This is a genomic window from Streptomyces sp. NPDC001351 (assembly GCF_042896045.1).
Taxonomy (GTDB): Bacteria; Actinomycetota; Actinomycetes; order Streptomycetales; family Streptomycetaceae; genus Streptomyces.
Window position 1 is genome coordinate 56682 of sequence record NZ_JBIAWS010000004.1, and the last position, 56542, is coordinate 113223.

Consider the following 56542-nt stretch of genomic DNA (forward strand, 5'->3'; position numbering starts at 1 on the left):
TGGTACTTGGGCTTGCAGCTATTGGGGGAAGGTGGTGGGTGGGCGAGTCCTGGACCACCGTGATCACCATGTGCTGCCTTGAGGTACTGATCATTTCGGCCGTTCTCGGAACCCGGCGAGCGTTGCGGAAGCGGTAAAGCCTCCCGACGGGGCCCGCTTTCAGAGCTGAGCGGCGATGGCTTCGGCCATGGGAGCCGGAACGCCGAGGCGGGCACGAAGCGTTGGCGTGTCGATCGGTGTACCGGTGCGGGTGTGGTGTTCGGCAGCGACCTTGCGGGCATGGTCGACCAGTGCAGTCGGGACCGCGACGGCGGGACGTTCGGGCACCTTCTCGACGGCGGGACGTTCGGGCACCTTCTCGACAGCGGGTTGGGCGGGCGGCTCGGAAGCGGATTTCGGCGCTCCCTCCTGCCCCTTGGCCACGTGCACGTCGTTATCCACTTCCGCCGTAGGGGCGGAGTGGGCGAGGAGTGTGCCGCCGAGGAAGGCGACGGCGGGCCAGCCCGCGACGAGGATGCGCAGCCAGGCCGGCACCTGGGTCATGTCGAGGAGTCCGGCGGTGGCGGCGTTGGCACCAAGGGACGCAGTCAGGGCGATGACGAACCAGCACCAAGAGGACGCTTTGGCGCCCCCGAAGCGCAGTCGGCGCCAGGCGGCGACGAGGAGCAGGTCGACGCTGATGGGGTAGGCCCACGCCTTCCATCCGTCCTGCCCGGCCGCCGCAGCGATGTCGTGCAGGTGGGCGAAGGACAGCGCGGCGGCGATGAGCGCCTGGACGAGTACCGCGTCGACGCGGGCCAGCAGGGCACGCATGACGCGCCTCCTTCCGGGATTCGGGCATGGCGGGGTAGGGACGTGGCGTGAGGCGGTCACGCCGATCGGGACGGGAATGGGTCAGTCGGTCACCGGGCGCGGCTTGATGACCGGGGCCGGGGCCTCGACCGGTCGTACGGGCACGTCCGGGCGGAAGGGCTTGAGCGCGGCCAGGTCGGGGACCAGGTGCGCGGAGTCGCGGCAGATCTCGGCAGCGTCGCCGAGGGAGAGGTACGGCGTGCGGATGCGGGACCAGCCGCCGGAGGTGTCACCGGCGACAGCCAGGCCCGGCCGTTCGGGAGCGATGGTGCACGCGGCCATGACCGCTTCCGGGGCGATGTCGCCGAGGGCCATCTTGGCGGAGGATTCGTCGTTGACGCGGTGGCAGACGCGGCCGGTGAGCTGGGCGCGGAGCATGGTTGCGCCCTTGCCGAGTTCGGCGCCGAAGCGCTGGCCGCAGACTTCCAGGTAGATGCCGGCGGCGCGGCCGAGTTGGGCGAGCCGGATGAGCTGGGTGACCATCTCGTCCCGCCGTTCCTCGTCCTTGCGGGTGGCGACGAGGAAGAGTTCGGCGACCTCGTCGACGAACAGCACGATCGGCGTGGGGCGTTCGCGCTCGGGCAGGCCCCAGATGTCGGAGGTGATCTCCTCGTCCGGGGTGTCCGGGGCGATGCCCTGCCGGGCCTTGATCAGGTCGTATCGGTCCTCCATTTCCTTGACGAGCGCGGGCAGCAACTCGGCCGCCTGCTCCGGGTCGGTGGCGAGCGCGGAAAGCCGGGCCGCGAACGGCGCCAACTCCACGCCCCGCTTGCAGTCGATGCCGACCAAGGCGACCGGCTGCCGGGCGAGCCCGGTGACCAGGTGGCGCAGGTACATTGACTTGCCGGACAGCGTGGCGCCGAGGGTGAGTTGGTGCGGGATGGTGCGGTAGTCGCGCACGAAGGGCATGGCGTCCTCCCGCAACGCGACCGGCACTTTGAGGAGGCCGTCCGCGACCTTGCGCGGCATCCGGACCTTCCGCAGGACGTCGTACCCGACGAGCCGCAGTTCGACGACACCGGGCTTGACGGTGGAGACGTACACGGCATGAACTCCCCAGGCATGCCGCAACCGTTCGGCCGAGGCGGCGACATCGGCCGGTTCCTGACCCGGCGCGAGCCGCAGCCGAAGCCGCAGCCCGGTCGAGGTGGGCCGGATGACGCCCCGACGCGGCGGGACGGGCCGGACCTCCCGGTTCGTGGTGGCCTTGACGGCGAGGACCCGCAGCCGCGAGGGCGCCACGGTCAGCCCACACGCCTCCATGACCGAGCCGTACGAGCCGAGCAGCCGAACCGTGGATATCGGCAGGCCAATGGTGGACCAGTACACGCCCGGGTGCTTGGCCCGGGCGTAGGCGGCCCCACCGCCGAGTGCGGCGACAGGACCACCCACCTCCAGAAGCGTCGTCAGGTCGGACATCAGGCGGCGGCCTCGGTGTCAGCCTGAGCGACGGCCGGGAAGACGGCCGGGGTGACGGCGGCGGCGCGGAAGGCGATGCCGTGCCGCTTCTGCCCGTTGAACACGGACTCCCACGGCCGGGCGACCAGCCCCGGCAGCGAGACCGGCGCACCCAGCGCCAGCCCCTCGGACACACCGCTCTCGGGAACGGTGACCTTGATCAGCGACGACTCGCCCTCCTCGATGTGGACGACACCGATCGTCATCAGCGCCTCACCGCTAATGGCGTCCTTGGCGATCTCGCCCGTCTGACGGTCACGGACCTTCGGCTCGGGAGCCTCGGTCAGCAGGATCGTCGCGGCCGAGGTCTCAACACGGATGGTACGCAAGGAACTTCCCCTATCTACTCGTCTATACATGTAGCGGCCTGCGAACCCGATTGCCGGGAACGTGCGGACCACCTTGCCACACAACTTGCCCACTCGTCTATACGAGTATGCAGGTTGGGGTGTACGAGTTCGGGAGAACGTCCCCGCGCACCACCGCAAACCATGACGTATCAGGTCGCCGGAAGCTGATACGACAGCACGTACGCATCTGCCGCCATGACGGTGTCGCAGACCTCGACGGCTCGCCCTTCGGTGTCGAACGCGGTCCGGATCAGGTGAATGACCGGCACACCAGAGGCCAGTCGGAGCGTCTTCACCTCGGCCGGCGAGGGCATCCGGGCCCGGATCTCCTCCTCGAAGTGGTCGAGGTGGTGACCTAGTTCTTCGAGGCGGGCGTAGATGCCGCCAGGCCCGGGGTTCGGCTCGGCGATCTGCGTACCGCGCGCGATATCGAGCGGCAGGTAAGACGTAGCGAACTCGACCGGCCGCCCGTCGAGCAGATACCGCCGCCGCCTGGCAAGCACGCGCCGCACGGAACCAAGCCGGGCGGAGACGTCCGGGCTGGCCTTCTCTTCCTTGACCTCCAGGCTGTCGACCTGCGGGTGGCTGCCGGCAGCGTCGGCCTCGACGATGAAGGCGGACTTGCCCTGCTCCCTGTGCCGCCGCGCGAACCGGTCAGAGGCTAGGCGCCGTACGGGTGGCCGGGGCCGGACGAAGACGCCCTTGCCGTGCTCGGCGTGCACGAGCCCTTCCCCCTGAAGGATGGAGAAGGAGTTTCGAACCGTCATACGGGATACCCCGTAATGCTCAACAAGGTCGGCTTCCGAGGGCAGCTTGTCGCCCTCGTGGAATCGCCCGCGGTCGATGGCCTCACGCAGCTGGTCGGCGATCTGCCTAAAGACCGCACGATCACTCGTGGGGTCCAGGTCGCCGAGGAGGCCGGAAGGAAGAGAAGGGCTCACGCGTGTACTCCTTTAGGTATCTAGACGTGTGGGCGAGTCTTGTTGCTACGGTGGAGAGCCTAGCCAGCCGAGAGGGCCGAGGAACGTGAGCACCGACCGTCCGCACTCCGTGAGCGTCGCCGGAGTCATCGTCGACGCCCAGAACCGAGCCCTCCTGATCCAGCGACGCGACAACGCCAAGTGGGAACCCCCAGGCGGCGTCCTCGAACGCGAGGAAACCATCCCCGAAGCCCTCCAGCGCGAAGTCCTCGAAGAAACCGGCATCAAGATCGCCCTCCCGGCGACCCTGACCGGCGTCTACAAGAACATGACGGGTCTGATCGTCTCGCTGGTCTTTCGCTGCCAGGCCTCCGACGGCACACCCACCACCGGCGACGAGACCCGCGCCCTGCGCTGGGCCACCCGTGAAGAAGTCTCCGACCTCGCCGACGAGGCGTACGCGATCCGCGTCCTGGACGCACTCGACGCGGCGTCCCCGCCGGCCATCCGCGCCCACGACGGCGTGAAACTCGTCTAGCCCGAACCCGCTGCACATGGCGGCCTACCAGCACGAAGGAACTTGTATGCACGAGTATACGAGTAAGCCCCGGGTCTGGGGGCTCACTTGCCCAGGATTCCCGGAAGAGGTCAGCCGGGCTCGCCGCTGGACCCGCGACATCCTGCGCGGGTCGCCCTTAGCAGAGGTCGCCGAACTGATCGTGAGCGAGCTGAGCGCGAACGCGATCCTCCATACGGCCACCGGCCGGGACTCCGGAAGCTTCCATCTGGCTCTCGCGGTGTCCCCGCGGATCGTTGCCCTGTCCGTCACCGACGACGGAGGCGCCGGCACAGCCCCGAAGGTCGAGCACCAGGACCAGGAGGCCGAGCATGGCCGGGGCCTGGGCATGGTCAGCGCGATCGCCCACCGGGTCGTGGTCCACGACAGCGACGGCGGCCACACAGTCACCGCCGAACTGTTCGCGGGCCCCCACACCGGAGGTCACTCGTGCTGCTAATGACCAAGCCTCAACGGGGCTACTGGTGCGAGTGCTGGACTGAAGACCTCACCGAGGAGACGGGGCCGATCCTGCTGGCATCCTTCGATGCGTATTCGGTACCGCAGGCAGACAGATGGATAGCGATCGCGCTCCGCACGATCTCACCGGCGCTCGCCCCTGACGCGTCCCAGGAAGCGTGGGAATGGCTCTACGACGGCCGAGTCACGACGAGGCAAGCCCTCCTGCGCTCCGAGCCCTGCACGGTGACGGTGACCCAGGCCTGCACTCGCATCACATGGACGATCCGGCCCGTCGTCTTCTTGCCGCTCGTTCACCGGCAAGCCGCCGAACTACCGCCCTGTGCCTACGACTTCAAACCACAGAAGCACGACTGATGCTTGGCCCGAATGCTCAAACCGACGATCATCTGCCTTCCGGGCCAGGAGTCAGGCATGCTCAGCACTGTGAACACCGGCAGCAGGGATCAGCAGTGGAACGTCACGGACTCCAGCGAGAACTCTGTCGATGTTGGCATGGCCAAGAGGATCGCCACCCCGGATGAGCGCGAGGAGCACAGGGGCCTGCTGACGCGCGCTAACTGGCCGGCAGTGGAGCACGCTTACGGATACGCCACCGAAGCCCCCAAAATGCTGGCAGCGCTTCTCGACCAAGACCAGGGCACCAGGACCAGAGCGCTTAGCTACATACACAACGCCTTGCACCACCAGAACACGCTCTACGAAGCGACTGTGCCCGCGGCGCAGTACGTGGCCGCGATCCTTTCGGACCCGCGCACGAGCCGCACCGTGGACAAGAGCCGCTACGCCTTCCCTGGTTGCATGCGCGCCGAGCTGCTTCGCTGGATTGCCTCGGTGGCGAACGAAGTCACCGACGACGCCGGAGCCCTCAGCAAGCACCACGGGTTCCCCCTTGACGACCACGCACCGGCCGTCGGCATCCAGAGGATTCGACCGCTCCTCTTCGCGGCATCTCTCCCCTACACCGAGGAATCCGACCGCCACGTGCGCGAAGCAGCCCTGACAGCCTGCATCCCCCTCCTCGACGATCCTCGATTGCTGGAGCACCGACCGCCCCTGGTGCCCTTGATCCGAGAAGTCTTGGGCACGAGTGAACTGTGGCAGCACCGCGAACGAGCCATCGGCACCCTCGACGCGTGGGGCGAGGACTCCTCAGGCCTGGAAGGCCAGCGAAACCCGTTCCTGTTCTGCGATTCCGACCTGCCTGCCGACGGCTCATCGATCTGGCCCACCAGCCGCAACTCTTCCGAGGGATACAGCGAAGAGCCGCCCTTCTGACCACCCTCACCCAAGATCCACAAGGCCTTCGGCCGGTGCGTTACAACCTTCTTTACTGGTTCAAGGCGGCTCGCTCCGCTCACCGCGCGCGGCCCGGCCCCCGGCCGGGCCTACGCTCCTGTCTCCGCCCCGCTCCAGCCCGGCCAGCGCCCGTGCCGCGCTCAAAGCATGCAGCCGCCTGATGCCAGAGAAGGGGTACGTCGTGGCTGGGGCGGTCGGCTCCACGGCTTTACGGAGCCACTTTGGCGCGAGCCTCGAAGATCATGGCCCCAACGTCGTGCTTTACCGGGCAGGTCCACAGACTGCCCGACGCGCCGGAAGCTTACGGGGCCATGATCACTCGCGCCAAAGCAGCGCCACCCCAAAGCCGCTCCACCGACCTCGAAATGCCAGCCGAAAGAACATGAACACTAGCACCTCCAAATCACTTCCGTTTTCCCTTCAAACCAGCCCGCCGCTTCTGAATAAATCGAGAAGTCACGGAAGCGCTCTTCGCTGAGGGAAGAGCGAGCCGTGCGCTCAACAACGTCCGCTCCAATCCTGACCTTCCAGCGGAATTTAGCAAAGATCGAGAATGCCTTAGCGAGGTCATGGCCGGTACAATAACGAGCGGGGGTGGAAATTTCACCGAGTTCACGCGTGAGGACTTCTTTCAGATCCTCCTTGGAGTGAGTTCCATCCTTCGTTCTCGCAAGGCATAGATCGATAAGAGTATTCAGGTCAACCAGCAAGTCTTCCTCTTTTACTGCTTCACCTAGAGGAAATCTGCGGAGATTCAAACCCAGCCCATCTCTCTCAGATATATAGCGCAGTACGCCAATCGGGAAAGAAAGCGCAACGCAGATCTGCCATATATCTTCCTGCGTGCATCCCGCCATGCCCACCCGAAACCCGGTGCCAGCACAGAAGCTGCTCGCAATACCTTCATACACCGAATCCGCAAAGAATATACATGCATCAAGATCATATCGATCGGTGTGCACAATTCGTGGATCCTGGAGATCGCCTGGGATTAACTCCAACCAATCACGGTCAAGGATCGCAAAAACACCAGGAAAGTCATCCTCGATAACTCGATACATGCAGGCGTGCGCACTGTCTTTACCGTAGGCAGGTACCGGAAGACACGAGTCGAGATTGGTAAATCGATCGAAGACGGCGACATCCGCAGGACCCTCCACCACGATAAAGTGACGCCTGTCGTTAGTTCGCAGCATGATTAGCTCTGCGTACAAGTCGTCACCCGTAAGCTCTGCGAGCAATTCCCCCCCTAATTACTCAACATCTGGAGCAAGTGAGATCATCCGATCGATCCATTTACCGGCAATTTGAGGCGAATGCGTCGCCACAATTGAGCGAAATTTGACCAGGGAGGCAATTCGACGCAGGTCTTCAATGAAGCTTTTTTGCCAGGAGACGTGTAGCGAGATTTCCGGTTCGTCGATCAAAACTAGCGCCCCTGGCCGGACGTTGAAGAGGAGATCGTAGAGGATCACAAGCTCATGCTGCTCCCCAGAGGAGAGGGTTGCGAGTGGAAGCTCATGCTTATCTTCGTCGTCGCTGACGACCTTAAGCCCACGCCTTCTGTCAATTTCCAGATGCTTATACAGGAAGCGCTTTTTCACGATCTCCAGGAGGAGGCTTACTCGGTCCAGAATGTCTTGGAAGGTGGAGAGCTTTTTGTCGCTATCCTGCAAGTACGTCCAAAGAACATTTTTCTGCCACGATGCCATACCATCAGGAATGCTAATGACTCCGGACTTCTCACCAAGAAGAGAAATCTCTGCGAGCCTTCTTCTCAATTCATTCTGCTCAGCATACCTGGCGCGAATCTTCTGCTCATCTGGGAACTCCGATTGCGCCCTCAAGAGTCTTTCTGGGTAAGTTCGGTCGAGCTCTTGAGAAACGCGTGAGTTTTCTGCAAGCGCTTCGTCGAGTCGACGACTTAGATCCTTGGAGAACTGCTCAACCTTGATCGCGCCCGTGTTTCTTGACGACCGAGGAGACGAGGGGGATGTTTGGAGGCCCAGCAACCTCTGTGTCTCAATTAGATGAACTTCATTTCCGTCGATAAAATTCCGAAGCGGTGGCGGAATTTTTCGTTGCTGCGAAGTTCGGTAAAATGAGGGTGGCAGCCTATCCCCATAAATCTCTAGCAATTCACTCGTCGTAAATACTTCTCCGGGGTCGCTTTCCCAAAGATCAGGCCCTACTTGCTCAATACCAAGGTATCGCGATGCATGCTCGCGCAAGCGAACAGTATTCACTTCGTCATTATCGAAATTCGTGTGCCACCTGACAGGGTCACCCCTGTCAGGTAGGTGTAGCTTAAGGATAACCTGCCGGGTTTTCTTCTCAAGGCCATCGCCGAGCGGCAGCGTTTCTTGGTAGTTCCTGACTACCTCCAATGTGCAGCCGTCCGAGTAAACAAGTTCGGCTGAACCAAATGGGATGCGTGCAATATTGTGAACGCGCAAAGGTGACGACAAAGCTCGGATTAGCTCTAGGAGCTTGGTTTTCCCGATGCCATTGGGGCCATGAAGAATGATAAATTCGTCTTCCTCCGGGAACTCGATCTTATGATCGAATCGCCCTAGCAGGCCCTTGACTCTAATCTCAATCAATCGCCTCAAGGACGCACTCCTCGTCTGTGAAGCATGATGTCCCCTGGACCTAGGAAAGGGATTCTAGCGTCTGCAGGGCGAGTTGGGAGTGTCCATCTTTGAATCCATGGTTCAGCGGCACCCACAGGAACGGGGCCAGCCACCGGATGGAGTAACACAGCAGTGTGACACTGAGGACGTGCCAGGCCCGTGCCAGATCCTGCGGGGAACCATGGGCGAATGGCGGGGACCAAACCGTTGGCTAGGCAGGTGCCGTAGCAGCTCCACCGCAGGTCAGACCAGCGGCCGCCCGTACTAGACCTCAGCTTCCCAAACTCAGGGCTCGTCTACGCGACCGTTCAGATGGAAGAGAAGCCACTCGAGCCAGTCCGCTGTGACTCCCAGAGAAGAGGCCCAGGCGTGCATGGAGCTGACGTAGGCGGCGTATCGGGTGGGCCAGTGGTGTGTGCCGGCCGCCATCCAACTGGTCCACCCGAGGGCATTGAGCGAACGAAAGACCCGGAGCAACGTGGCCGGGGCCGGTGAGGGGGGAGCGAAGCACACGCGCGTCTGATCGGCCGGCGCACCCACTGCCGTGGCTGACCGTCATCGGCTGAGGCTCAGACTCCCAAGACTCAGCTTCCGCCCAGGGTTCTCCGAGGCGAGCGGGCCGTGCCATTTACGTGCCAGATCCTGCGGGGAACCACGGGGAACAACGGGGACTGGCCACGGATATGGTCAGGGCTCCGACACGGTCCCGCCCCAGGTCAGCGCAACAACTGCCGTCGGAAAACCCGAGCTTCCCAAGCTGATGGCCCCGTGAAGCCGTCATAGCGGGCTGGCCGTCGCAGCTTGTTCACATCTCCGGCGCGCGCCAGCAGTTCAACGCAGCAGCGGCGCAATGTGCCCCACAGAAAAGCGGCCACGACCAGCATGAGCTGTGCCCGGGCAGAAGCAACACGGCAGAGAGTTCGGGACCAAAGGGTCGCGTACCACAGCCGGGCCAGATGCAGGGGTCAGCCACGGTCAACAACCGGAATTAGCGGTTGCGTGTGTGCCCACTGGCCGGGCCGTTGAAAGGGGCAAATTTCCACCCGTCCTACTCCTTCGCGCGACCTCGCAGAATGCCCCACAAGAAAGCTCCGATTCCGATCGCTACTGCAGCACGATATACGGCGGACCTATCCCCTGTCTGGGCAATAGATTCCTCAGCAGCAGTAGATTGCAGCGAGGTCGGCTCTTCGAGAGGGTTTTCTCGCGACGCAGCCTGGTCGTTTTCATCACGCTTTTTCCGGAGCCACCCAAGGAACTCGGTCGAGAAGATGGCCGCTCCAATACCGAAGCAGATCCCTGCCGTCGCCGTTGCATCTTGCCACCGCGTCGCCACGTCCTCGTTTGTCATTTCTGCTATAGGTGCGATTGCCGAGAACGATTGCCATGTCAAGCCCGCAGTCGTTGCAGGCTGGGGCTCAGCGGACTCAACATGCAAACTCATTGGAATATTTGCATTGACCTGAGAGAGAAATCTTGGCGGGCGCGCATAACTTCCGGAGAGTTTACCAGCCCCCTGAAAGACGCCTGTAACGCTTGTCGAGGGCGCACTAAAGGCGCCTATCAATGGCCACGACTCGACCTCCTTCGGGCCGTCAAATCCGGCGTAACGGCCAACATACCCCACTTGGGTAGACGTCTTTCCGCTTAGCTCAAGCGGCGTTCCCAACCATGGATCGGTAGGCTGAGGAGTCTGGTTAGAACTGTCAATACAAGGCGCTACGTCCGGGATATCGACTTTAAACGCTTGGGCCGTATTGGAATCAGGACCCGCGGAGCCTATGATGTCAGAGGTGTTCCCCAGACCGACGCTCCATGCTCCCTTTACCGGGGAAATTTCGGGGCTCATAACTGGGTTGATCAGCCTAGCCTCCTGCTCAAGGATAATAAACCCAGAAAACTTTCCTTTTCCGCAAACGATGACGAGATAATTAATTTTCGGTTCGTGGGTTGTTAGCTCTGATCCAGGCGCGGCTATCAACTTGACCTCATGGGACGCGTCGCCCTGGCGTTCTATGACATTGATCGCGCCTTCGTTGCGCTTCCAGTCTGGCGAGGCATCGCTGACCATCGAGCATATGAAGAAGGTCGGCACTGAGATGAGAGAGAGAGAACAATCAGGGTCCAATAACCCGCAGTCGCCCACCGTCTTGTTGGCATGGCTGGAAGCTACCAGAACGTGACCGCGTTCGATGGCAGTTACTGGAAGTAAAACCGGATTCTACGGCCGTGGAGCACTCGGGCCTCGTGAACCACAAGTAGCTGCCGGGTCTCGTCACAGAAGCCATCATGAGCTCGGTCAATTCGCGGACCGCGGCCGGCTCCTCATCGTTGACGTCCAACGCCAGAGTTCGGGAATCTCCCGTAGGGTGCCCTCAGCTTCCTGCTCGTTGACGGGTTCATCGTCCCTCCGGGCTGATACCGGCGGTGCCGCGCTCGGCCAGCACCCGCGCTGTGACACCTCCGTCTACCAGTGCACCGCCATACCCGCGTCGTTACACCGCCGTTTGGCGCTTCGCGCCGCGCGGAGACCAAGCGAGGACTCCTACGGACCCTGCCTCCGCTTACTGGGCCCCGTGGTTGCTGACTGTCCCATTACCGCACGCCACGACTGCCGCAAACCTTACGAGCGGAGCCGGGGCTGACATCCACGAGCACAGACATCGGCGTATCCCGACAGTTCAGCCCGGAATCACCGACGCCAACCGAGCACCCGCGCACAGGGCGGGCGCAGAAGCCGGATCGAACTCCTAAAGCGGATGTCAGCCCACCTGGCCCGGCTCGAACGGACTGGCCCCTCGACAACGGGCTGGTGCTGCGGGTCTACAACTGCCGACCGACGCATGTTCTGCGGGTGAGGTGACGATCTATTCTGAGGCGAGCCGTGTGCCGAGGGGGGACGATGAGCGGAGTCGGCAAGTGATCGGCGGCCTATTTGCGCTGTCCGTGCTCGTTGCGCTTGCTGTCCGGTTCGTCGTGGCGGCCGTCCGGCTCTGGGGGCATCCCGAGCGCGCTCCCGAGGCCGCGCGATCGTTCAGTGTGCGAGGGGCGCCAGGATGGGTCATCGCACGGGGCATCGTGGTCGTCGCGGCCCACTTCGTTTTGATGGCCATCGCGGTGATCGCGCTGGGAACCGCGGTCACTCAGACGCGGAAGCCGGCTGGGCCTTGGTGGGCGATTTCGCTGGCGGCAGGCAGCGGAGTGATCCTTTGTTGGCTGCTGATCATCCTGATCGGGATCTTCAACAGGCCGCGTTTCCTTGTGGTTCCCTACCTCAGAGACAAGCGGCGGCTGTGACACAAGAAGCAGCCCGCGTGGGAGCCTCTGACCACCTCCCGGAGCCTCATGTGTCCCCTACGTGCCCGATCCAGCAGCGAGTTCAGCGCAGGGACCGCCGCTCGTCTACGTGGCGTGTCGGCACGCCTAGGAACACGTCGGGCGTCGCAGAGCCGTAAAGGATGTTGAACGTCTCCAGTCGATAGGACCAAGCCCCGTCACAGCGGCCGACGAACCGATAGTTGATCTGCCATTGCAGCCATTGGCCAGGAGCCAGACGAACGGCAGGCGGGCGCCGATTGCGTCGTGGCATGGCAAACATGCTCACTTCTGGTGGGTTCACGCGCAGCAGCCCATCGACCTCGCGGAGGATCGTTCCGGGTGCTGACAGATCTTGCACCTGTGTACGCGGCTCGAAGGAATCAGATTCCCGCATGGCGACCTCGTGGAAGCCAGCCCTCATGCCCGGAGGCAGCAAGAAGGCCGTTGGGGCGGCGTTCCTGCGAGCAGCTTCAGAGCCGCCACGCGACTTCTTCGTCCACGACGTACACACCCGCTGAACGACAACATCCATGGCCCCAATCATCGAGCGAGACGCCGCACTGCGGCCACAGAGTTACGTGTCGCCAGAACCGTGCCAGAGACTGCGGGGAACCACGGGGAACAGCGGCCACCCACGCAGAGGCGCCCTCATGTCATGACTCGGCTCGACAGCAGGTCAGCGGGACTATCGAGCCCGTAGAACCCAAGCTTCCCAAGCTGATGGCATCAGGCTGTGAGTAAAGATCGCGTTGCCGACGATCCCAGCCCCGCTCATGGCATTGACCGATTCATCGCGCCGCCTCACGATGATCGGCGTGATGTACATCGCTGATCTTGCTGGCTCCGCTCCGACAGGCGCTCCTCCCAGCACGGCCAGTGCCACCTTCCTCATCCTGGTGGGGGTCGGCCTGCTGTGCGGAGGGATTGTCATCGCCACCGACTACAAGAGGGCGGCGTCCCGCCTCTACGCGAAGGCGATGAGCGCGCAGCGGAACAAGCCAGCCCGCATCTACGGCGGCCCTACGGCGGGGCCGTTGAACCTCAGAGTGATAGGGCTCTTCCAGTCCCTCGGCGGCACTGGTGTGGCTGCTGTCGGTGTCTACTTCCTCAGTCGATAGTCGGTACCGACGTCGACAAGCAGACCGGTGAGTGCCGGCACAAGCAGATCCCTGTCGGTCATGCGGGCCAACTTAGCCGAGCCCTACGACACCACCTCATGGATCGGTGAGTGTCTAACTGCGTGACAACGCCCACGCACACCAGCGGACAACCGCGGACGCCTGCGGACCATCGCAGCAGGTAAGAGGCACACCAGCCCAAGGCGGAGCACCCACCCAAGTTGCTTCGGGACGAAGAGGTCGTGGGTTCAAATCCCGCCACCCCGACAGTGAAGTACCAGGTCAGGGGCCTGATCCACCAAGTGGATCAGGCCCCTGACGGGTTTCTGGAGATCGTTTGGGAGAAATCTGGGAGAAGATCTTGGTCGGGTCCTCCCAGGGGGTGCCTGGTGAGGTCGTCTGAAATGCAGCGGCTGAGGGCACTCGGACCTGCGCGTTCGCGAATCCGGCCCCGTAGTCGGCCGGGAACACCATGCCCGTCGGCCTCAACCGCCCTTAGGATCACGACACATGGAAAGCCATCACTCGGCGCGGCCCCACGACCACGCCCGAGGACTCGCTCGGCGCGTGCGAGCGTTGCGGGAAAGCCGCGGGTGGTCGCGGGAGCGGCTGGCCAAGGAAGCCGGCATCGCCGTAGGAACGCTGGCGCGGCTGGAGAGCGAGGGAGCGATCCAGCCAGGTTTCTTCACCGTCGGAGCGGTCGCCGAGGCCCTTGAGATCTCCCTCGATGACCTCTTCCGGGAGACCAGGGGCATGCCCGGCCTCTGGTCCGCTGGGTACGAAGGCCGGGACATCGACTCCTTCGTCGGCTCCCTCCTCGACAGCCGTATCGATGTCGTGGCGGACGTACGCCTCACGCCGATCAGCCGCAAGAAGGGCTTCAGCAAGACTCGGCTGGGGCAGGCGCTCGCCGAGGCCGGCATCAAGTACACCCACCTCCGTGGCCTGGGGAATCCCAAGGACAACCGGGCGCCGTTCTGGGACGGCCGGCTCGACGTGGGCCGGGCCCGTTTCCGTGGGGTGCTGCAGTCCGATGAGGCGCAGTCCGACCTCGATCGCCTCGCCGAGCACGCCCGGCAGTCCCGGGTCGCGGTGCTGTGCTTCGAGAAGGACGAGAGCCGCTGCCACCGGCAGGTCGTCCTGGAGACGGTCCGCGAACGGGCTGCCGTACCTGTGATTCCCCTGGCCTGACTTCATCCCTTGCCCCGGCAGGCGCTCTTGCCGGTGGCGCATGCCTCTCCTCCAATCAGATCGGGAGATCAGTGGAGGGGGCAACCATGGGATCTGGGAATCGGCAGCGCGCACGGATCATGATCACGGTCAAGACGTACCCGGAGCTGTCGAACAAGTACCGCGAGACCAGTTGCGTGGCGGGCATACGCCTTGATCGGGGGGAACCGCAGCGCGTACGACTCTTCCCGGTGCCATTCCGACTCCTCGCCGAGGAGGCCAGGTTCTCCAAGTACTCGATCATCGAGGTCGACGTCGAGCCGCACGGCAACCGGGACTCGCGGCCCGAGAGTCTGCGGCCGGATCTCGACACACTGAAGATCGTGGGCGACATACCGACGGGCGGCGACTGGAAGCAACGGTACAAGTACGTCGAGCCGCTCGTCGCACCGTCCTTGTGCGCGATCAAGAGGGATCAGGATGAGCGGGGGACCTCCCTCGGCGTCTTCCGGCCTACGGACGTCAGCTTTCGGCTGACGGCGGCCGAGCCCTGGTCCGAGTCGAAAGCCGCTCTCGCCGACCAACTCGACCTGTTCGAGCAGGATCTGGCCCCGCTGGAGTGGGTGCCTCTGGACTTCCGTTACCGATTCCGTTGCGCGGACAAGGGCTGTCCCACGCACGAAATGGGACTGAAGGATTGGGAGGCTGGCGCCTCGTACCGCAAGTTCCTGCGCAAGTACGGCGAACACGCCGTGCACGACAAACTGCGGGAGCGCTGGTACGACTCGATCTTCGCCTTCGACCGTGCCGTCCACTTCTTCGTCGGCAACATCGCCGCCCACCCCAAGACCTTCATGCTGCTGGCCTTGTTCTACCCGAAGGCGAACGTTGTCGAATACGTCCAGGACAGTCTGTTCGGTGACTGAGTGGCAGAGGTGACATCGTCGATTGTCAGCACGAAGGCGCCTGCCGGGAAGGGCTGGCGGTCAGCATACGACGTCGTCCGTCGGGCAGCCGGTGCCGATCGGCCAGACAGCTGGCCACTCGGCCGCACCAGCAGAACCTCTGAGACAACTTGTCACCAGGTGCTTCTTCGTCAAGGCCGCAAGAAGACGAGGTAAGCGCTATCTACCCGGACGGCGGGTCGGCGCGAAATTGTCCGAAAGATTGCGATCGCCAGGCATAGCCATTAGAGATTCGCCAGGCATTACACAATTCCAGCCAGCATGACATTCAAGATCTGCACTGGAATGAAAAATTCCCCCACGGGATCCAGCGGCTCGCACACGTATGTCCGCAATCATCCCAGAAAAGCGGTGGGGCCGATTCCCGTCGCTGTACATGTGGCCTCACTGTGAAAACTTGTGATGCCTCGGTAACCACTGGGGTCACCGGTGTCCGTCTTCTTCACGGGGAAAGTTCATGCGCTCGCGTGTTACGTACACGCTCTTTCGGCCTGCCCGGAGAACGCGCGAATCCGCTTTCCTCAAGTCGCCGCGCTCGCCGCGGCGGCAGTCGGCCTGGCGATGACTGCGGAACCGAGAGCTGCCCGAGCTCGACCAAACCAGCTGACGATTCCATCGAAGATCGGGGCTCGTGCGACACCGATGGAGTGGCTGGACCGCCGAAGTAGATGGCGGAGGTCGGGCTGAGCAACAGACGAACACACAAGAAGAAAGGTATGCACGTGAAGAGAGCCATTCTGGTCTCATTAGCCGCAGGATCACTCCTGGCCGGCGGTGCTATCACGGCAGCCCATGCGGCTGACGTGCCCGCCGGCTCGGTGGTGAGAGCATCAGCCCCTGTGCACGTGGCCGATGCGCGCGCAGACGGCAAGGCACTGTTCACCGGCCTGTACTTCGGCCAAGGGACGGTCGGCGACAAGCTGCTGAAGAGTGACGCCTTTATCGGGGACCGCACCGGTCAGCTGAAGAAGAACAGCACTCCGGAGGCGCGTAAGGCGATCGCGGAGCTGGCCGCTGCGATCGACAAGGCTTCCCCGGATTTCTTCGCCAAGTTCTCGGCGAACGTCCGGAGCGGCAATCCCTTCCGGGTCAAGGACGCTGTCGACACCGGTACCGCCCAGATCGAGAAGATCGCCAAAGCTCAGTCGGACGACGGCTCGGGCATCGGCACCTGCGCGGTCACCGTGAACGTCGTGGCGTTCGTCAACGTCGTGGGCGGCATCAACGTGGCCTCGCAGGTCAACGTCGTGCTCGAGCTTGCCCTGTGGTGGTCAGCGCCGGCCGGTGACCTCGCCCCGGAGAAGAGCGATGAGCAGATCGCCGCCTTCACCGAGCAGCTGCGCACAATCTGACCCACTCACCGCCGTGCGGCAGGCAGCTGTCCGGCTGTCTGCCGCACTCCCCGCCCGCCCCGGGCGAGCTGGAAGGACACATGGGGTATGCCGAGGCAGAAAGAATGGCAAGACCGACTACCGCTGACGGTGGAACAGCCGCGTTCCACCGCCAGCTTTTCCCGGCGCTGGGTGATGTTGACTACCGTGGCCTGGCTGCTGCCTGCGCTATACGTGATTCAGATTCACCTCCCGGGCAACACCCTCACCTTCCCTGGGCAAAAGACTGTTGCGCCCACCGTCGGCCGACTGGTTCCCCAGGGCTGGAGCTTCTTCACCAAGTCGCCCCGCGACAGCGAACTGCAGCCCTACGTTCTGCACGCCGGTGCCTGGGAGGATCGGCTGCTGGCCCCGCATGGTGCCCCGCACAACGCGTTCGGCCTGAACCGCCGTTCGCGCTCCCAGGGCATCGAGATGGCGCTGCTGCTCGCAGAAGCTCACGGACTGCGCTGGACAAAATGTGATCGCGACCTGGCGGCGTGCCTCGGCGAGGCAAAGGAGCCGGGCAGGGCCACCAACCGGACTCCCGAACCGACGCTGTGCGGCCGAGTGGCGCTCGTGGAGCAGAAGCCAGTGCCTTTCGCCTGGCGCGACATCATGCACACCACCCACACCCCCGACCGTCTCACCGTCCTGGACATCACATGCTGAGTCGCACGCCGGTGCATGCCCCCTCCCCCTGGACGAACATCTACGGCCTCACCCGCACCTTCCTCGCGCTCGGCACCCTCCTGACCCTGGCCTTCAGCGACTCCGCGACGCTGTTCCGCCCGGTGGCTTTCCAGGGCAACCACCCCACGTGCCACGGAGTCGAGGCCAGCGGCGCCTTCTGTCTGGTCCCTGGCCACAGCCTGGACGTCATGCGGTGGGTCTGCGTGGCGGTCCTGCTCGTGGTGGCCAGCGGTTGGCAGCCGCGGTTGACCGCGCTTCCCCACGCTTACATCAGCTTCAGCGTCTTCACCGGCATCGCGATCGGTGACGGCGGCGACCAGATGACCACTGTGCTCACCTTGTTGCTGATACTCCCCGCTCTCGGTGACCGCCGCCGATGGCACTGGAGCGCGCCGACTCCCCCACCGAACACCCGCGCTGGCTGCTGCTGACCGGTACCAGTGCGCTGGTCGTCGTACGGCTGCAGATGTCATTCGTGTACTTCCAAGCCTGCGTGTCGAAGCTTCCGCATGCAGAGTGGGCGGATGGCACCGGCATGTGGTACTGGGGCAACAGCCTGGCCTTCGGGGCCGCGGGATGGCTTCATCCGCTGATCGGCCCGGTGCTCGCCAACCCCGTCGGCGTCGCCGCACTGACCTGGACGCCACTGTTCATCGAGATCTCCCTGTCAGCTGCACTGCTGGTACCGCAGCGGGTGCGTTACGTGCTCCTCGCGGCCGGCATGAGCTTTCACCTGTGCATCGCCGTGATGATGGGCCTTTGGAGCTTCGCGCTGGCGATGTGGGCGGGCCTGTTGCTCCTCTGCCTGCCGCTTGGCGGGGAGTTGCGCATCACCAAGCCGCCTTCCGGTCACGGATCCTCCGACCAGCAAGATCGCAGCAAGGCAACGGCCCTGGACTCGGAAAAGCCAGCCTCACGAGCCGCCGCCACCAGCTGAAACGCGGCCTCACGCAGTCTCGCCTGCGCTGGAACAGCGATCACCACGGCCCCCCGGCCGCGACGGAGGTCGATCAGCCCCTCGTCACGCAGCTGCTGGTAACCGCGCAGGACGGTGTGGACGTTGACCTCCAGGAGCTGTGCCAAATCCCGGGCGGCGGGCAGCCGGTCGTCCGGGTTGAGGGCACCCTCGGCCAGTGCCCGCCGTACGGAGGCGGCGATCTGTTCCGCCAGCGGGACCGCAGAGCCAGCGTCAATACGGATCAACATCTCAGGGGTCCCGTCGAGCGTTCCGGGCCAACAGGTCATTCAGCAGCCCGGCCGCCGTCGCGGCATCGTCCACAACCACCACGAACTCCCGACCGTCGTCCAGCCCCAGCCACAGCGCCTGCCCTGACCTCAGGGCCAGCCCGCGCCGGCCCTTGGTGATCCGGTACCCCCAGCCTCCCAGGTCCGGCAACGGCCGAAGCTCAGCGGTCCACGCCCTGTCGATCCGCTGAAGCGGGATATGGATCCGGGGCGCGGGGAGCAAAGGTGGCCGGATGGTCAGTCCACCGCCGTCGACAATGGCCCGGCTGCCGGCCATCACCGCGAGCAACAGCCCCACCGGCCACAACCAGAAACCAGGAGCCCAGCCGAGAACACCCGCAGCCACCACGACGGCCGCGCCCAGTACCCCGGCACCTATCAGCCACCTCGGACCGACGCCACGAACCCATACAACCTTCTCACCCGGCCTCAGGCCCACGGATCCAGAGGCTGCCGACCCACCTGCGTCGGCGGAGCCGTCACGAGGCACAAGCACCAACGCCGCTCCCGCGGCGGCCGTGGCCAACCCTGCGGCAACAGCCAGGTGCCACAACGGCATCCGCACCTCCTCAGCGGTGGCAGCGCCAGCGTTCACCAGCACCGCCACCGTGAACAGGTACCCCAGAGACACGCCTGCGGCCGCCGACGTGGCGTAAAGCGTCCTCAGGGTGAGCGCCCCTCGTACCGCGCTCCGGGACGCTCCTACTCCCAGAAAGAGCAGCGTCAGCTCGGAGATCAGCAGCATCGCCACTGGGGACGCGGAGCGGTTGGCATCTCCCCCGTCACCGAAGTGCACGGCCATGGGATCCGGCAGGTCCGACCAGGACACTGCGAACACCACGGCCACCACCAATGCGGCAACCAGGCAGGGGAGTCCGGCGAGCCACTGCGCCGGGCCCAACGGCTGACCGTGAGACGTCCGATCGGGGCTGGCCATTCCGTCTCCTCGTAAGTTATTCGCTTAGGACTAGAACAACTAGAGGTTATCCTTCTCCGCCTCGACACCGTCTGCCATGTTCCAGCCACATTGAGAAGCGGCGCACCTCCTCTTTGAATGGGTCACCACCGCAAGCAACGTTCGTGCTGCGGTTACCGCGGCCGTTCTCCGTGCGGTTTAGGCCCGGCACCTGCACGTCCTCACCTTGCATCGCGCCGTCGGTATGGGGCATGCCCCTCATGCACCGTCGCAGAGTCACGCGCCCGCAGGAGTCGGTCTAGGACGACGACCGAGGACCGTGAATGCATCCTCCGGCGGGCATCCAGCGACTCCCCCCATTGCTCAGTCAGGCCGACCTTGAGACGCTCACGCATCCCAGGGGTCACGTGGGCGTACCGCGCCGAGACCGAGCCGTCGATGTGGCCCATGCGCTCGTCCATCAGCACCTTCTCGGTGCCGAGGTCCTCCATGTGCGTGCGGTGGGAGTGCCGCAGGCCGTGCGGGGTGAGCCCCCTGGCGATGGGCAGCCAGCAGGCGTCGGCACGGCCTTGGGCGTTGCGGCCACGGACCGGGACACCGGGCCAGGGTTCGCCGAGCAGGGGGACCGGGCGGGCCTCCTGAGGTGCCTTCTTCGGGTACCAGCCGGAAGTGGCAGGCGCGAACAGCCAGGTGGCGAAGCCGTTGCGGCGCCAGTGGGCGGCGTTCTCCGTCGGGGTACCGCCACGGATGAAGTTCAGGTCGGCGATGGCGAGTTCGACGCGGGCGCGGGTGTCCTCCCGTACGCGATCGGGGTGATTGAGGACGTTGGACACGGTGCCGGTGGAGACGTCCGCGCGTCGGGCGACGTCCACCAGCTTGGCACCGGTGTGTCCGCCGGTGCGGGCGGTGCCCTGGCCACGGAAGACGTAGCGCTGTCCGTGGCAGGGGCACGGCGTCGGTTTCGTACGGGCGACGTGGTCGGCGACCAAGGCCGACAGCCAGTCCATCGCGTCGATGGTGCGGTAGCTGTCGTCCTTGGGCGGGCAGCGGATCAGCTCACCCGAGTCCAGTTCGTACAGCTGGTGTTCCACACGTACGGCTCCGGGCCGGGCGAACTGAGTCTCCAGGCCGACGATTTCGCCCCACCGCATCCCCGTGTAGCCCTTGAGGATGACGGCGACGAACTCATCGTCGCGACCGGACAGCAGGGCTGCGCGTTCGGCGATGAGGAGCAGTCCGAGCGGGTCGGTGATCACCTTCTCGGGACCGCGGTCGCGGGAGCGGCCGGCGCGTTTACCGCGCCCGCGCCGCTTCGTTGCGGGGTTGGACGCGATGAGGCCCTCGTCCACGGCGTCTTCCAGGATGAGGTGAAGCGTCGAGCGCCACGTCTTGACGCTGGATGCCGCGTAGGCGGCCTTCTCCCGCTTCTCCCAGGTGTCCACATCCGTGCGGAGGATGCCGGCGAGGGCCTTGTCCTCGAACTCGGGGAGCAGGTGCTCCTCGATGTGGCGGCGGTAGTTCTGCATCGTGGACGCGGCCAGGTCCTGGGCGTCGTACCAGCGGCTGGCGTATTCGCCGAAGGTCTCCTGTCCAGCCGCCGGGTCGCGCCAGGTGCCGTGCCGGACCTTGGCCTCTTCCTCGTCCGCGGCCTGCTTGGCCTCCCGCTTGGTGGCGAACTTGAGCACCGCGCCCGTCGGGTCGACGACGGTGCCGTACTTGCCCTCGCTGACCTTGTATCTACCGCGCCAGTAACTGCCGCGCTTCTCGGCGAAGCCCACGCCTCGCATCCCTCCTTCTCTGATGTGCCAGGTACAGCTAGGCGGCAGTGCCGTACTGGGACCTGCGCGGCGGTCGTGCCCTTAGACGTGGGGCGGGTGAAGTGGAGGGCCTCGTCTCCCCCGTCGGCCGCGACTTCGTCATGGTCGACTCGGACGGGCTGACCGGTGATGGCGTCCTCTGGGCTCGCTGCGGCGCCGGCTCCTCGTGGATGCGGATGATCGCGGCGAGGTGGTCCGCGGTGAAGCGGTAGGCGCGGCCGACCCGTGTGTGCGGTATCAGGCGCCGACGCGCGCGGTCCTTGACCCACCAGGCCGAGCAACCGAGAGTCTCGGCGATCTCCTCAGGCCGGTAGAGGCGGGGCAGGGCGGCTTCACCATCCGTTCGGTGCGGAAGGCGAGCAAGGGAAGGGGGCATCGAGGGGTGGGGCAAGAGGGGTGGGTCCTTCTCGGTGGAGGATGTTCGATCAGCAACGGTGGGTGGCCCGTCTCAGGTGGCGCTCGGTCCCTCCAGCAGCACGAGGGGTGAGACGAGGAGTGCTTCGGCTATCGCGACGAGGTCGTCGACGTCGCAACGCCGCTGGGCACGTTCGATCCGGGACAGCATCGTGTTGGTCATCGGACGGCCGAGGGCAGTGACACGGGCGGCGAGCTCGCGCTGGGCGAGGCCGCGTTCGGTGCGGAGGATTTCGATGGTGCAGGCGGTCCGTATTCCGGCCGGACCGATTTCCAGGGATCTTGCTGCCATAGCTCCATTTGTAGCTCCCAATCGCCGGTTTGGTTAACCGGCGATCGTCGGCTATGTTGCGCCCGGCATAGCGGCCGGGACCTATCTGCAGGCCGGGTTTCGAGCATCCGGTTTGCGGTGTCTTCGTAATCTCGGAGACATGCTCTGACGTGGGGTGTTGTGTTGTAGCTTGCGCACGCAGCGGGAGTCAACGGGTTCTCGATGTGATGCTTCTGGCTCCATCTGACGGAGCATTATTTCGGCAACCGGCGATCGTGCCCTACAGTTTTGGGACCGCCCTCCACCGCCTTCTTTTTCGGCAGCCTTTCTGCCGTCAGAGATGGCGCGGGATTGGGCTGGACTTGCGCGGCCCGGGTGTGGCTATGTTGACGACACCCCCGGAAAGCGCGCCCGGCCATCAGCGCGCCCCGCGCCGCCGACCGGCCAACTCCCCTCCCCTGACGCCCGTACCGCCCATCGACGGTGAACCGTGGGCTCCTGCCCGCCTGCAACCGAGTGAGGAACCGCCCCTCTTGGCTCGAATCCGCACCATCAAGCCCGAAGCCTTCGTCTCCGAGTCCCTGGCCGCCGTCTCCCTGACCGCCGAGCGCACCTTCCTCGGCCTGCTCACCCAGGCCGACGACCAGGGCCGCCACCGCGACCACGCCGCGATCGTCGCCGGACAGCTGTGGGTGCTTCGCCCCGAGCACGGGCCCTCGGACGTCGAGACGGACCTCGCCCAGCTCGCCGACGCCGGACTGATCTGCCGCTACAAGGGGCCGGACGACAAGCGGTACCTGCACATCGTCACCTGGCATCAGCATCAGAAGATCAACCGGCCCAGCAGGAGCCGTCTCCCTGCCTGCCCGCACCACGACGGCCATGCCGGAGCCGCGCCGGGCGTCGCCGTTCTGGCTGCGGGGGCTGGCATCACGGAGCCCTCACCGCAGTCTCACGGAACTCTCCGTGAAAGCTCCGGACAAGTGCGCGAACCTGCGGTGAATCCCGGCACCGATGACAAAGCTGCAGGTCAGAGCGATTTCACGGAGCCCTCCGTGAGGGAGCACGGAGGACTCAGTGAGGCGGCAGTGACGGCTCAAGGTACGGATCTAGGACCTAGGATCATGGATCTAGGAAGTACCCCTTCGGGGGGCGCGAGCGCCCCCGCGCCCAACACCGTCTCGGCTCAGCATCTGATCGCCGAGTACGCCGCCGCCTGCACCCACCGCCCGCCCAAGGACGTCCTGGGCCATCTCGGCCGGGTCGTGCACAAGCTCCTCGGCGAGGGCATCGCCCCTGCCCACATCAGGGCCGGACTCGAACGTCACCGCGCCAAGGGCCTGCACCCCAGCACCCTGCCGAGCCTCGTCCACGAGGCCATGAACGCGACCCCCGCGATGCCGACCGCGCCGGTTGTGCACAGGGCGTGGACAAACCCGACCGACGTCGAAGCCGCCTTCGGAGGTGACCTCTGACCGCCACCCTCACCCGCGAGCCCCGCCGGGTCGGCCCGCTCGCCGAACGGCTCAACGGCATCCTGGCCGGTCGCGGCATCGACCCCGCCACCGTCGCCGCCGAGGAGCCGCAGGCCGAGCCCGTCACCGCGCTGGAGCTCGCCGACGCCCGGATTCCTGCCCGCTACCGCCGAGCCCTGGCCGACCACCCACAGGTCACCGCCTGGGCCGACGAGATCGCACGAGCCGGACGCCCCGGCCCCGGCGGACCCGGCATTGCCGAGGGACCGTCGCTGCTGATCGCCGGCCCCACCGGCACCGGCAAGACCCACCAGGCGTACGGCGCCGTCCGAACCCTCCTCAGCCGTGGCGTCCGCCTACGCTGGGAAGCAACCACCAGCGCCGACCTGCACGCACGCCTGCGTCCCCGCGCCGGCCACGACGGCGAACGGGAACTGCAGACACTCGTCCGCTGCCCGCTGCTGCTCCTGGACGACCTCGGCGCGGCCAAGACCAGCGAGTGGACCGAGGAGCTCACCTACCGGCTCATCAACCACCGGTACGAGCACATGCTCCCCACCCTCATCACCACCAACCTCCCCACCGCCGAGCTACGCACCGCGCTCGGCGACCGCGTCGCCTCCCGCCTCGCCGAGATGACCGAACGCGTCATCCTCACCGGCCCCGACCGGCGACGCCGCACCACGGCCCCCGCCTGACCGGCCACCCCAGCGCCTCCTCCCGGCCCTGGCTCGCTGCACCGTTCGCGTTCACACCTGCCCTGGCCCGCGCAGCCTCCTCGCGCAGGGGTGCTCAGCACTCCCCCGCGTTCGCCCTCCTCTTGCCTCTGCACCTTGGAGACCCACCCTGCTCCCTCTCCCCTTCGCGCCCCTGGCTGCCCAGAGCAGCGGCACCCCGCTCCTGCCGGACTGGGCCACCTCCCCCGCGGTGACCGTGGTGCTCCTCGTCCTGCTCGTGGTGTCCGCCCTGTTCGCCGGATGGACGATCCGCCAGCAGCCGTCCGCCACCAACCGCCGGCGCGGGACCATCACCGTGCCCGTCGCGGCCATGGCCGCGATCGGCTGCACCGCGTACAGCGCGGACACCAGCTGGCGGTTCGCCGCCGACTACCTCGACATGGGCGGCACGACCGAGCGTGTCGCGATGTTCGCCGCCGCCGAGCTCGCGCTGTTCGCCACGGCGCTGATGGCACGCCAGAACCTCAACGGCCCGAAGCAGGCACCCGGCACACCCGGAACCCTCACCTGGGTCATCACCGCCGTCCAGATCCTGCCCGCCTACGCCGAGTCCGGGCTGCTCGGCGGCACGGTACGAGCCTTTGTCGGCCCCGTCCTGGCCGCGATTCTCTGGCATCTGGCCATGGGCATCGAACTGCGCCACCGCAGCCCCGACGCCACCTCACGCAGCCTGGCCGCCATCCTCATCCGCCAGGCACGCGAACGCGTGCTCGCCCGACTCCGCATCGCCGACCAGGACGCCGACGCCGCCCGACTCATCCGCGAGCGCGCACTGGCCGAAGCCGTCGCCCTGATCCTGCGCGCCGAGTCGATGAGCGACAAGAAGCTCGGCAGACGGCGGCGGCGACGTCTGACAGAGCGCCTGCACCAGGCTCTGGAGCGGGCCGACGTCGACGGCGATCCGCTCCAGGACGAGCTGCTGCTGCGCAAGCTCGCTACCCGCAGGCAAGCCCTCGGCCTCGCCTCCCTCACGCTGCCACCACGCTGGCAGGCCCCGGCCTCGTACACCGCCCGCGAATCCGGGCACAGCCGATCAGGCTCCGCCCACCCGGAGTCAGTGCAACGGGCAGAGCAGGACGCTGCCCGCCCACACCCATCAGACCCGGGCGACGACGAGGTGGCTCCGGCTGCCCGCCCGCAGCCTTCCCGTCCGGCGCCAGGGCTGCCCGCCCGGCCAGACACCGAAGACAGCCCGCCGCTCACGGGCAACACCTCGGGCAGCGCTCCGGGCAGGCGCGAGCGGAAACGGGCTGTCCGGAAGAAACGCGACGGCGGCAAACCCCGCGCCTCCGACGAGGTCATCCTCAAGTACACCCGCCGCATGTACGAGGAGACCGGCAGCGTCGGACGCGACCGGGTCGAGGACGCCCTGCGCGCCGCCAACTACACCGTCTCCAGTGACGACGTCGGACGAGTCGTCCGTGACTTCAAGGCCCAAGTCAAGGCAGAAGCCGACGCTCCACGCCGGTGACACCCGCAGCACCAACTCTCCCCACCACACCCCGACACGGAAGGCCCCATGCACTTTCCGCACCACCCAGACCCCACCACCCACGAGGACTCCCTGCCGATCACCCCTGCCCCAGGCGGAGCAAGCAATAGCGATGGACCGTCCACAGGCCGGTCCATCGCGGACACCTCCGCCCCAGGGGTGGCGGAGGAGCTGCTCCGGCGCGAGGGCGCGCCGGAGCAGGAGGGCGTGGGGCACGTCGTCGTCGAAGAACAGTCATCGTCTGCCGTCGCGCGTGCAGCCGACGAAGCCGCGCTCTATCGAGCCGCGCACCGCCGCACGGCCAGCAGCGAAGGCCGTCGCGAAGAGCGTGTGGATGCCCGCTACAGCGTCGATGAGAAGGCGCGGATCCTGGCCAAGGCGAAGTCGTTGGAGATCACGGGCGCGCACCTGGTCGGGGCGGTCGTCATGGCCTTCGTCAACGGCGAGGAGCACCTGCCCAACCAGCGCACCGTCTACGACGATGCGGTCGACGAGTTCGCCGCGCTGCGGGAGCAGATCGCCCGGATCGGCAACAACGTCAACCAGATCGCCCGCCGCCTCAACTCGGGCGGCGACCCACACCCTGTGGACACCGCGATCCTGCAGCGGGCCGAGCGCCTGCTCGCCACCACCCACGACACGGTCAGGGCGATCGACGACGCAGCCTTCCGGGCGGCCGAGCAGAAGGCGGGCGGCCCGAGGTGATCGCGAACATCGTCAAGCCCGGCAGCAACACCTACGGCGTGCTGGCCTACCTCTTCGACAAGGGCCGCGCCAACGAGCACACCAACCAGCACATCGTCGCCTCCTGGGACGACTTCATCCCCGACCCCGGCCCCTACGACAGCCCCGGCCACGAGCAACGCCTCGGCCAGCTCGCCAAGGCCCTGGATCTGCGGGTCAAGCAGGCCGGCGACAAGGCTCCGGACGGGCATGTGTGGCACTGCTCGGTGCGTGCCGCACCCCAGGACCGCGCCCTGACCGACGCCGAGTGGGCGACGATCGCCCGCCGCATGCTCCACGCGGCCGGCATCGCGCCCGAGGGTGATCCGGACGGTTGCCGCTGGGTCGCCGTGCGCCATGCGGACGATCACATCCACATCGTCGCCACCAAGGTCCGCGGTGACCTGCGTCCGCCACGGAACTGGAACGACTACCACCGCGCCATGATCGAACTCACCGCGATCGAGAAGGACTTCGGACTCACCCAGGTACCTCGTGGACCCGAAGCCGCCGTCGGCACCCCGGCCGCGAAGCGCCCCGCCCGCGCCGAGCAGGAGAAGGCCAAGCGGCAAGGCAGTGGCATGACGACGCGCGAGCGGCTGCGGCACACCGCGCGTGCCGCGCTCTCCCACGCCCAGGACCTGGACGACTTCTTCAATCTGCTCGCCGACGCCGGCCTCCGGGTCGAAACCCGCGCCCTGCCCTCCGGTGACCTCCAGGGCTACAAGGTTGCCCTGCCCGGCGACACCAACAGTGAGGGCGAGCCCGTCTGGTACTCCGGCTCCAAACTCGCGACCGACCTCTCCCTCCCCCAGATCCGACAGCGCCTGGCCGCCACCGAAGCGCCCACCGCCACCGCAGACTCACCGGCCGGGCACCGCCGCCCCAACGCATGGCACCAGGCCACCGCCGCCGCGGAGCGCATCCCGCACCACCTCGACCACGCCGACGAGGACATCGCCCAGGCCCACCTGACGGTCTTCGGCGAAGTCCTCTACGCCCTGCCCGCCCACGCCCCCGCCCACCTGAAGGCCGAACTCCAACGGGCCGCACTCGCCTTCGAACACGCCGCTCACACCCGTGCCCAGGTCGACCACCAGCACGCTCGCGCCCTGCGCAGTGCTCTGAAGGGCATGCGCTACCAGCCCGCCGACCACACCGCCCTGGCCATGCTCCTGGACGTCGCCATCCTCGTCGTCCTCGCCACCCAGCGCCGCAGCACCCTGCGCCACCACGACCGGCAGGTGGCCGCCGCCCGCCAGTCGCTCATCCATCTCCAGGCCGCCTACGACCAGATCGCCCCCATCAGCCTCGCCGCACTCGCCCGGCACCGCCCCACCGACGGAACCGTCCACCAGCACGTCCGCACCCTGCACGAGGTCCTGCCCGCCCACGCCGAGCAGATCCTCACCGAGAACGCCTGGCCCGCCCTCACCACCGCCGAAGCCGTCGGCCACGACCCCGCCAGCGTCCTCCAACAAGCCGCCCAGCACCGCCCTTTGGACGACGCCAAGTCGATCTCCGAAGTCCTCGTCTGGCGCATCCAACGCCTCAGTGAGCGGCACACCCCCGGTCCGGGTGCACGAGCCGCGCAGGCCCGCAGCGCTCGTGCTCAGGCCGCCTCACAGACCGGCGCCGGGATCCCGAAGGCGTACACGCCGCCGTCATCCCACACAGGCCGGTCCCGGTAGGAGGGCGACGGATCGTAGCCGTACACCCCCGGTTACCGAAACCGGGGATTCTCCGGACCCTTTGTATGGCCCACCCCCACCAACCGCTGACAAGGAGCACCCCGCATTCCCACCAAAGAACCCCTCCCCCAAGTCGTCATCCTGCTGTGCGACCTGTACCAGGACTACGGCTCTGGTGACTGGTTCCACCTCGACGGAAGGCCCATCACCGAGGAGGAATACAACATCGCTCACGAGGCCACACTCGAAGAGATCCGTGAGGCTGACGCGCAGACATTTCGCTACTACAGGTACCGGCTCAGGTGGCTCGAAGCACCCGAGGTTCTAGACCGGTTCCTCGAACCGTTCCTGGACCGGCTCGACGAGAAGTCCTTCGGTCACGCCATCGACATCATGAACGCGGACGAGCGAGCAAAGTTCCAGCAACTGGTCGACGCCGTGCTTGAACCGCTGCGCGCATTCACCCCGTACACCTTCTGACAGACAGCGGCACAGTCCGCACACCGATATGACGAAGGGGCGGTGGCAAGGATGCATCCCTGCCACCGCCCCTTCGCACTGCCGAGGTCAGCGTCCGCGTTGCCCCTTGTCCACGGCCTTCGCCAGGTGGGCGTCGACCACGCCAGGGCTTCCCGAGACGACCACCAGGACGTTGCCTGTGCGGACAGCCGTCTGCTTGACGACGCTGCGCTGCCCGCCAACGGAGTAGGCGAGCAGCTGGCTCCACTGCTCGTCGCCCAACCGGGCGACGAGCACCTTCTGAGTTGTGACCGTCACGGGTGTACCGCCGGCGAGGACCTGGTAGGTGGGGCAGGAGGTCATCGCCTCGAAGATCCGGCCCACGCTCCGCGAGAGCTTGCCCTCGGCGTCGCTGTACAGCTCCTCTTCCACCTCGGAGCCGCTGCCGCCCGCATAGGTGAAGGACGCCTTCGCCTCATGCGGGAAGTCGAAGCTGCCACCGACTGCGGCCTCGCTGCCGAGCTTCTCCAGCGCAGGGCAGCCGAGCACGGTCACGTCGTTGTGCTGCGCGGGGCGCTGCGGCGCGCGGGTGTAGCCCTCGCCCAGGTCACTCTCGTCCAGGAGCCGCTTGGCCAGCGCCGCCGAGGACAGCGGAGCGGACGCCGGGGCCGTCTCACCGTCCGGGCGTGCCGAGACGGTCGTCGAGGAGGTCGGGTCGATGGAGTCAGGGATGCCGGTCGAACAGCCCGCCAGGGCCAGGACGGTGAGGGCACTCAGGCTTAGGGCGGTCGTGGTGCGAAGGCGCATGCGAAACCCCTATGTGGCTGCGGAGCTGACGGTCTGACCAGGCCGACCCCCCGGCGCCGGCGGTCTGTAGGGGTAAAGGCAAGGGGTTTCGAGGTCAGTGGCCGAGGTGGCGCAGCCCGTCCTCAAGGGTGGGGTGCCAACGGTCGACCGGACCGGAGTTGCGGTTGTACCAGGCAGCGTCCAGACGAGGCTCTTGAACCTGGTGGCCGGCCCGGCAGCGCAGCCACACCGAGTCGTCGCGCAGGCAGAAGACGATCCAGTCCCGGTACACGCCGCACTCGGGGCAGGTACGGACCTCACCGTCGATCACAAGCGGCTGCTCCCAGCGCATCATCAGCCCTTCCACCTCCTGGCGCGAGGGAACCCGCAGATCCGGCGGAAGGAAGTCAGGCACCGGCGCCTCTTATGCGGCCGTTGCCACCGCACCAGAGGTGTGGTCCGGCAGGGGCCACTCCGCATGCATCTGCTGCAGGAGCGCGTAACCCGCGCGCTGGGCTTCACGGAACGCACGGTCCGCGCGAGCGCGTCGAAACAACAAGATCCTCTTCCTCTCTGTCGACTGGCGGGCGCAGGGCACGCCCCTCATACGTTTCAGCTTCAAGCCACGGAAATCAGCGACCAGCAGCACCACAGACGGCGTCTGGAGACAGGTCGTCAGCGGCGTCGGACGGTGAGCCGTCCCTCGGCGCTCTTGGGCAGCGTGCGGCGGGCCACCGGGACCGGCGAGGCAAGCGAGGAGGCGAACGCGGCGACCAGGTCATGCGGGACGCTGGCGCTGAAGCTGGCGCACCACAGATACGGAGCGCCGACAACTGGCTCAGCCCATACCTGCCAGCCCACCAGACCGGGGCGCGGGTCGGAGTCCTCGATGAGCGGCGGCACCATCTCCAGGGAGACGCACGTGGAAAGCCCGGGATCCATGGCGGTGGTACCGGGACGGTCCACGTCGCGGATCCAGCCCCGACCGCTGAGCGCGTCGAGGACCGTCGCCGGCCCCGCGAAACCAACGTCGGGCGCCTCGCGAGCGTCGATCGCAATGAGGAGATCGGCAAGCGCCTCGTACGGGACGTCGGCGGTGAAGTACGCGTTCCACTCCGTCATCGCGGCAGTGGCATACGGGCGGGCACTCAGCTGCCAGGCAACCGGTAGACCACCCAACTCGAACGGATAGGCCGCGAGAATCCACTCGGCACCGCACAACCCGTCCGGGCTCACATACAGAAGCGTGTGACGGGAGGTGGGCCACATACGCCAGCCGAGGCTGGCCAAGGTGCTACCAATCCGCTCGGCAAGCACACCGTCACCACCCGCCAGATGGAGCGGGGTGACCCAATACACGGGGTCCGGCGAGTCGGGTTGGAAGGGTTCGCTGGGATGGTGCGAGTGCAGGGGCGCCTCCTTCGGCTCAGGGGCAAGGTCTTCCGCCAGAGCGTTGTACGTTGACATGCTCCTGCAGCAATGCGCCAGTCATTGCGGGATCTTCGCTGTCTGCCCGCGGCGAACTGAAGTGTCTGCCTCTCACCGCCGGCTTCATATCGGCTGCACTCTTCGTGTTCCTCGACGGACTCGCCCACCGCTCACGGCACATCGAACTGGCCGGCGAGCCCCGCCGCAGCATCTCCCACCTTGTCTGGGGTTGCGCCTCCCTCACTCCCGGCGCCCGGATCACGAGTGAGCTAACCTCCGTGCATGCGTGGACAGTTCACCGGCTGGCCGGAGCAGGCCATGGACGTGTTGTGGCAGCTCCAGGGCGAACCGACCCACGCGACCCGCGAGCGCTACCGCACGGAACGCGAACGGCTGGTCCGGCAGCCGATGATCGCCCTGCTCAACGAGGTCGCGGACGCCGACCCCCGGTACGAGGACTTCTCCGTCTGGCACTACCGCACCAACTCCTGGTGGTGGCAGCACCAGGGCGCGGTGATCCGGCTCGGCCGCAAGATCGAGATCGGTCTTCGGTTCTCCCTGGACGGCCTGCGGATCCAGGGCGCCTGGTGGTACCCCGATCCCGGCCAGGTGGACATGTTCCGCAAAGCCGTGGCCTCGGAGGGGAGCGGCCGCGAACTGTCCGTCATCGTCGAGGACGTGCGGAAGAAGGGCTACGACATCTCCGGTGACGTGATGAAACGCGCCCCGCGCGGCTATCCGACCGACCACGCCCATGCCAAGCTGCTGCGTCACCGTTCACTGATCGCCGCCCGCCCCCTCGGCTGCGAGGAGTGGCTACACACCCCCGAGGCGGTCGACCGGGTCCTCTCGGCCGCCGCCGACCTGGACCCCCTGCTGATGTGGCTGGTCCGCCACGTGAAGCGCGCCGCCTGACATCACGAGGGCGCCGCGCGGCACGAGAGGAATCACACCCGTGCCGCCAGCCCCCGCGCTCAGAAGATGCGCACCTTCAGCGCCGACCGGTCGGCCATCGCCCGAAAATCATCCGGCACCTCTGCAAGGGGGCCAGCGCGGTCGAAGACCGGTAGCTGATCTAGGCAGAGATCCGGACCCGGCTCTTTAATCGCCGGCAGCCGTAGGGTCTGCGTCCCATAGGCACCTCAGGACCTTCGCCGGTACGTTCGGTTCAGTGCCGTCACTGGCGGATCCCACCGGCTGACGAGCGGCCTGCACCTGACTCCCGGCGCAGGCCGACCAACTGGCATGTCAGGAACCGGGTTTGTCGGTTGAGGCGGGTTCCTTGCCCGGCTCGGTCGGCTGGTGGGTGAAGACCACGAGGTGCCACGTGCCCTTCTGCCGCATCACGGTGAAGGTGTCCTGCAACGGCTTACCCGCCTTGTCCTCGGCCACAAGGCGGGCCGAGCCGGTGTCCGGGCCCATGTCGTGCTCGACCTGCACGCCCTTGATTTTCCAGCCGCGCCCGCCCCGGTCCGCGAGGATCTGCGCGGCTTCCTGCCTGGACCACTTCGCGTCCTTGACACCGCCGACAGCAATCAGGTCGGTGACACTGCGGGAGTTCAGCGCGGTCACATAGGCTTCGACGGCCTTGCGGGCACCGTCGGCGGACGCCGAACTCGAAGGGCTTGCGGACGCGACCTTGTCTTCAGAGGACGAGCAGCCGGATGCGACGACCAGGACGGCCAGCACGGCCAAGAGGCGTCGACGTTTCACAGCGCACTCCTAGTTTCTCCTGTGAGGGGCAGCAGCCTGTCACGTGCGGTGCGCGTACCACCAGGTGCGCGGATGGTCAGAAAGCAGCTTGTTCAGGCTTTTGTTGTGGGTGTCGCCGGTGTGGTACGTCAGGTACGGCGTACCCCGGTACTTCTTCGTGACGATCATCGTGTGGTCGACGTTGTTGTTCCGGTCCCAGTCAGCCTGCAGCACATCCGACGTGACCAGCTTCCACACGTTGTCGAGGATCTTGGTCCTCTTCGAGTGCTTGGTCGCGAACCAGTACCAGTTCTCGGCGCCCGCCCAGGTGTAGCTGGTCGTCCACGTCGTCGGCCCGTAGAACCAGTACTTGTTGCTGGTCCTCTGAATGATGGCGCCGCCCTTGGGACCCCATCCACCCTCCAACATCGCCTGCGAGATGAAGTTGGTGCAGTCGTTGCCGTACGTCCGGAAGGCGCCGTTGTGGTGATCCCAGTACTTGTCGGCGTAGGCCACCATCTTGTTGTAGTTGTAGCTGGCGGCGACCGTCGGCTTGACGACGTCATCGACCGTGGCGGCGGGCAGCGGAGTCGTGTCGGAGGGGGCGTCCTTGCTTCCCTCGTCCTCGTCCGCCTTACCGCCCCCATCGGCCGCGCCGGCGTCGACGTCCGTGTCGGAAACCTGTGTCGTCGGCGTCGGGCCGCCCTCCGTATCGGCCTTGTCGGACGACAACAGCCACGCACCGTCGGTGCCTTGGGTGTACGTCACCGTGTGCGGGAGCGAGAGCTCCTCGTACTCCGGCGCTCCCTGCTCGACCTCCTGCGCCGTGAACGGCAGGTAGAGGCGTGTGTGCTCGGTGAGTTGGAGCGTCGCTGTCTGACCAGAGACGGTGGTGTCGGTGACGTTCACGTCGACCTGCGCCTTCGTGTAGCCGCCGTCGACTTCCTTGTACCGCTTGCCCTTCTCCGCGAGGGCGGCGAGATCATCCTGCGTGCGAGCGGCCATGGCGCGCGTGGCCTTGACCTGGACGACGGCGGCCCTCACCGTCGGGCGGGACGTCGTCAGCATGTCGGCGCGCTGCTGCAGATAGCCCTCGGCGAGCTGAGCGAGTGCCGTGGTGTCGGCGTTCGCCGCGGTTGGAGCGGTCGGGTCAGCGGGTTGGGCGCTCGCAGGTGTGTCGATGAGCGCGAGCATCGCCGCGGTCGTGGTCACGGCTGCGGCGAAGACCCGTCTGTGCTGCGCAATGCGCATGAATCCCCCTTGATCACGGCTGACTGGTCGGGTCAGCCTGCCGATCAGGACGGCAAATTCGAACATCGCGTTCCCGTGTGACGTGTTCCCGATCCCGGAATGTCTGATTCCCGATCATGAAACAATTGGCAGAGCAAGGTTCCGCTCGACAAGCGGGAAGACTTCGAGAGCGAGCGGTAATGGCGTCCTTGGTCTACTTCAAGAAGCTGTCCGAACAACCGGACTCCATTCGCTACTCTTTCGGTGAAGACCCGGAAGAAATGGACCGTACGCTCACCGTCAACACGGCCAGCCGCACCTCGACTTCCGACGACGGCATCGCCGACTACACGTTCCTCAAGGCATCACGGAAGGTCCACTCCGTGTTCGAGGAGCGTAGACATTGGCCGGAACGGGGTATGAGCGTCAGCTGACAGTTCGGTGATGGCAGGTGTGAACCCCGAGTTGCGCGCGCTGACATGGTGGACAAGCGGGGCATCGCCCCTCAGCGCATCGAAGCAGCCCGCGCTCTCATCGCCATCGCCGACATGATCCAGGCCGCCCGGCATCGCCGGCATCTGCTGCAGCGCGACGAGAGGGAGGCCGGTCAGGCCGGCACGCACATCGCCGGGCGTCACGAAGTCGCTGACGCCGTTCCCATGCACGGCGACAGCGCACGAGCCCCGCTCAACGTCATCTGGAACCGGTGCGGCGCCGCCACCAGCGGCACCTGAAAGGCTGTTTGAACCCGGATCCCGCCATGGGCACCAAAAACCACTGTTCTCATCGAGGCCAGAAAGAGACCTGGGCGCTCTGCGCTGTCTGATGCCGCCGATAAGATTGCTAGCGCTATCAGTCGTACGGGGACAGGGGGCAGTCGCGGTGGCGAGCGGCGAGCTGAAGGTCGATCTCAGCGCACTGGACGGTGTGGTCACACAACTCAACCGGATCATCTCAAATCTGGGCGATACCACCTCCGACTCGCGCTATCAGACGTACCTGCCGGCCGGTGCACTGGGCAGTGCGGATTTCACTGAGGCGAACGATCTGCACATTGCGCACACGGAGATGAAGCAGCACCTCGAGGACATCGTCACCCATATCCACGGCCTGGTGGACGACTTCGGGACGAAGACGAAGAAGAACCACGGCGCGTACCAGGACCAGGAAGCGGAGATCGCGGCGGCGCTGTCGGACGGGGGTAGGTCATGAGCTCGGGCGGGAAGAAGAGCGACGGCTACACGTACGAGTACGTCCCGGCGGCGATGTGCTACGACGAGAAGGCCACGACCCCGTTCGCCGATCTGAACATGGATCAGATGAAGGCCATGGTCATCAACGCGAAGCCGGGCGTGGTTCACGATGTGGCCCGAGGCTGGCGCAAGGTCAACGATGATCTGGTGGGCGAGGACGGCGGCGGTGGATCGCGGCAGGATTTCCTGGCAGCGGTGCACGGGGTGCTGGAGCACTGGGAGGGCGAGGCTGCCGATCGCTTCAAGGCGCGAGCCGAGGTCATCGCGAAGAAGATGCAGGACGGCGCCCAGTACGCCCAGTACACCTCCATCGCGCTGGGCAGCGCGGCCACGGTGCTGGAGACCATCAAGCCCGAGGTCGAGGCGATGGAGAAGCCGGGGACGATCTCCAGTGGTCTTGACTTCGTCGGGGACGGGTTCTCGCACGACGACAGCGGCTACCAGGCGGACAAGCGGGCCGGGATGTCCACCCAGGAGGCCCTGGACAGGAACAAGGACGACCTCTCGGCGGGCAAGGAAGCCCAGTTGAAGATGGCCGTGAAAATGGAGCAGTTGGGGGCGGCGTACGCGTCGCAGACCAAGGCCATGGGTACGTGGAACCGCAGGCCGTTTGATGAGTCCGACGACTATCCCGGTGATCCCGGAGGCACGGCGCCGGTCCCGATCGTCGCGATCCCGACCGAGAGCGGCCCCATGCTGGTGGGCCGGACTTACACCAGTAGTGGCGCGTCGCGCGGCTCGAGCCGGTCGACCATCACGGCGTCCCCCAGCACCCCCCACCGCGTTGCCCATGCAGGCACTGGTTCCTCTTCAAAGACGTCCGCGCCCTCCGGGGTCGGCACGGATGTGGACGGACTTGCGACCAGCAGCTCTGGCGGCAGCAGCGTCGGGGACGGCGGCGGCCACGGAGGCGGAAGCACTGCCCGAGTCGGTGGCGCGGGCGGCGGTTCTGGAACAGGTGCTGGTTTGCCTGGTGTGCCCGGGGGCCCTGCGGGCGGCTTGGCCCGTGGTGGCAGCGCCGCCGGCGAAGGCTCCGCGGCGGGCAGCGGCCGCACGGGTGTGGGCGGTGTGGGAGCCGGGACCGGGGCAGGTGCCGGACGCGGCAACCAGCCCAGCGGCCGGGGTCCCCTGGCCCGTACGAAGGGTGGGTTGATCGGCGAACCCGAAGACACCCCCTCCACTGGAACTCGGGCCGGTTCCGGTCTGCACGGCAGCCGCGGTGGCACGACCGAGGGCCGCAGGGCGGCGGGCCTGACGGGCTCCGGACAGGCCGGCGTGGCCGGCCAGGGCCGCGGCAAGAAGAGGAAAGACGGTAAGCCGGTCCCGGACTATCTCGTCGAGGACGAGGAGACCTGGGTGCCCAAGCGGGACGACACCACCCCACCGCTCATCGAGTAGACACGATCGCGGCAGGACAGAAACGGGGCTCGCGTCATCCACTACGCGGGCCACGCCCGACGGGACGAAAGAGGGAAACAGGGCATGGGTCTCACGCGGACGCTGCGCATCGCGGGCAGTACGGCAGCGGTGGGGGCACTGCTCTTCGCCACCGCGACCACCGCGTCGGCGGACCAGGTCAGGAGTGACCAGTGGCCGCTCCAGGCCCTTCACGCCGAGGCAGTCTGGAAGATCGCGACGGGCAAGGGCGTCACCGTCGCCGTCATCGACGACGGCGTTGACGCCTCCCACCGCGACCTGAAGGGCAACGTCCTGCCGGGCAAGGACTTCATCGACGGGGACTCCGACGCCTCGCCCGCCGCGGGAGACAGCCACGGGACGGCCATGGCCGCCGTCATCGCCGGGCACGGACACGGTGTCAACGGTTCGGACGGCGTGAAGGGACTCGCCCCTGACGCGAAGATCCTGCCCCTCCGTGACAACGGGGGCCAGTCGGACGGTTTTGCCTCATCGATCAGGTACGCGGTGGACCACGGTGCATCGGTCATCAACATCTCACAGGGTGGAAGCCTGCCAACCGCCGGTGGTGAGGAGCAACAGGCGATTACGTACGCCCTTCAGCACAATGCGATTGTCGTGGCGGGGTCAGGCAACGAAGGGAAGAGCGGCACCGAAGCCGTCAGCTATCCGGCCAGCTACCCAGGCGTGGTGAACGTCGGCGCTGTCAAGGACTCCAAGGAGATCTGGGAGAAGTCCAACTCCGGTGCGAACCTCCTACTGACGGCCCCCGGCTACCGCGTCGTCTCCGCCGGCACGGACTCCGACGGCTACCGGATGGGCACCGGCACCTCCGACTCCGCCGCCTACGTCTCCGCCGCCTGCGCTCTCCTGCGCGAGAAGTTCCCTGACCTCACCGCAGGCCAGATCGTCAACCGCCTCACCAAGACTGCCGGACTCCCAGCCCCGGCCAAGGGTCTGAAGCTCCCTGACGAGAAGTACGGCTACGGCTACATCCGGCCTCTCGCCGCCCTTCAGCAGAACATTCCGGCCGGCTCCAAGAACGGCCCGCTCACCACGCCCGCATCCAATTCCACGGCAACGCCCGAGGACGGCGCCGCGGCGTCCTCCGCGTCCGATGATTCGAGCAGTGGACTGACCACCAACTCGGTCATCGCGCTCAGCACGCTGGCAGCCCTCGGTGTGCTCGTCGTGATCGGCGTGCCTCTGTTTCTGGTTCGGCGAGCGAAGCGCCGTCGGGCGGCGGAGCAGAGCCAGTTCAATCAGCAGGCCGGATATGGAAGTTATCCCCCGAACTCTTACCCCGGTTCCGCTCCGTACCAGCAACAGCCGCCGTCCGACCGCTATCCGCACCAGTAGTGCGCATATACGCGGTCGGCTGGAAGCGGGGTGGAGACCAACGTGCGGTGGACAACCAGAGCACCTTTGGCGGCAGCATCATCGAGTCCGACACCAGCTGGCTGCGCAAATACTCTTTGCGTCGGAGGCCGGGCGTTGGGCCCAAAAGCGGGCCCACGCAGAATTATGGTGCAGTTTTCTGTTCACCAGCCCTGCTCCCCCGCGGATGGGTGGATTTCCGGTCGGCCTCGGCCGGAGCAGGCCAACAACAATGCGAGGTTACCGGTTCCAGTGAAGGGGGATAAATGAGCGAGTATCACGTCGTCCTGGAGGACCTTGAGCAAGCCTACCTCGCTTTTTTCCGTGAAGAGCGAACGCTGGGCGAGCAGAAAAACAAGGTGCACTGCCCGGTTCCCGATTGCGGGGACTCTGACACGAACAAAGCGTGTCGAGATGCGCTCGACGTGGTGACGACCCTGTACGACCTCCTTACCGAGACGGTAAAAGATCACGGCGAGAAGATGAAAAAGGCTCACGACGGCTACACCAGGGATAACGATGACGTCATGAACCTTTTCAATACGCTGGAAGGCTGAACGTGTCCGACTCGTACGCAACAATCGAAGGCGATCGAAGCACGCTTTACTCCAGCGGTCAGGATCTGGCGTCCGCGTGTAGCGAGCTTGTCGAGATCACTCACGTCTTGAATACCCGGGTCCGTGATCTTGTAAACGATGCCGGCTGGTCGGGGGATGCCGCTGACAATTTCAAGCAAGACTGGCTCGTATCTTCAGCGGCGAGTGACGCCATCATCCAAGCGATGGGCCATATCTCGACCACGATGGAACACTTGGCGGTCGTCCTTGGTGAAGCCCAGAATGACCTTGATGACGCCAGAGACTATGCCAAGAAGCACGGTATTCCGCTTGACCCCGATGGGCACCCACTCCCCGTGACGATGGACATCAGCGAGTACGTGGCGCGCGCGGATGCAGCGGTGCAGAAGGCGAAGCGGGCGCGGTCGGATGCCGCGCAGAGCTTCGCCGCAATCGTCTCGCAGCTTGCTCCGGGTGGAAGTGACAACACCCTCGGAACGAGTGACAACGTCACGTTGGCGGACGCCGCGCGCACACTGTATGGAATTCCAGCCGCCCGCGCTGCGTTGAGCCGCGAGAAAATGGAACGCCTCAATCAAGAGCGTGTGGACATGAAGCGACTCCATCGCCACATGCCGAAGCAGTCACGGGAGTGGAAAGAGTTCCAGACAGAGCGACTTGCTAACCGCCGAGCGTTGCGGGAGGCGAATAAGATCCTCGCCGATGTCGAAAAGTCTACGTCGAAGTGGAAGTTCTCCGGCAAGACAGAATTCGAATTTTCACGGCTGCGCGAAAAGCTCAATCTCGACGGCCAGTTCAAAATCCTGGACAGCATCCCGATACTTGGCACGACAGTGGGCCTGGCGGGTATTTATCTCGCCTCCAAGGACGACATGGAGAAGGGTTGGGGTTTCTGGCATAGCGTTGGAGTTGAGACGGGCAGCACGGCGCTTTCTATGGCTGCGGGGGCCGCTATTGAGGCTGGTGCCGCAGAAAGCGTACCCGTCGCCGTAACTGTGGGTGCAAGTCTCGGCGTGGGGTATGTTGCTGGAACCTATGGCGACGAGCTGGTCAAAGCTGGCCATTGGGAACATAACATCCACACACATGGAGTGGTTTCCGGGATCGGGCACAGCATCGGCGACGCCTCTGCAACATGGTGGAAAGAGGACTTTAAAGGCATGGGCGACAAAATCAAAAACTCAACGGTGGATCTTTGGAATGATGTCTTCTAGTTCTAACGTGAAAGTCTCGCAGGTTGCGCCGGTCGATTCACTCGCGTTTGTCGGCAAGTCGTGGCGCAAGCGCGGTCTCATTTATTGGGTGGTTCGCACCTTCGTCGCACTCTTTTTTTTCCTGATGACGGGGCTGGTATTTGCCGCGGCCGTTGGAATCACCATCGGCATCATCGATGCAGGCGCCTCTCCTTGGGTTGCCGTTCCTGTGGTGGTGGCGGTGAGTGCGTCGAGTACTTTCATCACCGTCCGATCGGTGCTTCAGAAACAGCGTGAGCAGGCGCTTGTTGGTGATCACGAGCTGAAGCCTGAGCGTGCTAGAGATGGCGAGGCGAGAGCACGTAATAAGCGCATAGGTGGCAGTGCTGGAGCCCTCGGCTACGGTCTGCGTGCATTGGGTGGCATAGGCGCGTTCTTTGCCGCTATCTGCGTGCCAATCGCAGTGGGCGTCCTTCCGGTAATCCTCTGGTTCTGGTTGAAGCCTTTGGTGCCTGGTGAGCTCCGCGCTCGACGCAAGCTTGCACGCTGGCTCACCGTCCATGGCCGGGAGGATGAGATTCCGGCTGGCTGGAAGATGTCTTGATCCGTCGGGAGAGGATTGTAGAGGAGCCCCAGAAGCCCTCGGTGTGCCTCGCATGGATTAACTGTGCTGCTTGGACGTGACCATCCGTGGTGTTTTCGTGGGCTGGTGCTGCCGCCATCGTCGGAGACACCAGCGTGAACGCGGGGTTGATCTGGGCCGCTGTCGCCGCGCTGGTCGCACTCCTCGGGGTTCAGGCACAGCAGATGACGACCATCAAGGGGGAATCGGTGGACAACAGCACGTTCCCTGGTGGTCATTGGCCGGACGCCCTGGCTTGATGCCCGGCAGTGGCCCTTACTCCGATCCGCCCCTACTCCAGCCACAGGAAGGCGGCAAATGGAGAGCCGCCACTACATCGCGTACTGGCACGGCATGCTGGGCCGGTACGACACGGCGCTGGCCCTGCACGAGGAACTGCTGCGAGACCGGATCGCGGTGTTCGGCGAGGACCACGCGCAGGTGCTCTTCAGCCGATTCAACATCTACAAGTTTCTAGGCGAGTCCGGGCGTCGGCAGGAAGCACTCGACGGTTTCCGTGCGCTGCTTCCGGACGTGCGGCGCATCCGCGGCGAGGACCACCCCAACACGCTCCTCGCGCGACTGAACATCGCCCGCTACACCTGGGAACTGGGCGACCCAGCAGGCTCCCTGGTGCTGCACGAGGAACTGCTGGAGGACCAGCGGAAGGCACTCGGCAACACCCATCCCGCCGCGTTGATCACCCGCTTCAAGATGGCGATGCTCAAGGCCGAGCTGGGTGACTTGACCGTGGCGCTCGACGAACTGGACGTTCTGTTGGAGGAGCGGCTGGCCCGCTACGGCAACCCGCTACACCCCGAGGTGATCAGGACCCGGTTCGGGCGCGCCCAGGTCGTCGCGCGGCAGGGGGACGTCGAGAGCGCCATGGCGCTGCTGCTCGAGGTCCGGGACGACCGCGCACGGGTCCTCGGCGAGGACCACCCTGACACGCTGGCCGCACAGGCGGAGATAGATCGTCTGTCGGTCACGGACCTGTGAGACGGCGCGAGGCGGTCGGTGACGGTGGAGTCGGATGTGGTGCACGACCATCATTTGGTCGGCGCTCAGGGATAACCAACGTGGCCGCGCTGCACGGCTGATAGTCCGCCAAGAGACGGAATCGCTGGGAGCCATCTGGGAGCCAACCTTCTCCCCCAGCCCCTCTGAGACCACCGGAGACCACCGCACCCCAAAGCCCTGACCAGGTAAAACAGCACCAACTGGCGTCGATCTTGCCTGGGCCTAATTCGGGGCGAAGAGGTCGTGGGTTCAAATCCCGCCACCCCGACAGCCGAAACACGAGGTCAGGGCCGGTTCTCCTTCACGGGAAACCGGCCCTGACTCGTTCCGCGGGGTCCCTGGGGAGTAGATGGGGAGTGGATCAAGGAAATCGACTCCCCGACGTCACTCCCGACCCACGCTCAGCAGCACATCTAGCGCGCGCACCGGTGACCACGGGTACATGGCAGACCGTGCCGCCAACGCCAACGCCTCCTCCCACTCGGCGTCGGTGGGGGTGCGAGCACCGCCTGCATCCACGAGCACGCCTGCGTCCGCTGTTCCCTTCTTCGCCCTGATCCCGCCCAGCGCGGCCGTCTGGTCGAGATCCGCGACAAGCTCAGCAACCGCATCGCTGAGGCGGAACAGGAAGGCCGGCTGGGCGAGATCGAAGGCTCCGCAGCAGCCTGACCGGCGCCGAGTTCAAGATCAGCCAGATTGACACGGCATCCGAAGGAGGGTCGGCACTCCTCGGCGTGCCAGCACAGCGATAGTCCTTCGGCACCCGCTCTTCCGTTACCAACGGCATTGTCCAGGGTGAATCGCCGTTGTGGCAGGTCAGGGCTTGATCGCCCTGTCAGGCAAGTCAGGCTAGTTGCTCGACGCCGGGTAGCGCAGCCGCCGGCAGGGAAGGCCGTCGAGGACGTCGACGGCGAACTGGGACGCGGGGCATGGCTTCGAACTCGTCTCGCGAGTCGTCGTTCAGCACCGTATGCGTATCAAGGTGACGGATGCTCAGCGGTGGCCGGGCCCGGCGGTCAGTCGATGCCTTCGATGATGCGGAAGTCACGCTCATAGCCGTCAGGGAGGGCCACCAGCGCCTTCTGGTATGCCTCGCTCTCGTATGCCGCAACGGCCTGTTCAAAGCTGTCGAACTCGACCAGAACGACGCGCTGCGGGATTCCGGCCTCGTGGGCGACGACTCGACCGCCACGGGACGGGAGAAGGGACAGGGTGCGCCCGCCCCCAGCCTGGACAGCCGGACCGGCCAGCTTGCCGTAGGCAGTCAGCCTCTCAGGGTCGGAAATGGCAGGGTAGACGCTGACCCAGTACCCCTTGGCCATGGAAACCTCCTGTGGTGGGCCGGACACGTCCGACTTCGAATTGACACTCTTGTCGATCGATCCCGGCGACGGGTACTGCGGTCGGTGGAATCGTCGTATGCGCAGGTTAGGGCTTGATGTGCGGCCGAGGGAAAGACCGGTACGGGATAGACTCAGAACGGATCGTTATCAATCGGCGGGGAGGGCACGTGGCGCCGGATACGGTGAGCCTGCGGTACTTCCTGGTGCTGGCACAGGAGTTGAACTTCACCCGCGCGGCCGCACGGATCGGTATCGCACAGCCCGCACTCAGCGCACGGATGCGCCGGTTGGAGGCGGAACTCGGTACGGCCCTCCTGGTCCGCAACACACGTAGCGTCGTACTGACCACGGCCGGTGCGGCTTTGGCGGAGTCCGCGCCGCCCGCGCTGGCGGCACTGGACCGGGCATGGGACACCGCCCGGAGCGCGGCGGCCGGTGAACTGGGCACGCTGCGCATCGGATACAGCCTCAGCGCCGGAGCCGAGACGGCACCGGCCCTGGTGGACAGGCTGATTCGCGGCAACAGCGGACTCGAGGTCGGCGCGGTCCCGATGGCGACACCGGAGATCTCCCCCGCGGTCGCCGACGGCCGCATCGATGCCGGGATCACCCGCGGTGAACAACCGGGCCGTGGCGTGCGCCGGTTCCTGCTGCGGCGTGCGCGCATCGGGGTCCAGCTGGCGCAGCATCATCCGCTGGCCGATCACGCGGAGATCGAGATCGCCGACGCGACCGCGTATCCACTGCGACTCCCGGACCGTGCGGCCAACCCCGTGATCCACGATCAGCTGTCCGCACTGTTCCGAGACACCCGACCACACCCCCGATTCCAGACGCCCGCAGTCTCTTTCGACATGTCTCAGCGCGACCTGCGCGACGGAGTCACTCTCGCCCCGGCCGGAGAAGCCGCGGCCACGACACAACCGGCCGGTCTCACCTGGCGACCGCTGCGGGGCGCGCCCAGCCTGACGTTCCACCTGGTCCTCCCCCGCGAGCAGTCGCCGCTGCACCGCCGCATCCGTGCCGTCGCCAAAACCCTGGCGCACGAGCTGCACTGGCTGCCGGACTGACGCGCTGCTCCCCACTGTCAGCCGCGAGAAGATCCTCGCGTTCATTCAGAGGAGTGACCAGGCCGAACGAGATGGCACCGTTCCACACGGTGCGGGGCATGGGGACCTCCGCGTGAGCCCCGAGCAGGACCAGCCTGGCCATGCCGCCGCCACGAGGGTGAACATCCGGTCACTCCCGCGAAGCTCGTTGATATTGCGTGAGTCTTCATGCATAACGCAATGTGCTTCGCTTTTTTCTGTCCAAGACTGTCGGACTGGTCCTTGTCATGGCCGTCGAGCTCAGTCTCCTTGCCTTGAACTTGGCGGGGGACCAGGTCTCCGGAATCGTTGTCGGTGCCAGGATTCCGGCCGCGGCCAGGGAGAAGACGGAGGCCAAGGTGAAGCCGAAGACTCCGGTCGAGAAGGACGGCAAGCTCCACGTCTGCGGCACTCGTCTGTGCAACGAGGCCGGGGCACCGGTCCAACTGCGTGGCATGAGCACGAGTGGCACTCAATGGTTTGCTGATTGCCTGGTCGGTGGCATGTTGGATGCGCTCGCCGAGGACTGGGGTGCGAGCGTCCTGCGCATTGCCACGTATGCGGACAAGGAAGGCTACACGGGAAATCCAAAGAAGTTCACGGATCTGGCGAACCGATTGATCGACATGGCGAGTGCCCGCGGTATGTACGTGATTGTCGACTGGCACTGGGTCGACCCGGGCGACCCGAACCACGGCTTCCGCAATGCAATGGCCTTCTTCAAGGAAATCTCCGCACGGAATCGGAACCGCCCCAATGTGATCTACGAGATCGTGAACGAGGCATTTCAGGCGAGCTGGTGGGAGATCAAGAGCTATGCGGAGAAGGTCATCCCCGTGATTCGCGCCCGGGCTCCCGACAGTGTGATCCTTGTCGGCACCCGCGGCTGGTCCACGCTAGGTGAATCCGAGTACGCCAGTGAAAATGAGGTTGTCGCCCACCCGGTACGTGCCTCCAACATCATGTACACGTACCACTTCTACGCGGCGGCGCACCGGGAACCTTTCCTGAAGACCCTTGACCGCGCCTCCTCCAAGCTCCCTATTTTCGTCTCGGAATGGGGCACACAGTCATGGAACGGCTACGGCAACGACTTCGCCATGTCGCAGAGATATGTCGCCCTGATGGCCAGGAAGAAGATCAGCTGGACGAACTGGAGTATCGGTGACGGCGATGGTGACGGCGAGATCTTCCGGAAAGGCACCTGCAGGAGCGGCCGGTTCGCCGGCACCAGTGTGCTCAAGCCCGACGGCGTCTGGATCCGGCAGCGGATCAGAGGCTGACCGGTGACGCACGGGCCGCACCGGTCAGAACAGGCAACGTCTGGGCGGCGGCTACTCCTTGCCCTTCAGGAAGCCGGCCGACGCCGACGAGGACGTTCTAGTCCGCTCACCTGGACCAGCACATGGGTAACGACACGCTCGTCGAGGAGGCCCTGCTCTCCTTCGCCGCCGCAGGCGCCTTGGCGGCGGACCCGGCCTTCGTGGAAGCTGGGCCGAAATCATGCTGTCTCGGCCCGAGTGCCCTCCGCAGCTGCTCCGGTTGCTGCCTGCCTGGTCAGCGCACGGCGACCTCCTCGACGCGGCAGTCAACGGGACCGCGTAGCCGGCGCCTTCCCCGGGACGATGACGGCAGCCATGTCGATCGGTCCCAGTCTCGTGGGAATGATCCCCGAGTGCCTCGCCCAGTACATGGTCGCCCTCTTCCGAGTCCGCAGCCTCCATGGCCGGAGGGCAGGGGCACGAGGCTGTGCCGGAGCTCCCGCGGCGTCCACTCAGGCTTCAGACCGGGCTTCTTCACGATGGGCTTGAGAGGTCAGTAAGTGCAGTTATGAGCGTTTCGCGGTTTCAGTTGGGGCAGGTGGGCTGGTCTCGAACTCGTCGGCCGTGCGGCCGGTGCCGCGCCGGGTGACGGGCCGAACGACTCCCGATCCCTGCCCGAAAAACCCCGCGGTCCGGAGCAACCTTTCCGGGGGCGGTGACAACTACGTAGCGTCCGGACAGGGGGTCTGGTCAGAGGCAACACCCGAAAGAGAGCACCAACATGTTCCCTCACTCATCCTCGTCGCCGGAGGAATCGCCCGGCGGCGGCGGCAGACGCGGCCGCCGCCGTCGCGCGTCCTTCCGCTCGGCCGTTCTGGGGCGGCGGCAGACGCACCGTGGCCGTCGGCTGTACCAGCGCCGGGGTTTCTGGGCGGCCCTCAGCTTGGCGGTCGTGGGCGGCTCCGTGGTCGTGGTCAACACGGCCTCAGCGCAGACCGTGGACACGGACACCTGGTACACCCTGGTCAACCGCAACACCGGCAAGGCACTGGACGACCTCGGCTACGCCACGAACGACGGTGCTCCGGTGGTGCAGTGGAGCCGTAACGGCGGGGCCAATCAGCAGTGGAAGTTCATCGACTCGGGTGACGGGAACTACCGGCTGCAGAACCGGGCCTCCGGCAAGGTGCTGGACGACTACGGGTGGTCGAAGACCGAAGGCTCCGAGCTGGTGCAGTGGAGCGACAGGAACGGCGCCAACCAGCAGTTCCACATGGAGGAGTCGTCGGACGGCTACGTGCGTCTGATCAACCGCTTCAACGGCATGGCCGCCGAGGTCCCGCTCAGCTCCAAGGGTGACGGGGGCCACATCGCCCAATACCACGACTGGAACGGCGCCAACCAGCAGTGGCAGCTCGTCCCGGCCGGCAGCGCCGGCGGCACCGGGAACGCGGGGAGCTCCGGCAGCAGCACCACGTCCACCACGCTCGGCAGCAACTCGACGAACGCCTTCATGGGCAGTAACACGGTGCTCATCGGCGGCTCGATGGACGACACCTCGGCGGCCGCCGCGCCGTTCGACATGCGGTACGCCTATGTGCACAGCCAGCCCGCGCCCTCGTCGGACTACTACTCGGCCTCGCGCTGCCACGACGACTGGTCGGGCTGGTGGGGCTGCTGGACCGGCAGCACCACGGCGCCCGGCACGTACATCACCTATCGGGACACCGTGGCGGCCCAGGCGACGTACAAGGGCAGCCCACGCCCGCAGAAGATGCTCTGGACCTGGTACTCGCTGCGCGACCTCGGGGACGCGGCAGGCCAGGGCGACGGCCCCGGCGAGGTCCAGGCCATCAACAGGACCGACCTGCTCACCCGCTACCTGAACGACTACCGCTTCTTCCTCCAGAAGATCGGCACCTCGCACGACGCGATCGACCTCGAGCCCGACTTCTGGGGCTACGTCCGCTCACTCGGCAACCCACACCAGGTTCCCGCACAGGTCACGGCCTCGAACCCGACGGACTGCGGATCCCAGGAGAACAGCGCCACCGGCCTCGCCCAGTGCCTGATATCGATGGCGCACAAGTACGCGCCGAACACCGCCGCGGGACTGCACCTCTCCTGCTTCGACTGGCAGACCAACACACCGGCATGCGTCAAGGACTACGCCAACCTCGGGGCGAAGAACGCCGACTTCCTGGTCACCGACGTGTCGGACCGCGACGCGGGCTGGTACGCACAGCCCGCCCACGGCGGCAGTGACCACTTCTGGAACGACCAGAAGGCCGCCGCCGCGCTGCAGTTCTACAAGACGATGGCCGAGTCCGTGGGCAAGCCGGTCGTCCTGTGGCAGATCCCCCTGGGCAACATGGCGCAGAACAACACCTTCCAGCACTACCAGGACGACAAGGTCGACTGGTTCTTCTCGCACATGGACCAGGTGGCCAACGCGCATGTCGCCGCCCTCCTGTTCGGCTCGGGGCAGCAGGAACAGACGACGCCCGAGACCGACGGCGGAAACCTGATCAACAAGACCATCGGCTACCACAACTCGGGCGGCACGCCGCTCAAGTAGCCACCAGCAGCCGGTCGGCCCACCCTTCGACGGGGCCGCGTTCACAGCCCCGTCGTCCCGCCGAGCACTTCTCGGCCGGTGCCGACCGGCTGCCGCCGCCCGTTCTGGCACGGATCCGACGACGCCTTGTCAGCCCCCGATCGCTCCGCTCGCCGACGTGGGTCGAATGGGAGCCTCGACAGTGGGCCTCTGGTGTCCGGCGACTCCTACCCGAGGACCAAGTGCACCGGGTGCTGACGCGGACGATGCCCTCCGATACGGTCCCAGGCCATGGCGGATGGCGACGCGGTGCCGGAGAAAGTGGCGTGGGTCCTCGTTCGGGACGGCCAGGTGTTGGTGACGCGCAGTCACGGCAGAGATCTCTTCTACTTCCCGGGCGGTCATCGTGAGCCGGGCGAGTCGGACGGCGAGACGCTGGTGCGGGAGATCGACGAAGAACTGCAGACGGCGATCGATCCCAGTTCCATGGTGCACTTCGGCACCTTCGAGATCGGCGAGGGCCATCCGGAGCACGGCCCTTTCCGGATGATCTGTTACACCGCCGATCACCGCGGTGAGCTGACCCCGTCGAGGGAGATCGCCGAGAAGGCGTGGTTCGGCTACGCGGATCGGGACCGGGTGTCGGCCGTCGACGAGATGGTCTTCGACGCGCTTCACGAGGCCGGGCGGCTCGCCTGACCTCGCGAGAGCTGGACAGCAGCGAAGCACAGCGCCCCGCGACACCCGACCGACCAGGGCTACGGCCGTGTCCTGCCGCGCCGGCGCCGGGCGACGGCGAACCCCGCGAGTGCCAGTACGGCGATGCCGCCGCCGGTGGCGGCGGCCACCGTGGTGGTGTTCATCGCGGACGATCCGGACGCCTGGGGGCAGTACGAGCCGCCCCCGGCGACGGTGATGGTCGTATGCGTCTGCTTGGTGGTGAGTCCCTTGCGGTGGGCGGCGATGTCGACGGGGTAGCTGCCCGGCTCGATCCCGCAGCGGAGCGTCCCCTCGCCCTGGCCGAAGCTGTTCTTCTGCAGGGTCACCTCGACCGGGTGCCCGAACGCCGGTGAGGTCACCGTGAAGCTGCCGTTCTCGTCGGCGGCCAGGGACGTCAGGTCGACTCCTGAGATGACCTCGACGGGCGCGCCCGGCCTCAGCGGCCCGTCGGGAGTGCTGTCGCTGTCCGTGGGGGCGAGGCTGACGGCGAGGCCCGGGTCCTCGGCCGCGCGGGCGCCGGGTGCGGCCGCGAGACCGAGGGCGGCTGCGGTGCAGAGGGCGCCGGCTACGCGCAGGTGCATCCGTCTACCTCGCCTTCCTGATAGGTGATCAGGCGGCCTTCGGCGGGACGAGCATGTGTTCGCGGCCGAGGGTCGTCGTGGTGTCGGTGTAGAGGGTGGTCTCGCCGTCGGACCAGCGCACGAGGAGGTCGTCGGCGTCGCCTGGTGTGTAGGCGCCAGCGGTCATGACGGCGGCGTGGGTCCACAGTGTGTTGGACGACTTCAGCTCGACCTCCGTTCCCACGCCGGAGGCGGAGGAGTCGCGGTAGAGGCTCAGTCTGCCGTCGGACCAGCGCACGAGGACATCCCAGTTGGCGCCTCCGGTGAAGTTTCCGGCCGCGAGGAGGGAGGCGTGGCGCCAGGTGTCGTTGGGCGGCTGCAGCTGGTGTTCGTGGAGGAATCCGCGGCTGTCGACGTCGGTGTAGAGGGTGGTCTCGCCGTCGGTCCAGCGGACCATGACGTCGTCGGGCGCCGGGTTGGCGCTGTAGCGTCCGGCGGTGATCTGGACGGCGCCCTTCCAGACGCTGCTGGGCTTGGCCAGCTGGGTTTCCCCGGCGAAGCCGCCCTTGCCGTCCCCGGTGTACAGGGTGACTTCGCCGTCCGACCAGACCACCATGAGGTCGGAGGCGTTGTTGTCGTCGAAGTCCCCGCCGGCGATGGTCCTGGCGTGGGTCCAGGTCGAGGATTTCGCGATCTGGTGTTCGCCGGAGAAGCCGCCGTTGCCGTCCCCGGTGTAGAGGGTGACCTCGCCGTCCGACCAGACGACGATCATGTCGGTCCTGCCGTCGCCGGTGTAGTCGCCGGAGGCGGTCTTCATGGCCTGCTGCCACCGGCCGCCGCCGGTGGGGTACATGCTGTAGCCGCGCGGGTACTGGGTCGGCGTGGTGTTGTTCTGCGCGGCCTGGTAGATCTCGAGGGCCCGCTGGTCGAAGGTCGTGGAGAACGAGATGCGGTCGCTGTTGTTCTCCAGGCCGCCGCCGTAGTAACCGCCGAGGTTGCCGATGACGGTTCCGCTGCCGGTGCTCTTGTTCAGGCCGGTGATCCAGGGGCTTCCGGAGGTGCCCCCGTAGAAGCCGCCGCAGTCCATGCGCATCTGGTGGTATCCGGGCAGCCGGCTGGTGGTGACTCCGGCGCACATGAAGGGCTGGTTCTCCGGGTTGTGGCTGCCGGGGTAGCCGATGACGGTGACGTTCTGCTTGTACTGGCCGTTCACCTGGCCGAGTCGCAGCGCCGCGCCGACGGCCTTCTGCACGCTCTGCCCTGCCCCGTTGACGTCGACGCGGGCGAAGGCGTAGTCGAAGTCGGAGTAGGCATCGCGGGTGGGGTGGCCTGCGGCCTTGTACCAGCGTGCGTCACGCACCCAGCTCTGCACCGCGAAACGGCCGTAGGGGGCGGGGTTGTCCGCGCTGCCGTCGTAGCGGGGCACGAACATGCCCATGGAGCCGCCGGAGCAGTGCGCGGCGGTCAGGATGACGTTGCCCTGCGGGCTGTCGACGACGCTCGCGGAACAGAAACGCCCCGTCAGCTGGTCGGTGGCCGGGTCCTTCACGTAGTGGAAGAACGTTCCCACCGTGGGGACACCGGCGAAGTAGACGCCGTTCTTCGGCGCGGCCGCACCCTTCACGAGGGATTCGGCCTTCCCGCCGGCCGGGGCCTCCCCGCGCGGGCTGTCCGGGGTGGCCCGGGCCATCCGCGCGGGGGTCCAGAACTTCTCGGCCTCCGCACTCGTCCATGCCCTTCCCCGGCCCGCGTCGTGCGCGGTCGACGCGGTCGGCACCGTCCCGGTGGCGGCGTCGGGGCGCGCGGAGGCGGGAGACGCCGCCGCGAGGAGGAGAGCGGAGACCGCTATCGCGGCACAGGTTCCGAACGTGTCACGAAAGGTGGGTATTCGCACGGTTTCCTTGTCTGTCAGCACACGAGTGGCGAGAAGCGCCCGGTCTCAGCTCGTGAAGATGAAGTACTTCCACGTCCCGTAGGTCGTCGAGTTCACGTTGTCGCCCGACGTCGTGTCGATGTAGGACGAGCGGATGCGGAAGCGGACTCCCGTCGGCGGGGTGCCGGTGAGTTCGAGGGTGTCCTGGCCGCCCGAGCCGAGGACGAGGTACGCGCTGTGCGTGGCGCGCCAGGCGCCCTGGGAGTAACCCTGCACCTCGACCCGGTACTTGCGGTTCGGGTACGGCGTCATCGTCGTGTCGAAGACGGGTTCCTTGGACTTGTGGAAGTAGCGGTACGTCTGGTTCCACGCCGTCTGGGTCTTGTAGTAGCCGCTCAGTGCGGTCGAGACCCGGACCCGTGCGCCCACCGTGCTGGTGACCGTCGCGGGCGCGTAGCGGGTGTCGCCCGTGAACTTGGCCGTCAGCTTGGTGTCGCGGGTCAGGTAGAGGCTCACGGACAGGTTTCCGGAGGAGTCGACCGCGCCGGACTTGATCAGCTTGTTGGGCTTGTCGCCGCCGTACGGGTCGGCGTAGATCTCGACGGTCCGGTTCTTGTACGTCGTCCCCAGGTGCGCCGTGAACGTGACCTGGGTGTTGTACGAGTACACCTTGCCGTTGTCGTCCAGGGTCAGGGCGGTCGTCGTCTTCGTGACGTTCACCGTGCTGGTGGCGGTGGCGCTCGCGTGGTAGTCGTCGCCCGCGTAGCCGACCGTGTACGTGACCTGGCCGCCGGCCGGCGGGGTGTCGGCGAAGGAGTAGGAGCCGTCGGCGCCGACCGTCGCCGTGCCGAGCGGCTTGCCGGACGGGGACTCGTCGTCCGTGCGGCGCACGGAGACCGTCGTGCCGGGCGGGAAGGACGCGTTCGAGGTCAGCTTGCCGGTGACCGTGAGCGGCTTGGCGCGGGGCGCGGTGGCCGGGGCGGTGGCCGTCAGGGTGGCGGCGGCCTTCAGCGGGTCGTCGTAGATCCGCAGCGAGTAGGTGTTGTTGCTGTCGTACGACACCGCGAACAGCTTGCTCTCGTCCGGTGCCCAGGCCAGGCCGCTGCCGGCCAGCTCGTCCGAGGCGGTGCCGCCGGTGGAGCTGGGGAGGTCGTACTCCCGGGTGGGCGTCGAGGCGCCCGCCTTGAAGAGGTGGACGTCGGAGCCGTAGAGGGAGTCGGTGCCCGCGGCCACATCGCCGTTCGGCGCGATGTCCACGGCGTCGGGGTAGTTGGTGGTCTCGTACCTGCCGTCCGCCGTCAGGTCGGAGAGCTTGTAGACGGCCTGGTAGTACGGCGACCCGCTGGCCGTGACGACGTCCTTGCCGTCCGGTGTGACCGCGAGGTCGCGCAGGTTGCCGCCGCCGGTGCTGCCCGGGTCGAAGGCGTACGCGGTACGGCTCGCGGTGCCCGACGAGACGTCGTACACGGCGAGTTCGACCGGGCTCTGGCCGGGTGCGCCCGCCACCACGGTGCCCGGGGCGCCGGGCGAGGCATCCAGGATCGGCGCCTGGTAGAAGGTGTTCCCGTCCTGGTTCAGGGCCACGACCGGGTCGGTGCCGCTCAGATCGAGCGAGCCGATGTTGCCGTTGGCCGCGCCGCCGTAGCCGAACCAGAGCTTGCCGCCCGTGTAGGCCACGTACTCGGGGCCGGTGCCGTCACCCGTCGGGTAGGTGTGGGTCTCAGTGGCGGTGGCCGTGTCGATGGCCGCGATGGCGTTCGCGCCGGCGACGGCCGCGTACAGGGTTCCGGAGTCGGCGGAGAGCTCCAGGCCGCGGACGCCGGGCAGCGATTCGACCGTGCCGACGACGGTGCCGCTGTAGTCGGTCGCGACGACCTTGCCGCTCTTCGGGTCGCTGATGAAGACCCGCTGGTGGACGCCGTCCACGACGACGTCGCCGGTCGAGGTGACCGGCAGGAGGGTGCTGGAGTCGGCCAGCGCGGGCGCGGCCGAGGTGAGCGCGAGCGCGGTCGAGCCGAAGAGGACCGCGAGTGCGGTCGCGGCCGTGAGAGTGCGGGTGCGCACGGTGGTTTCGAACCCCCCGGAACGAAAAAAAGGCCCCTGTTGGACTGGGGACGTGAGCGGAGCGTAGGTCACGCCGGTGACGGCTGGTGCAAGGGAGGGTCAACGGTGATCAAAAAAGTCTCCGATAGTGATCAACCTCGCAGCGACTCGGCCGACACAGTGATCAAAAGCACTCCGCGCCGTTCGGCTCCGGTCCCTCCCCTCGTGGGGACCGGTGTCGAACGGCGCGGATCTCGAAGGCTCGGGCGACGGGTCCGGCGCCGCCCTCCCAAGGCTCCCGCGGAAGCCTGGCCGAGAAGGTTCGGTGCCGTGCGCTGTCGTCCTGAGCGCTGAGCTGATGGCCTGCGCGGACGGTGCCCGACGGGTTCGCCCTTGCGTCGAGATCCTGCCAGCTGAGGCTTGCCGTGAGGAGATTCCGGTGCCGGTCCGGAGGCTTTCGCCGCAGGTCAGCCGTATAAAGTGAGTTTTCCGGTCCGGATGACCAAGCGCGGGGGGAGTGAGGAGTGGAGGCCTTGGGTTCCGACTCAGGGGCACGTACTGCCTTCGCGGAGCGGCTCGCTCTGCTGTACAAGGAGGCGGGCAACCCTCCTCTCGCGCGGGTGGCCGAGGCGGTCGTACAGCTTCAGCGGGTGGACGAGCGGGGGCGGCCCGTACGGGTCTCCGCCCAGCGGATCAGCGACTGGCGGCGGGCGAAGAACGTGCCGGCCCAGTTCGCCGCGCTCGCCGCCGTGCTGCACGTCCTGATCCCGCAGGCCCGCCGGGCGCGGCCCACGCCGGTCTCGGCCGGTCTGTACGACCTGGGGCAGTGGCAGCGGCTGTGGGAGCGTGCCCTGGCCGACCCGGCCGGTGACCGTCCCGCGGCGCCCGCCGAAGTGGACGAGCGGCCTCCCGTGGAGGATCCGGCCGCCCCCAGTGTGTGTCCGTACCGGGGGCTGGCCTCCTACCGGCAGGAGGACGCCCGGTGGTTCTTCGGCCGGGAGCGCAGCACCAGCGCCCTCGTCGACCAGCTGCAGGCGGCGGAGAAGACCGGTGGCCTTGTCATGCTCGTCGGTGCCTCGGGGGCGGGGAAGTCGTCCCTGCTCAACGCCGGACTGGTACCCGCCGCGCAGAACGGCGCACTGGGCGGCGACGGCAGCCGTCCGAGGACGGTGGTGCAGCTCGTGCCCGGAGCCGATCCGGTCGGAGAGCTGACCCGGTGCATCCCGGAGCTCGCACCCGTCATGTCCGAGGCGGACGGCTCCGCGGCCACGGAACCGGGCACTCCGGCGTTCGCGCGCGCCGTCCGGGGTGCCGTGGCCGAGTGGGCCCGGCGCGAAGGGCCCTCCGGCGAGCGGCCGGTCCTCATCGTGGACCAGTTCGAGGAGGCGTTCACCCTCTGCGCCGACGAGGCGAGCAGGCATGCGTTCGTGCAGATCCTGCATGCCGCGTGCTCGTCCGCGGCAGCGGACGACCCGGCCGCCCTGCTCGTGGTCCTCGGTATCCGCGCCGACTTCTACGAGCAGTGCCTGCGCTATCCCGAGCTGGCCGACGCGCTGCAGCACCGCCACATGGTGCTCGGACCGCTGAGCACGGCCGAGCTGCGCGAGGCGGTGACCGGGCCGGCCAAGGCCGTGGGCCTCGAGCTCGAACCGGGTCTCGCGGAGCTGATCGTCCGGGAGGTGAGCGCCGACGGGCCGCGCGGGGCGCACGACGCCGGGGTGCTGCCGCTGCTCTCGCACGCGCTGCTCGCCACCTGGCAGCGGCGGAAGGCGGGCCGGCTGACGCTGGCCGGCTACCGGGCCGCGGGCGGTATCCAGGGCGCGGTGGCCGCGACCGCCGAGCGGGCCTGGTCGAGCCTCGACCCGCCGGCCCGCACCGCCGCGCGGCTGCTGCTGCTGCGGCTGGTCCGGCTCGGCGAGGACACCCAGGCCACCCGCCGTCGCGGGACCCGGCGTCAGCTGGCGCAGGAGTCGACGGACCCCGGCAAGACGGAGGAGTCGCTGGAGGCGCTGGTCCGCGCCCGGCTGGTGACGCTCGACGCGGAGACCGTGGAGATCACCCACGAGGCACTGCTGACCGCCTGGCCCCGGCTGCGTGACTGGATCGACGAGGGTCGCAACGACCATCTGCTGCGCCAGCGGCTGGAGGAGGACGGCCGGGCCTGGGAGGGCTCGGACCGCGACTCCTCGCTGCTGTACCGGGGTTCGCGGCTGGCCCAGGCCCGCACCTGGGCGAAGTCCGCCGGTGACACCTTCCTGACCCGCAGCGCGGTGGAGTTCCTGGCCGCTTCGGTACGGCTGCGCAAGCGCACCCTGGTGATGCGGCGCGGGGCGGTGGCCGCGCTGGTGGTCATGTCGGTGCTGGCCGTCGGTGCGGCGGTCCTCGCCTGGCAGCAGCGCAATGACGCCGTGTTCGAGCAGGTGGTCGCCGAGGCCGACCGCGTCCAGTACACCGACCCCTCGCTCTCCGCCCAGCTGGACCTGGTCGCCCACGATCTGCGCCCGGACGACGCGGGCACCAACAACCGGCTGGTGTCGATCGTGAACGCGCCGCTGGCCACGCCGCTGCTCGGCCACACCGGCGCCGTCTACCTCACCTCGTTCAGCCCCGACGGGAAGGTCCTCGCCACCGCCAGCTACGACCGCACGGTCCGGCTGTGGGACGTCAGCGACCGCTCGCACCCGAAACCGCTGGGCAAGCCGCTCACCGGCCACACCAGCTGGGTGAGCACCGCCCTCTTCAGCCCGGACGGGAAGCTCCTGGCCAGCGCGGGCGACGACGGCACCGTACGGCTGTGGGACGTACGGGATCCCGCGCACCCCAAGCCGCTCGGCACGCCCCTGACCGGCCACACCGGCACGATCTATCTGCTCGCCTTCAGCCCGGACGGCCGCACGCTCGCCGCTGCCGGCGAGGACCACACCGTACGGCTGTGGGACATGGCCGACCCTGGTCGGCCCAAGACGCTCGGTGCCCTGACCGGGCACTCCGCCGCCGTGCGGTCCGTGGCCTTCAGCCCCGACGGCCGGCTGCTGGCGGCAGGCGGCGACGACAACACGATCATGTTGTGGGACATGGCCGATCCGCACCGCCCGAAACCGGTCGACAGGGTGCTGAAGGGCCACACGGACACCGTGCACTCGGTGGCCTTCAGCCCCGACGGCCACACCCTCGCCAGCGGCAGCGCGGACGACACCATCCGGCTCTGGGACGTCACCGACCCGCGCGACGCCACCGAGCTCGGCTCTCCGCTCGCCGGCCACACCGGCCCCGTGTGGTCGGTGGCCTTCAGCCCCAAGGGCGGCCTGCTCGCGGCCGGCAGCGCGGACAGCACGGCGAGCCTGTGGAACGTCAGCGATCCGGCTTCCCCCTCCCAGGTCGGCGAGCCGCTCGCGGGCAGCAGCGGCGAGATGTACGCCGTGGGCTTCAGCCCCGACGGCCGCACCCTCGCCACCGGCAGCGGCGACAGCAAGGTCCGCCTGTGGTCGATGCCGACATCGGACATGATCGGCGCCTTCGGGGCGTTCCGCCCGGACGGGCGGGTCCTCGCGATGGCCGCGCGCGACGGGCGGATCCGGCTGTGGAACGCGAAGGTTCCCGGCCGGCCCGTGGCGATGAGCAAACCGTTCATGCCCGCGGACGGCGGCCAACGCCAGCTGACCTTCTCCCCCGACGGCCGCACACTCGCCGTACTGAGCGGCCGCAAGCAGCTGTACCTGTGGAACGTCACCGACCCGGCCCGGCCGGTCCCCTACGGGGCACCCCTCGCCATGCGGACCCGCTTCACAGGCACCCACGCCCTGGCCTTCAGCCCGGACGGACGCATCCTGGCGAGCCCTTACGACGACCGCACCATCCAGCTGTGGAACGTCGCCGACCCGTCCCGTGCCGTCAAGTTCGGCCCACCGCTCACCGGTCACAAGGGCTTCATCAACAGCCTCGTCTTCAGTCCGGACGGCCACACCCTCGCCAGCGGCAGCGCGGACGCCACGATCCGCTTCTGGAACGTCACCGACCCCCGCCGTGTCTCCCCCCTCGGCACACCCCTCACGGGGCACGACGGACCGGTCAACGTCCTC

At 66.6% G+C, this 56542-nt stretch carries 55 protein-coding genes (1 of these 55 running past the window's edge); 32 read left to right on the forward strand and 23 right to left on the reverse strand.

Going from position 1 to position 56542, the window contains the following annotated elements:
- Positions 1–159: 159 nt before the first annotated feature.
- The 4 genes from ACFY1U_RS15065 to ACFY1U_RS15080 all read right to left on the reverse strand — a co-directional run bounded on the left by ACFY1U_RS15065 (position 160) and on the right by ACFY1U_RS15080 (position 3601).
- Positions 160–813: a DUF2637 domain-containing protein gene (locus ACFY1U_RS15065; RefSeq protein ID WP_390694579.1), complete on the reverse strand. Its 654-nt coding sequence runs from the start codon at positions 811–813 to the stop codon at positions 160–162.
- An 81-nt stretch (positions 814–894) separates the two neighbouring features.
- The gene (locus ACFY1U_RS15070) at positions 895–2271 is read right to left on the reverse strand and encodes an FtsK/SpoIIIE domain-containing protein (protein ID WP_390694580.1); all 1377 of its coding nucleotides are present in this window, start codon (positions 2269–2271) and stop codon (positions 895–897) included.
- Positions 2271–2639 carry a hypothetical protein gene (locus ACFY1U_RS15075; RefSeq protein ID WP_390694581.1) on the reverse strand — a complete coding sequence of 123 codons (369 nt, stop codon included), beginning with the start codon at positions 2637–2639 and terminating at the stop codon, positions 2271–2273. The genes ACFY1U_RS15070 and ACFY1U_RS15075 overlap by 1 nt, the downstream gene beginning before the upstream one ends.
- A 170-nt stretch (positions 2640–2809) precedes the next feature.
- Positions 2810–3601 (reverse strand): GntR family transcriptional regulator, encoded by a 792-nt coding sequence (locus ACFY1U_RS15080; RefSeq protein WP_390694582.1) that lies wholly within the window; start codon positions 3599–3601, stop codon positions 2810–2812.
- A 109-nt stretch (positions 3602–3710) separates the two neighbouring features.
- Here ACFY1U_RS15080 and ACFY1U_RS15085 point away from each other — a divergent pair, with 109 nt between their 5' ends.
- Genes ACFY1U_RS15085 through ACFY1U_RS15100 form a run of 4 tightly spaced genes read left to right on the forward strand, consistent with a single transcriptional unit; the run spans position 3711 to position 5894 of the window.
- Positions 3711–4118: an NUDIX hydrolase gene (locus ACFY1U_RS15085; protein ID WP_390695203.1), complete on the forward strand. Its 408-nt coding sequence runs from the start codon at positions 3711–3713 to the stop codon at positions 4116–4118.
- Positions 4119–4164: 46 nt separating this feature from the next.
- Positions 4165–4596, forward strand: a complete 432-nt coding sequence (locus ACFY1U_RS15090) for an ATP-binding protein (protein ID WP_390694583.1) — start codon at positions 4165–4167, stop codon at positions 4594–4596.
- Entirely contained in the window at positions 4596–4973 is a 378-nt protein-coding gene (locus ACFY1U_RS15095) for a hypothetical protein (protein WP_390695204.1), read from the forward strand. The genes ACFY1U_RS15090 and ACFY1U_RS15095 overlap by 1 nt, the downstream gene beginning before the upstream one ends.
- Before the next feature lie 57 nt (positions 4974–5030).
- On the forward strand, positions 5031–5894 hold the full coding sequence (locus ACFY1U_RS15100) for a hypothetical protein (RefSeq protein ID WP_390694584.1): 864 nt from the start codon (positions 5031–5033) through the stop codon (positions 5892–5894).
- A gap of 410 nt (positions 5895–6304) precedes the next feature.
- Here ACFY1U_RS15100 and ACFY1U_RS15105 read toward each other — a convergent pair whose 3' ends face one another.
- The 4 genes from ACFY1U_RS15105 to ACFY1U_RS15120 all read right to left on the reverse strand — a co-directional run bounded on the left by ACFY1U_RS15105 (position 6305) and on the right by ACFY1U_RS15120 (position 10619).
- Complete coding sequence (locus ACFY1U_RS15105) at positions 6305–7129, reverse strand: hypothetical protein (RefSeq protein WP_390694585.1); 825 nt, start codon at positions 7127–7129, stop codon at positions 6305–6307.
- A 39-nt stretch (positions 7130–7168) separates the two neighbouring features.
- Positions 7169–8527, reverse strand: a complete 1359-nt coding sequence (locus tag ACFY1U_RS15110; protein WP_390694586.1) for an AAA family ATPase — start codon at positions 8525–8527, stop codon at positions 7169–7171.
- Between the two features lie 306 nt (positions 8528–8833).
- Entirely contained in the window at positions 8834–8977 is a 144-nt protein-coding gene (locus ACFY1U_RS15115) for a hypothetical protein (protein ID WP_390694587.1), read from the reverse strand.
- Between the two features lie 619 nt (positions 8978–9596).
- Positions 9597–10619: a hypothetical protein gene (locus ACFY1U_RS15120; RefSeq protein ID WP_390694588.1), complete on the reverse strand. Its 1023-nt coding sequence runs from the start codon at positions 10617–10619 to the stop codon at positions 9597–9599.
- Positions 10620–11467: 848 nt separating this feature from the next.
- Between ACFY1U_RS15120 and ACFY1U_RS15125 the strand changes: the two genes are divergently transcribed.
- Positions 11468–11845, forward strand: a complete 378-nt coding sequence (locus tag ACFY1U_RS15125) for a hypothetical protein (protein ID WP_390694589.1) — start codon at positions 11468–11470, stop codon at positions 11843–11845.
- An 82-nt stretch (positions 11846–11927) separates the two neighbouring features.
- Here the strand turns inward: ACFY1U_RS15125 and ACFY1U_RS15130 are convergent, their stop codons facing one another.
- The gene (locus ACFY1U_RS15130; protein WP_390694590.1) at positions 11928–12398 is read right to left on the reverse strand and encodes a hypothetical protein; all 471 of its coding nucleotides are present in this window, start codon (positions 12396–12398) and stop codon (positions 11928–11930) included.
- Between the two features lie 241 nt (positions 12399–12639).
- Here ACFY1U_RS15130 and ACFY1U_RS15135 point away from each other — a divergent pair, with 241 nt between their 5' ends.
- The 7 genes from ACFY1U_RS15135 (at position 12640) to ACFY1U_RS15165 (ending at position 18119) form a co-directional block, all read left to right on the forward strand.
- Positions 12640–12984 carry a hypothetical protein gene (locus ACFY1U_RS15135; RefSeq protein WP_390694591.1) on the forward strand — a complete coding sequence of 115 codons (345 nt, stop codon included), beginning with the start codon at positions 12640–12642 and terminating at the stop codon, positions 12982–12984.
- A gap of 510 nt (positions 12985–13494) precedes the next feature.
- On the forward strand, positions 13495–14175 hold the full coding sequence (locus tag ACFY1U_RS15140; protein WP_390694592.1) for a DUF488 family protein: 681 nt from the start codon (positions 13495–13497) through the stop codon (positions 14173–14175).
- Between the two features lie 119 nt (positions 14176–14294).
- Positions 14295–15080 (forward strand): hypothetical protein, encoded by a 786-nt coding sequence (locus tag ACFY1U_RS15145; protein WP_390695205.1) that lies wholly within the window; start codon positions 14295–14297, stop codon positions 15078–15080.
- Positions 15081–15835: 755 nt separating this feature from the next.
- A complete protein-coding gene (locus ACFY1U_RS15150) occupies positions 15836–16471 on the forward strand; it encodes a hypothetical protein (protein ID WP_390694593.1) in 636 nt (211 codons plus the stop codon).
- An 87-nt stretch (positions 16472–16558) separates the two neighbouring features.
- Complete coding sequence (locus tag ACFY1U_RS15155) at positions 16559–17161, forward strand: SdpA family antimicrobial peptide system protein (RefSeq protein WP_390694594.1); 603 nt, start codon at positions 16559–16561, stop codon at positions 17159–17161.
- The gene (locus tag ACFY1U_RS15160) at positions 17155–17613 is read left to right on the forward strand and encodes a hypothetical protein (protein ID WP_390694595.1); all 459 of its coding nucleotides are present in this window, start codon (positions 17155–17157) and stop codon (positions 17611–17613) included. Before ACFY1U_RS15155 ends, ACFY1U_RS15160 begins: the two co-directional genes overlap by 7 nt.
- Positions 17559–18119, forward strand: a complete 561-nt coding sequence (locus tag ACFY1U_RS15165; protein ID WP_390694596.1) for an HTTM domain-containing protein — start codon at positions 17559–17561, stop codon at positions 18117–18119. The genes ACFY1U_RS15160 and ACFY1U_RS15165 overlap by 55 nt, the downstream gene beginning before the upstream one ends.
- On the opposite strand, the gene ACFY1U_RS15170 is transcribed toward ACFY1U_RS15165, so the two are convergent.
- From ACFY1U_RS15170 to ACFY1U_RS15190, 5 genes are all read right to left on the reverse strand, one after another.
- The gene (locus ACFY1U_RS15170; RefSeq protein ID WP_390694597.1) at positions 18032–18388 is read right to left on the reverse strand and encodes a GntR family transcriptional regulator; all 357 of its coding nucleotides are present in this window, start codon (positions 18386–18388) and stop codon (positions 18032–18034) included. The genes ACFY1U_RS15165 and ACFY1U_RS15170 overlap by 88 nt on opposite strands.
- 1 nt (position 18389) lies before the next feature.
- Complete coding sequence (locus ACFY1U_RS15175) at positions 18390–19172, reverse strand: hypothetical protein (RefSeq protein ID WP_390694598.1); 783 nt, start codon at positions 19170–19172, stop codon at positions 18390–18392.
- Between the two features lie 392 nt (positions 19173–19564).
- Positions 19565–21121: a LacI family DNA-binding transcriptional regulator gene (locus ACFY1U_RS15180; RefSeq protein ID WP_390694599.1), complete on the reverse strand. Its 1557-nt coding sequence runs from the start codon at positions 21119–21121 to the stop codon at positions 19565–19567.
- Positions 21122–21158: 37 nt separating this feature from the next.
- On the reverse strand, positions 21159–21536 hold the full coding sequence (locus tag ACFY1U_RS15185) for a helix-turn-helix domain-containing protein (RefSeq protein ID WP_390695206.1): 378 nt from the start codon (positions 21534–21536) through the stop codon (positions 21159–21161).
- Between the two features lie 72 nt (positions 21537–21608).
- A complete protein-coding gene (locus ACFY1U_RS15190) occupies positions 21609–21866 on the reverse strand; it encodes a helix-turn-helix domain-containing protein (protein ID WP_390694600.1) in 258 nt (85 codons plus the stop codon).
- A 512-nt stretch (positions 21867–22378) separates the two neighbouring features.
- On the opposite strand from ACFY1U_RS15190, the gene ACFY1U_RS15195 reads away from it, so the two are divergent.
- The 5 genes from ACFY1U_RS15195 to ACFY1U_RS15215 all read left to right on the forward strand — a co-directional run bounded on the left by ACFY1U_RS15195 (position 22379) and on the right by ACFY1U_RS15215 (position 27963).
- Positions 22379–23320 carry a hypothetical protein gene (locus ACFY1U_RS15195; protein ID WP_390694601.1) on the forward strand — a complete coding sequence of 314 codons (942 nt, stop codon included), beginning with the start codon at positions 22379–22381 and terminating at the stop codon, positions 23318–23320.
- Positions 23317–24018 (forward strand): ATP-binding protein, encoded by a 702-nt coding sequence (locus ACFY1U_RS15200; RefSeq protein WP_390695207.1) that lies wholly within the window; start codon positions 23317–23319, stop codon positions 24016–24018. Before ACFY1U_RS15195 ends, ACFY1U_RS15200 begins: the two co-directional genes overlap by 4 nt.
- Positions 24019–24247: 229 nt before the next feature.
- Positions 24248–25528 (forward strand): hypothetical protein, encoded by a 1281-nt coding sequence (locus tag ACFY1U_RS15205; RefSeq protein ID WP_390694602.1) that lies wholly within the window; start codon positions 24248–24250, stop codon positions 25526–25528.
- Positions 25529–25576: 48 nt separating this feature from the next.
- Positions 25577–26254 (forward strand): MobC family plasmid mobilization relaxosome protein, encoded by a 678-nt coding sequence (locus tag ACFY1U_RS15210; RefSeq protein WP_390694603.1) that lies wholly within the window; start codon positions 25577–25579, stop codon positions 26252–26254.
- A complete protein-coding gene (locus ACFY1U_RS15215) occupies positions 26251–27963 on the forward strand; it encodes a relaxase/mobilization nuclease domain-containing protein (protein WP_390694604.1) in 1713 nt (570 codons plus the stop codon). The genes ACFY1U_RS15210 and ACFY1U_RS15215 overlap by 4 nt, the downstream gene beginning before the upstream one ends.
- Before the next feature lie 567 nt (positions 27964–28530).
- Here ACFY1U_RS15215 and ACFY1U_RS15220 read toward each other — a convergent pair.
- The 3 genes from ACFY1U_RS15220 to ACFY1U_RS15230 all read right to left on the reverse strand — a co-directional run bounded on the left by ACFY1U_RS15220 (position 28531) and on the right by ACFY1U_RS15230 (position 30675).
- Positions 28531–29229: a hypothetical protein gene (locus ACFY1U_RS15220; RefSeq protein ID WP_390694605.1), complete on the reverse strand. Its 699-nt coding sequence runs from the start codon at positions 29227–29229 to the stop codon at positions 28531–28533.
- Positions 29230–29323: 94 nt separating this feature from the next.
- A complete protein-coding gene (locus tag ACFY1U_RS15225) occupies positions 29324–29623 on the reverse strand; it encodes a hypothetical protein (RefSeq protein ID WP_390694606.1) in 300 nt (99 codons plus the stop codon).
- A 260-nt stretch (positions 29624–29883) separates the two neighbouring features.
- Positions 29884–30675 (reverse strand): DUF317 domain-containing protein, encoded by a 792-nt coding sequence (locus tag ACFY1U_RS15230; protein ID WP_390694607.1) that lies wholly within the window; start codon positions 30673–30675, stop codon positions 29884–29886.
- Positions 30676–30918: 243 nt separating this feature from the next.
- On the opposite strand from ACFY1U_RS15230, the gene ACFY1U_RS15235 reads away from it, so the two are divergent.
- Entirely contained in the window at positions 30919–31551 is a 633-nt protein-coding gene (locus ACFY1U_RS15235; protein ID WP_390694608.1) for a DUF2461 family protein, read from the forward strand.
- Positions 31552–31884: 333 nt separating this feature from the next.
- Here the strand turns inward: ACFY1U_RS15235 and ACFY1U_RS15240 are convergent, their stop codons facing one another.
- Positions 31885–32325 carry a hypothetical protein gene (locus ACFY1U_RS15240; protein WP_390694609.1) on the reverse strand — a complete coding sequence of 147 codons (441 nt, stop codon included), beginning with the start codon at positions 32323–32325 and terminating at the stop codon, positions 31885–31887.
- A 63-nt stretch (positions 32326–32388) separates the two neighbouring features.
- Positions 32389–33579, reverse strand: a complete 1191-nt coding sequence (locus tag ACFY1U_RS15245) for an amidase domain-containing protein (protein WP_390694610.1) — start codon at positions 33577–33579, stop codon at positions 32389–32391.
- 188 nt (positions 33580–33767) lie between these two features.
- Between ACFY1U_RS15245 and ACFY1U_RS15250 the strand changes: the two genes are divergently transcribed.
- From ACFY1U_RS15250 to ACFY1U_RS15290, 9 genes are all read left to right on the forward strand, one after another.
- Positions 33768–33992, forward strand: coding sequence for a hypothetical protein (locus ACFY1U_RS15250; protein ID WP_390694611.1), 225 nt, complete (start codon positions 33768–33770; stop codon positions 33990–33992).
- A 45-nt stretch (positions 33993–34037) separates the two neighbouring features.
- Positions 34038–34292, forward strand: a complete 255-nt coding sequence (locus ACFY1U_RS15255; RefSeq protein ID WP_390694612.1) for a hypothetical protein — start codon at positions 34038–34040, stop codon at positions 34290–34292.
- Between the two features lie 148 nt (positions 34293–34440).
- Entirely contained in the window at positions 34441–34770 is a 330-nt protein-coding gene (locus tag ACFY1U_RS15260) for a hypothetical protein (RefSeq protein ID WP_390694613.1), read from the forward strand.
- A complete protein-coding gene (locus ACFY1U_RS15265; protein ID WP_390694614.1) occupies positions 34767–36209 on the forward strand; it encodes a hypothetical protein in 1443 nt (480 codons plus the stop codon). The genes ACFY1U_RS15260 and ACFY1U_RS15265 overlap by 4 nt, the downstream gene beginning before the upstream one ends.
- Positions 36210–36293: 84 nt before the next feature.
- The gene (gene mycP, locus ACFY1U_RS15270) at positions 36294–37586 is read left to right on the forward strand and encodes a type VII secretion-associated serine protease mycosin (RefSeq protein WP_390694615.1); all 1293 of its coding nucleotides are present in this window, start codon (positions 36294–36296) and stop codon (positions 37584–37586) included.
- 284 nt (positions 37587–37870) lie between these two features.
- Positions 37871–38161, forward strand: a complete 291-nt coding sequence (locus ACFY1U_RS15275) for a DUF6317 family protein (RefSeq protein ID WP_390694616.1) — start codon at positions 37871–37873, stop codon at positions 38159–38161.
- A 2-nt stretch (positions 38162–38163) separates the two neighbouring features.
- Complete coding sequence (locus ACFY1U_RS15280; RefSeq protein ID WP_390694617.1) at positions 38164–39396, forward strand: WXG100 family type VII secretion target; 1233 nt, start codon at positions 38164–38166, stop codon at positions 39394–39396.
- A gap of 7 nt (positions 39397–39403) precedes the next feature.
- Complete coding sequence (locus tag ACFY1U_RS15285) at positions 39404–39979, forward strand: hypothetical protein (protein WP_390694618.1); 576 nt, start codon at positions 39404–39406, stop codon at positions 39977–39979.
- 336 nt (positions 39980–40315) lie between these two features.
- On the forward strand, positions 40316–40996 hold the full coding sequence (locus ACFY1U_RS15290; protein WP_390694619.1) for a tetratricopeptide repeat protein: 681 nt from the start codon (positions 40316–40318) through the stop codon (positions 40994–40996).
- A 1037-nt stretch (positions 40997–42033) separates the two neighbouring features.
- On the opposite strand, the gene ACFY1U_RS15295 is transcribed toward ACFY1U_RS15290, so the two are convergent.
- The gene (locus tag ACFY1U_RS15295) at positions 42034–42339 is read right to left on the reverse strand and encodes a DUF1330 domain-containing protein (protein WP_390694620.1); all 306 of its coding nucleotides are present in this window, start codon (positions 42337–42339) and stop codon (positions 42034–42036) included.
- 188 nt (positions 42340–42527) lie between these two features.
- Between ACFY1U_RS15295 and ACFY1U_RS15300 the strand changes: the two genes are divergently transcribed.
- The 4 genes from ACFY1U_RS15300 to ACFY1U_RS15315 all read left to right on the forward strand — a co-directional run bounded on the left by ACFY1U_RS15300 (position 42528) and on the right by ACFY1U_RS15315 (position 47966).
- On the forward strand, positions 42528–43430 hold the full coding sequence (locus ACFY1U_RS15300; protein WP_390694621.1) for a LysR family transcriptional regulator: 903 nt from the start codon (positions 42528–42530) through the stop codon (positions 43428–43430).
- 266 nt (positions 43431–43696) lie between these two features.
- The gene (locus tag ACFY1U_RS15305; RefSeq protein WP_390694622.1) at positions 43697–44731 is read left to right on the forward strand and encodes a glycoside hydrolase family 5 protein; all 1035 of its coding nucleotides are present in this window, start codon (positions 43697–43699) and stop codon (positions 44729–44731) included.
- A gap of 760 nt (positions 44732–45491) precedes the next feature.
- A complete protein-coding gene (locus ACFY1U_RS15310; RefSeq protein WP_390694623.1) occupies positions 45492–47288 on the forward strand; it encodes an RICIN domain-containing protein in 1797 nt (598 codons plus the stop codon).
- Positions 47289–47558: 270 nt separating this feature from the next.
- Positions 47559–47966: an NUDIX domain-containing protein gene (locus ACFY1U_RS15315; RefSeq protein WP_390694624.1), complete on the forward strand. Its 408-nt coding sequence runs from the start codon at positions 47559–47561 to the stop codon at positions 47964–47966.
- Positions 47967–48025: 59 nt separating this feature from the next.
- Here ACFY1U_RS15315 and ACFY1U_RS15320 read toward each other — a convergent pair whose 3' ends face one another.
- From ACFY1U_RS15320 to ACFY1U_RS15330, 3 genes are read right to left on the reverse strand one after another with little or no spacing between them, the layout of a single operon-like run.
- Positions 48026–48568: a hypothetical protein gene (locus ACFY1U_RS15320; RefSeq protein WP_390694625.1), complete on the reverse strand. Its 543-nt coding sequence runs from the start codon at positions 48566–48568 to the stop codon at positions 48026–48028.
- Between the two features lie 28 nt (positions 48569–48596).
- On the reverse strand, positions 48597–50441 hold the full coding sequence (locus tag ACFY1U_RS15325) for a trypsin-like serine peptidase (RefSeq protein WP_390694626.1): 1845 nt from the start codon (positions 50439–50441) through the stop codon (positions 48597–48599).
- A 45-nt stretch (positions 50442–50486) separates the two neighbouring features.
- Positions 50487–52484: an Ig-like domain repeat protein gene (locus tag ACFY1U_RS15330; protein ID WP_390694627.1), complete on the reverse strand. Its 1998-nt coding sequence runs from the start codon at positions 52482–52484 to the stop codon at positions 50487–50489.
- A gap of 503 nt (positions 52485–52987) precedes the next feature.
- Between ACFY1U_RS15330 and ACFY1U_RS15335 the strand changes: the two genes are divergently transcribed.
- Positions 52988–56542 carry the 5' portion of an AAA family ATPase gene (locus ACFY1U_RS15335; protein WP_390694628.1) on the forward strand. 459 nt of this gene lie beyond the right edge of the window, so only the first 3555 of its 4014 coding nucleotides appear in the window; it begins with the start codon at positions 52988–52990; its stop codon lies beyond the right edge, outside the window.

Bases quoted from the DNA above. Each gene is read 5' to 3' on its own strand.
- ACFY1U_RS15065 (WP_390694579.1), bottom strand. From the start codon at position 813: ATGCGTGCCCTGCTGGCCCGCGTCGACGCGGTACTCGTCCAGGCGCTC.
- ACFY1U_RS15070 (WP_390694580.1), bottom strand. From the start codon at position 2,271: ATGTCCGACCTGACGACGCTTCTGGAGGTGGGTGGTCCTGTCGCCGCA.
- ACFY1U_RS15090 (WP_390694583.1), top strand. From the start codon at position 4,165: ATGCACGAGTATACGAGTAAGCCCCGGGTCTGGGGGCTCACTTGCCCA.
- ACFY1U_RS15095 (WP_390695204.1), top strand. From the start codon at position 4,596: ATGACCAAGCCTCAACGGGGCTACTGGTGCGAGTGCTGGACTGAAGAC.
- ACFY1U_RS15100 (WP_390694584.1), top strand. From the start codon at position 5,031: ATGCTCAGCACTGTGAACACCGGCAGCAGGGATCAGCAGTGGAACGTC.
- ACFY1U_RS15115 (WP_390694587.1), bottom strand. From the start codon at position 8,977: ATGGCGGCCGGCACACACCACTGGCCCACCCGATACGCCGCCTACGTC.
- ACFY1U_RS15120 (WP_390694588.1), bottom strand. From the start codon at position 10,619: ATGGTCAGCGATGCCTCGCCAGACTGGAAGCGCAACGAAGGCGCGATC.
- ACFY1U_RS15130 (WP_390694590.1), bottom strand. From the start codon at position 12,398: ATGGATGTTGTCGTTCAGCGGGTGTGTACGTCGTGGACGAAGAAGTCG.
- ACFY1U_RS15135 (WP_390694591.1), top strand. From the start codon at position 12,640: ATGGCATTGACCGATTCATCGCGCCGCCTCACGATGATCGGCGTGATG.
- ACFY1U_RS15140 (WP_390694592.1), top strand. From the start codon at position 13,495: ATGGAAAGCCATCACTCGGCGCGGCCCCACGACCACGCCCGAGGACTC.
- ACFY1U_RS15145 (WP_390695205.1), top strand. From the start codon at position 14,295: ATGATCACGGTCAAGACGTACCCGGAGCTGTCGAACAAGTACCGCGAG.
- ACFY1U_RS15150 (WP_390694593.1), top strand. From the start codon at position 15,836: ATGCACGTGAAGAGAGCCATTCTGGTCTCATTAGCCGCAGGATCACTC.
- ACFY1U_RS15155 (WP_390694594.1), top strand. From the start codon at position 16,559: ATGCCGAGGCAGAAAGAATGGCAAGACCGACTACCGCTGACGGTGGAA.
- ACFY1U_RS15160 (WP_390694595.1), top strand. From the start codon at position 17,155: ATGCTGAGTCGCACGCCGGTGCATGCCCCCTCCCCCTGGACGAACATC.
- ACFY1U_RS15165 (WP_390694596.1), top strand. From the start codon at position 17,559: ATGGCACTGGAGCGCGCCGACTCCCCCACCGAACACCCGCGCTGGCTG.
- ACFY1U_RS15170 (WP_390694597.1), bottom strand. From the start codon at position 18,388: ATGTTGATCCGTATTGACGCTGGCTCTGCGGTCCCGCTGGCGGAACAG.
- ACFY1U_RS15175 (WP_390694598.1), bottom strand. From the start codon at position 19,172: ATGCTGCTGATCTCCGAGCTGACGCTGCTCTTTCTGGGAGTAGGAGCG.
- ACFY1U_RS15185 (WP_390695206.1), bottom strand. From the start codon at position 21,536: ATGCCCCCTTCCCTTGCTCGCCTTCCGCACCGAACGGATGGTGAAGCC.
- ACFY1U_RS15190 (WP_390694600.1), bottom strand. From the start codon at position 21,866: ATGGCAGCAAGATCCCTGGAAATCGGTCCGGCCGGAATACGGACCGCC.
- ACFY1U_RS15210 (WP_390694603.1), top strand. From the start codon at position 25,577: ATGCACTTTCCGCACCACCCAGACCCCACCACCCACGAGGACTCCCTG.
- ACFY1U_RS15220 (WP_390694605.1), bottom strand. From the start codon at position 29,229: ATGCGCCTTCGCACCACGACCGCCCTAAGCCTGAGTGCCCTCACCGTC.
- ACFY1U_RS15230 (WP_390694607.1), bottom strand. From the start codon at position 30,675: ATGTCAACGTACAACGCTCTGGCGGAAGACCTTGCCCCTGAGCCGAAG.
- ACFY1U_RS15235 (WP_390694608.1), top strand. From the start codon at position 30,919: ATGCGTGGACAGTTCACCGGCTGGCCGGAGCAGGCCATGGACGTGTTG.
- ACFY1U_RS15245 (WP_390694610.1), bottom strand. From the start codon at position 33,579: ATGCGCATTGCGCAGCACAGACGGGTCTTCGCCGCAGCCGTGACCACG.
- ACFY1U_RS15255 (WP_390694612.1), top strand. From the start codon at position 34,038: ATGGTGGACAAGCGGGGCATCGCCCCTCAGCGCATCGAAGCAGCCCGC.
- ACFY1U_RS15265 (WP_390694614.1), top strand. From the start codon at position 34,767: ATGAGCTCGGGCGGGAAGAAGAGCGACGGCTACACGTACGAGTACGTC.
- mycP (WP_390694615.1), top strand. From the start codon at position 36,294: ATGGGTCTCACGCGGACGCTGCGCATCGCGGGCAGTACGGCAGCGGTG.
- ACFY1U_RS15275 (WP_390694616.1), top strand. From the start codon at position 37,871: ATGAGCGAGTATCACGTCGTCCTGGAGGACCTTGAGCAAGCCTACCTC.
- ACFY1U_RS15290 (WP_390694619.1), top strand. From the start codon at position 40,316: ATGGAGAGCCGCCACTACATCGCGTACTGGCACGGCATGCTGGGCCGG.
- ACFY1U_RS15295 (WP_390694620.1), bottom strand. From the start codon at position 42,339: ATGGCCAAGGGGTACTGGGTCAGCGTCTACCCTGCCATTTCCGACCCT.
- ACFY1U_RS15305 (WP_390694622.1), top strand. From the start codon at position 43,697: ATGGCCGTCGAGCTCAGTCTCCTTGCCTTGAACTTGGCGGGGGACCAG.
- ACFY1U_RS15310 (WP_390694623.1), top strand. From the start codon at position 45,492: ATGTTCCCTCACTCATCCTCGTCGCCGGAGGAATCGCCCGGCGGCGGC.
- ACFY1U_RS15315 (WP_390694624.1), top strand. From the start codon at position 47,559: ATGGCGGATGGCGACGCGGTGCCGGAGAAAGTGGCGTGGGTCCTCGTT.
- ACFY1U_RS15320 (WP_390694625.1), bottom strand. From the start codon at position 48,568: ATGCACCTGCGCGTAGCCGGCGCCCTCTGCACCGCAGCCGCCCTCGGT.